This is a genomic window from Roseburia sp. TF10-5, assembly GCF_003462365.1.
GTDB classification, from domain to species: Bacteria; Bacillota; Clostridia; order Lachnospirales; family Lachnospiraceae; genus Roseburia; species Roseburia faecis.
The window spans coordinates 1-57,671 of the sequence record NZ_QTYW01000020.1; the positions used below are offsets into that span (position 1 = coordinate 1).

General features: G+C 43.1%; 49 protein-coding genes and 1 pseudogene (1 of these 50 running past the window's edge). 45 read left to right on the top strand and 5 right to left on the bottom strand.

The window, feature by feature from the left end:
- The first annotated feature begins 85 nt into the window (after window positions 1-85).
- From DXD06_RS14310 to atpC, 29 genes are all read left to right on the top strand, one after another.
- Window positions 86-1,606: a S1C family serine protease gene (locus tag DXD06_RS14310; protein WP_117832703.1), complete on the top strand. Its 1,521-nt coding sequence runs from the start codon at window positions 86-88 to the stop codon at window positions 1,604-1,606.
- Window positions 1,607-1,749: 143 nt separating this feature from the next.
- A complete protein-coding gene (locus DXD06_RS14315; protein ID WP_070103597.1) occupies window positions 1,750-2,142 on the top strand; it encodes a GtrA family protein in 393 nt (130 codons plus the stop codon).
- Window positions 2,143-2,169: 27 nt separating this feature from the next.
- Window positions 2,170-3,102, top strand: a complete 933-nt coding sequence (gene arcC / locus DXD06_RS14320; RefSeq protein WP_022045456.1) for a carbamate kinase — start codon at window positions 2,170-2,172, stop codon at window positions 3,100-3,102.
- Between the two features lie 23 nt (window positions 3,103-3,125).
- On the top strand, window positions 3,126-3,587 hold the full coding sequence (locus DXD06_RS14325; protein WP_055066941.1) for an S-ribosylhomocysteine lyase: 462 nt from the start codon (window positions 3,126-3,128) through the stop codon (window positions 3,585-3,587).
- Window positions 3,588-3,612: 25 nt separating this feature from the next.
- Complete coding sequence (locus tag DXD06_RS14330) at window positions 3,613-4,311, top strand: 5'-methylthioadenosine/adenosylhomocysteine nucleosidase (protein WP_022045458.1); 699 nt, start codon at window positions 3,613-3,615, stop codon at window positions 4,309-4,311.
- 60 nt (window positions 4,312-4,371) lie between these two features.
- Complete coding sequence (locus DXD06_RS14335) at window positions 4,372-5,202, top strand: polysaccharide deacetylase family protein (RefSeq protein WP_117832705.1); 831 nt, start codon at window positions 4,372-4,374, stop codon at window positions 5,200-5,202.
- Window positions 5,203-5,780: 578 nt separating this feature from the next.
- Window positions 5,781-6,623, top strand: a complete 843-nt coding sequence (locus tag DXD06_RS14340; protein ID WP_158569550.1) for an Ig-like domain-containing protein — start codon at window positions 5,781-5,783, stop codon at window positions 6,621-6,623.
- 46 nt (window positions 6,624-6,669) lie between these two features.
- Window positions 6,670-9,033: an Ig-like domain-containing protein gene (locus DXD06_RS14345; protein WP_158569551.1), complete on the top strand. Its 2,364-nt coding sequence runs from the start codon at window positions 6,670-6,672 to the stop codon at window positions 9,031-9,033.
- Between the two features lie 261 nt (window positions 9,034-9,294).
- Entirely contained in the window at window positions 9,295-10,263 is a 969-nt protein-coding gene (locus DXD06_RS14350; protein WP_117832710.1) for a hypothetical protein, read from the top strand.
- A 379-nt stretch (window positions 10,264-10,642) separates the two neighbouring features.
- Entirely contained in the window at window positions 10,643-14,293 is a 3,651-nt protein-coding gene (locus tag DXD06_RS14355) for a glycosyl hydrolase 53 family protein (protein WP_117832712.1), read from the top strand.
- 129 nt (window positions 14,294-14,422) lie between these two features.
- Window positions 14,423-14,566: a hypothetical protein gene (locus tag DXD06_RS17305; protein WP_022045464.1), complete on the top strand. Its 144-nt coding sequence runs from the start codon at window positions 14,423-14,425 to the stop codon at window positions 14,564-14,566.
- 215 nt (window positions 14,567-14,781) lie between these two features.
- Complete coding sequence (locus DXD06_RS14360; protein WP_117832714.1) at window positions 14,782-18,540, top strand: efflux RND transporter permease subunit; 3,759 nt, start codon at window positions 14,782-14,784, stop codon at window positions 18,538-18,540.
- A gap of 379 nt (window positions 18,541-18,919) precedes the next feature.
- A complete protein-coding gene (locus tag DXD06_RS14365; protein WP_117832716.1) occupies window positions 18,920-21,568 on the top strand; it encodes a valine--tRNA ligase in 2,649 nt (882 codons plus the stop codon).
- A 38-nt stretch (window positions 21,569-21,606) separates the two neighbouring features.
- Window positions 21,607-22,992, top strand: coding sequence for a DUF342 domain-containing protein (locus DXD06_RS14370; protein WP_117832718.1), 1,386 nt, complete (start codon window positions 21,607-21,609; stop codon window positions 22,990-22,992).
- 129 nt (window positions 22,993-23,121) lie between these two features.
- Window positions 23,122-23,280 (top strand): hypothetical protein, encoded by a 159-nt coding sequence (locus DXD06_RS17310; protein ID WP_022045468.1) that lies wholly within the window; start codon window positions 23,122-23,124, stop codon window positions 23,278-23,280.
- Window positions 23,281-23,296: 16 nt separating this feature from the next.
- A complete protein-coding gene (locus DXD06_RS14375) occupies window positions 23,297-24,667 on the top strand; it encodes a tetratricopeptide repeat protein (protein ID WP_117832720.1) in 1,371 nt (456 codons plus the stop codon).
- A gap of 101 nt (window positions 24,668-24,768) precedes the next feature.
- Complete coding sequence (locus DXD06_RS14380; protein WP_022045470.1) at window positions 24,769-25,086, top strand: anti-sigma factor antagonist; 318 nt, start codon at window positions 24,769-24,771, stop codon at window positions 25,084-25,086.
- Between the two features lies 1 nt (window position 25,087).
- Window positions 25,088-25,525 carry an anti-sigma F factor gene (gene spoIIAB / locus DXD06_RS14385; protein ID WP_022045471.1) on the top strand — a complete coding sequence of 146 codons (438 nt, stop codon included), beginning with the start codon at window positions 25,088-25,090 and terminating at the stop codon, window positions 25,523-25,525.
- A complete protein-coding gene (locus tag DXD06_RS14390) occupies window positions 25,515-26,255 on the top strand; it encodes a sigma-70 family RNA polymerase sigma factor (RefSeq protein ID WP_243001123.1) in 741 nt (246 codons plus the stop codon). The genes spoIIAB and DXD06_RS14390 overlap by 11 nt, the downstream gene beginning before the upstream one ends.
- Before the next feature lie 71 nt (window positions 26,256-26,326).
- Entirely contained in the window at window positions 26,327-27,100 is a 774-nt protein-coding gene (locus DXD06_RS14395; RefSeq protein ID WP_117832722.1) for an HAD family hydrolase, read from the top strand.
- A complete protein-coding gene (locus DXD06_RS14400) occupies window positions 27,097-28,053 on the top strand; it encodes an L-lactate dehydrogenase (RefSeq protein ID WP_117832724.1) in 957 nt (318 codons plus the stop codon). The genes DXD06_RS14395 and DXD06_RS14400 overlap by 4 nt, the downstream gene beginning before the upstream one ends.
- 224 nt (window positions 28,054-28,277) lie before the next feature.
- The gene (locus DXD06_RS14405; protein WP_055066932.1) at window positions 28,278-28,964 is read left to right on the top strand and encodes a F0F1 ATP synthase subunit A; all 687 of its coding nucleotides are present in this window, start codon (window positions 28,278-28,280) and stop codon (window positions 28,962-28,964) included.
- Between the two features lie 38 nt (window positions 28,965-29,002).
- On the top strand, window positions 29,003-29,233 hold the full coding sequence (atpE, locus tag DXD06_RS14410; protein WP_022045476.1) for an ATP synthase F0 subunit C: 231 nt from the start codon (window positions 29,003-29,005) through the stop codon (window positions 29,231-29,233).
- Window positions 29,234-29,277: 44 nt separating this feature from the next.
- Entirely contained in the window at window positions 29,278-29,730 is a 453-nt protein-coding gene (gene atpF, locus DXD06_RS14415; protein ID WP_117832727.1) for a F0F1 ATP synthase subunit B, read from the top strand.
- Window positions 29,708-30,226 carry an ATP synthase F1 subunit delta gene (gene atpH, locus DXD06_RS14420; protein WP_117832728.1) on the top strand — a complete coding sequence of 173 codons (519 nt, stop codon included), beginning with the start codon at window positions 29,708-29,710 and terminating at the stop codon, window positions 30,224-30,226. Before atpF ends, atpH begins: the two co-directional genes overlap by 23 nt.
- On the top strand, window positions 30,223-31,737 hold the full coding sequence (atpA, locus tag DXD06_RS14425) for a F0F1 ATP synthase subunit alpha (protein WP_082413716.1): 1,515 nt from the start codon (window positions 30,223-30,225) through the stop codon (window positions 31,735-31,737). The genes atpH and atpA overlap by 4 nt, the downstream gene beginning before the upstream one ends.
- A gap of 12 nt (window positions 31,738-31,749) precedes the next feature.
- Window positions 31,750-32,646 (top strand): ATP synthase F1 subunit gamma, encoded by an 897-nt coding sequence (gene atpG / locus DXD06_RS14430; RefSeq protein WP_022046929.1) that lies wholly within the window; start codon window positions 31,750-31,752, stop codon window positions 32,644-32,646.
- A gap of 12 nt (window positions 32,647-32,658) precedes the next feature.
- Window positions 32,659-34,056, top strand: coding sequence for a F0F1 ATP synthase subunit beta (gene atpD, locus DXD06_RS14435; RefSeq protein WP_022046928.1), 1,398 nt, complete (start codon window positions 32,659-32,661; stop codon window positions 34,054-34,056).
- A 20-nt stretch (window positions 34,057-34,076) separates the two neighbouring features.
- Window positions 34,077-34,493, top strand: coding sequence for an ATP synthase F1 subunit epsilon (gene atpC / locus DXD06_RS14440; protein WP_022046927.1), 417 nt, complete (start codon window positions 34,077-34,079; stop codon window positions 34,491-34,493).
- Between the two features lie 48 nt (window positions 34,494-34,541).
- Here the strand turns inward: atpC and DXD06_RS14445 are convergent, their stop codons facing one another.
- On the bottom strand, window positions 34,542-35,771 hold the full coding sequence (locus DXD06_RS14445; RefSeq protein ID WP_117832730.1) for an EAL and HDOD domain-containing protein: 1,230 nt from the start codon (window positions 35,769-35,771) through the stop codon (window positions 34,542-34,544).
- Between the two features lie 337 nt (window positions 35,772-36,108).
- Here DXD06_RS14445 and DXD06_RS14450 point away from each other — a divergent pair, with 337 nt between their 5' ends.
- From DXD06_RS14450 to DXD06_RS14495, 10 genes and pseudogenes are all read left to right on the top strand, one after another.
- The gene (locus DXD06_RS14450) at window positions 36,109-38,745 is read left to right on the top strand and encodes a cation-translocating P-type ATPase (protein ID WP_117832770.1); all 2,637 of its coding nucleotides are present in this window, start codon (window positions 36,109-36,111) and stop codon (window positions 38,743-38,745) included.
- A gap of 492 nt (window positions 38,746-39,237) precedes the next feature.
- Window positions 39,238-39,636, top strand: a pseudogene (locus tag DXD06_RS18195) (transporter substrate-binding domain-containing protein); the annotation flags it as partial.
- A 6-nt stretch (window positions 39,637-39,642) separates the two neighbouring features.
- The gene (locus tag DXD06_RS14460; protein WP_117832732.1) at window positions 39,643-40,299 is read left to right on the top strand and encodes an amino acid ABC transporter permease; all 657 of its coding nucleotides are present in this window, start codon (window positions 39,643-39,645) and stop codon (window positions 40,297-40,299) included.
- Window positions 40,300-40,308: 9 nt separating this feature from the next.
- Window positions 40,309-41,094: an amino acid ABC transporter ATP-binding protein gene (locus tag DXD06_RS14465; RefSeq protein ID WP_117832734.1), complete on the top strand. Its 786-nt coding sequence runs from the start codon at window positions 40,309-40,311 to the stop codon at window positions 41,092-41,094.
- A gap of 220 nt (window positions 41,095-41,314) precedes the next feature.
- Window positions 41,315-42,151: a hypothetical protein gene (locus DXD06_RS14470; protein WP_055262219.1), complete on the top strand. Its 837-nt coding sequence runs from the start codon at window positions 41,315-41,317 to the stop codon at window positions 42,149-42,151.
- 167 nt (window positions 42,152-42,318) lie between these two features.
- Window positions 42,319-43,431, top strand: coding sequence for an ROK family transcriptional regulator (locus DXD06_RS14475; protein ID WP_117832736.1), 1,113 nt, complete (start codon window positions 42,319-42,321; stop codon window positions 43,429-43,431).
- Between the two features lie 237 nt (window positions 43,432-43,668).
- Complete coding sequence (locus DXD06_RS14480) at window positions 43,669-44,697, top strand: zinc-dependent alcohol dehydrogenase (protein WP_022046920.1); 1,029 nt, start codon at window positions 43,669-43,671, stop codon at window positions 44,695-44,697.
- A 4-nt stretch (window positions 44,698-44,701) separates the two neighbouring features.
- Entirely contained in the window at window positions 44,702-45,094 is a 393-nt protein-coding gene (locus tag DXD06_RS14485; RefSeq protein ID WP_022046919.1) for a VOC family protein, read from the top strand.
- 17 nt (window positions 45,095-45,111) lie between these two features.
- A complete protein-coding gene (locus DXD06_RS14490) occupies window positions 45,112-46,476 on the top strand; it encodes an MFS transporter (protein WP_022084857.1) in 1,365 nt (454 codons plus the stop codon).
- The gene (locus tag DXD06_RS14495) at window positions 46,460-47,434 is read left to right on the top strand and encodes a carbohydrate kinase family protein (RefSeq protein WP_117832737.1); all 975 of its coding nucleotides are present in this window, start codon (window positions 46,460-46,462) and stop codon (window positions 47,432-47,434) included. The genes DXD06_RS14490 and DXD06_RS14495 overlap by 17 nt, the downstream gene beginning before the upstream one ends.
- Window positions 47,435-47,702: 268 nt before the next feature.
- On the opposite strand, the gene DXD06_RS14500 is transcribed toward DXD06_RS14495, so the two are convergent.
- The 3 genes from DXD06_RS14500 to DXD06_RS14510 are packed head-to-tail and all read right to left on the bottom strand — an operon-like array spanning window position 47,703 to window position 51,793.
- Window positions 47,703-49,589, bottom strand: coding sequence for an ABC transporter ATP-binding protein (locus tag DXD06_RS14500; protein WP_117832739.1), 1,887 nt, complete (start codon window positions 49,587-49,589; stop codon window positions 47,703-47,705).
- A complete protein-coding gene (locus tag DXD06_RS14505) occupies window positions 49,582-51,315 on the bottom strand; it encodes an ABC transporter ATP-binding protein (RefSeq protein WP_117832741.1) in 1,734 nt (577 codons plus the stop codon). The genes DXD06_RS14500 and DXD06_RS14505 overlap by 8 nt, the downstream gene beginning before the upstream one ends.
- Window positions 51,308-51,793, bottom strand: a complete 486-nt coding sequence (locus tag DXD06_RS14510) for a MarR family winged helix-turn-helix transcriptional regulator (RefSeq protein ID WP_117832743.1) — start codon at window positions 51,791-51,793, stop codon at window positions 51,308-51,310. The genes DXD06_RS14505 and DXD06_RS14510 overlap by 8 nt, the downstream gene beginning before the upstream one ends.
- A gap of 519 nt (window positions 51,794-52,312) precedes the next feature.
- On the opposite strand from DXD06_RS14510, the gene DXD06_RS14515 reads away from it, so the two are divergent.
- From DXD06_RS14515 to DXD06_RS14540, 6 genes are all read left to right on the top strand, one after another.
- The gene (locus tag DXD06_RS14515) at window positions 52,313-52,819 is read left to right on the top strand and encodes a gamma carbonic anhydrase family protein (protein WP_117832745.1); all 507 of its coding nucleotides are present in this window, start codon (window positions 52,313-52,315) and stop codon (window positions 52,817-52,819) included.
- A gap of 15 nt (window positions 52,820-52,834) precedes the next feature.
- Window positions 52,835-53,521: a response regulator transcription factor gene (locus tag DXD06_RS14520; RefSeq protein WP_022046912.1), complete on the top strand. Its 687-nt coding sequence runs from the start codon at window positions 52,835-52,837 to the stop codon at window positions 53,519-53,521.
- Window positions 53,522-53,622: 101 nt separating this feature from the next.
- Window positions 53,623-54,570 (top strand): ATP-binding cassette domain-containing protein, encoded by a 948-nt coding sequence (locus DXD06_RS14525; protein ID WP_117832748.1) that lies wholly within the window; start codon window positions 53,623-53,625, stop codon window positions 54,568-54,570.
- Window positions 54,539-55,234, top strand: a complete 696-nt coding sequence (locus DXD06_RS14530; RefSeq protein ID WP_117832750.1) for an ABC transporter permease — start codon at window positions 54,539-54,541, stop codon at window positions 55,232-55,234. The genes DXD06_RS14525 and DXD06_RS14530 overlap by 32 nt, the downstream gene beginning before the upstream one ends.
- A 15-nt stretch (window positions 55,235-55,249) precedes the next feature.
- A complete protein-coding gene (locus DXD06_RS14535) occupies window positions 55,250-55,987 on the top strand; it encodes an ABC transporter permease (RefSeq protein ID WP_117832752.1) in 738 nt (245 codons plus the stop codon).
- 11 nt (window positions 55,988-55,998) lie between these two features.
- A complete protein-coding gene (locus DXD06_RS14540) occupies window positions 55,999-56,898 on the top strand; it encodes a sensor histidine kinase (RefSeq protein ID WP_117832754.1) in 900 nt (299 codons plus the stop codon).
- 26 nt (window positions 56,899-56,924) lie between these two features.
- On the opposite strand, the gene DXD06_RS14545 is transcribed toward DXD06_RS14540, so the two are convergent.
- Window positions 56,925-57,671, bottom strand: partial view of an Rpn family recombination-promoting nuclease/putative transposase gene (locus DXD06_RS14545; RefSeq protein ID WP_055066914.1) — the 3' portion only. It continues 66 nt past the right edge of the window; 747 of the gene's 813 nt are visible here — the last part of the coding sequence; the start codon falls outside the window, past its right edge; its stop codon occupies window positions 56,925-56,927.

The following is a 57,671-nucleotide window of genomic DNA, read 5'->3' on the forward strand; positions in this document are numbered from 1 at the left end:
TAACAACAAAAAATACCGTATTTATGCGGTGTTTGGCGTTTCGCAAACGCCTACTCCTTAGAAAACAGGAAAGGAGTTTTTCATTATGGATAACAACTATTATAATAATATGAATCAAAATCAGAATCAGAGTACACAAAATAATCAGAATGGATACAATCCGTACAATAGTAACAGTCAGGGACAGACATACCAGAATACATCATACAATGCGTACAATCCGTATCAGCAGCCGACAGGAGGCCCGGCACCCCGGAAACCGCGTCGCAGATCCGGATTCGGAGCTACCATTGGTAAGTGTGCGGCAGTTGCTCTGGTCTTTGGTCTGGTAGCCGGAGGTGTATTTACCGGAGTCAGCTATGTAGGAACCAAAGCGCTGGGAGTTTCCGGACAGAATGTAAGCAGTTCAAAGAGTTCTTCTTCCGCAAAAGTCAGCCAGACGAGTACCGGCAATGCAGCGGATCTTTCCGATGTTTCCGGAATCGCAAAAGAGGCAATGCCGAGCATTGTGGCAATTACAAATACCGGAACGGTATCCTATCAGACATTCTGGGGGACACAGCAGCAGCAGAGTGAGAGTGCAGGGTCCGGTATTATTATCAAACAGGACAGCAAATATCTTTACATTGCGACAAACAATCACGTTGTTGCAGATGCCGATTCATTGAAAGTGCAGTTTGTGGATAACGAAACCGTAGAATGTAAGGTGCAGGGAACCGATGCTTCGGATGATCTGGCGGTAGTCAAAGTAGCATTGAGTGATATTAAGGATTCTACATTAAAAGAAATCAAGGTAGCTACGGTAAACGAGGATACCGATACCTTGGAAGTTGGTCAGGGCGTTATCGCCATCGGCAATGCACTTGGTTACGGACAGTCCGTTACCAACGGTATTATCAGTGCGTTAGGAAGAACCGTTACCGTGCAGGATGAACAGACCGGAGAGACCGTGGTCAATAACAACATGATCCAGACCAATGCAGCAATTAACCCTGGCAACAGCGGTGGTGCGCTGCTGAATGCAAGCGGAGAGGTCGTTGGTATCAACTCTGCAAAATATTCTGATACGAGTGTAGAGGGATTTGGTTATGCAATCCCGATGTCAGATGCCATGCCGATCGTTGAACAGCTGATTGAAAAAGGACAGGTAGATCAGTCCAAGGCTGCGTTCCTCGGCATTCAGGGACAGGATATTTCTTCCAGTGTTGCCAGTGCTTATAACATGCCGCAGGGGGTATATGTATATCAGGTTGTCTCCGGATCACCGGCAGAAAAAGCAGGACTTCGTCAAGGGGATATTATTACAGAATTTGACGGCCAGACAATTACAGGTATGACGCAGCTGAAACAGCTGATTGCATCCCATAAGTCGGGAGACGAGGTAAAGATGACCATTGAGCGGTTAGGAAATGGTTACAAGGAAAAATCCATTACTGTAACACTGGCTGCACAGTCAGATTTTGTCTCAGAGAGCAGTTCCGATAATTCCAATGATTCTCAGAACTCACAGGATTCCGGTAACTCCGGCGATTCCAGAAACTCGGAAAATTCCGATAATTCCGGCAACTCCGGTTTCTTCGATGGATTTGGTGGATCAAATAATTAATGACAAATTGCATAAGATGCGCTATAATAGATTGTCCGAACATAATTCGGGCAATCTATTTTGTATTTTAAAGCAACACTGCCTGTGGCAGCAGGATAATGCCATGGGGTAGTTGCAGTTTTAGAAACAGGAGTCAGACAAAAATGAATAGGATAAAAGATTTGATCATTCAGTTCTGTAAGTTTGGTGCGGTCGGTGGATTGTGCTTTGGCATTGATTATGGACTGATGATCTTTTTGACAGAGACACATATCATGCATTATTTTGCATCCAGTGCCGTGTCGTTTACCGTATCCGTTATTGTGAATTATATCCTGAGCATGCGTTTTGTTTTTACTGGAAAGGAAGACATGACGAAGGCACAGGAGATGGTTATTTTTGTGGCACTCAGTATGATCGGGCTTGTGATGAACCAGATGATCATGTGGTTTGCCGTAGAACATTTAGGAATGTTTTATGCAGTAGCAAAAATATTCTCCACCATGTTAGTTACTACGTATAATTTTATCTCCAGAAAAAGATTCCTGGAAGCATAAGCCGGGGTTGGAGAGTTAGGAGGATGTATGAAAAAGAAAAGAATTGTAATCGCATTGGGACATGAAGCTCTTGGAAGTACACTGCCGGAACAGCAGAAGGCAGCTGCGCGTACTGCAAAAGCAGTTGCGGATTTTATCCGCGAAGATTATCAGGTGGTTATTACACACAGCAATGGACCGCAGGTTGGCATGATCCATACGGCAATGAACGAATTCTGCCGTCTGTATCCGGAATATACAGCAACTCCGACATCTGTCTGCTCTGCGATGAGTCAGGGATATATCGGATATGATCTGCAGAATGCCATTCGTACCGAGTTATTAAACCGCGGAATCTATAAGACAGTTTCTACGGTTCTGACACAGGTTGTCGTTGATCCGTATGATGAGGCATTTTATCATCCAACCAAAGTGATCGGTCGTGTGATGACAAAAGAAGAAGCAGAGGAAGAAGAAAAGAAGGGGAATCATGTGACAGAGGTGGAAGGTGGATACCGCCGTATTGTGGCATCTCCAAAGCCAATGGATATCGTGGAAATTGATGCAATTTCCGCACTGTCCGATGCCGATCAGGTTGTCATTGCCTGTGGTGGAGGCGGAATCCCGGTTCTGGCACAGAACAACCGTCTGCAGGGAGCCAGTGCTGTCATTGAGAAGGATCTTGCAGCCGGAAAGCTTGCAGAACTTCTGGATGCTGATATGCTGGTGATCCTTACGAGTGTAGATAAGGTTTGCCTGAATTATGGCAAAGAAGACGAGGTAAAGCTGGATACACTTTCTCTTGCCGATGCAAAGAAATATCTTGCGGCAGGAGAATTCGGAGAAGGAACCATGGCACCTAAGATTGAAGCTGCAATTGACTTCATTGGAGAGTCTGCGATCCGCTCTGTTCTTGTAACCAAATTAAATAAAGAAGCAGGAGAGATTACCGGTGGTATGGGAACTCTGATCAAGAAATAGTAGTTTTTTGCAGGAGGCACAAAATGAATCGAATTAAGAGTTTTACAATCAATCACAATCTTCTGATGCCGGGATTTTATATTTCCCGTGAAGATGGGGATGTGATTACCTATGATCTGCGTACGCGCAAGCCGAACGCAGGAGATTATATGGACAATGCAACCATGCATTCCCTGGAGCATATGTTTGCTACCTATATTCGCAATTCCGAGATGGGAAATGAAGTTGTCTATTTTGGACCGATGGGATGTCAGACCGGATTTTATCTGCTGGTTCGTAACAGCAGAAGTCCCAAAGAAGTGTTTGCCATGACAAAAGAGGTTTTGAGACAGATTTATGATCATAAAGGAGAGGTATTCGGTAAGTCTGCAATTGAGTGCGGACATTATGAAAATTTATCTCTCGCAGCGGCAAAGGCAGAAGCGGCAACCTATCTTGCTGTGCTGGAAGAACAGACAAATATGGATTTTACATATCCAGAATAAAACAGATTGCAGGAGGAAAAGATACATGAGAATCGGAGTAATTGGTGCGATGCAGATTGAGGTGGATAACCTGAAAGCATCCATGAGCGATATCAGCACGAAGGAATACAGTGGCGTTACCTATGTGTGCGGAACCATTGGAGATAAGGAAGTGGTTGCAGCAGTGTGTGGAATCGGCAAGGTGTTTGCCGCAATCTGTGCGGAGGCAATGATTCTGGAGTTTCATGTGGATTATGTGATCAATATCGGCGTGGGTGGCACACTTTGCAAAGAACTTGGGGTAATGGATGTTGCTGTGGCAGATAAGGTAGTGCAGCACGATATGAATACGACACCTCTGGGAGATCCGGTTGGACTTCTTTCCGGTATCAACGAAGTGTATCTGCCGACAGACGAAAAAATGTGCAGACTGCTGGGCAGCTGCCTGGCAGAAAAAGGAATTCACTATCATGTCGGAACGATTGCCACAGGGGATCTGTTTGTCAGCACACCGGAGCAGAAGACAAAGATTCATGAGAGGTTTGATGCGATTGCCTGTGAGATGGAAGGCGGATCTATCGGACATGTCTGTTATGTAAATAAAGTTCCGTTTGCAATTTTACGTTCCATTTCGGATGGAGAGGGAGCTTCTATGGATTATGCAACATTTGCAGAGAAAGCAGCACTGCAGTCAATTCTTGTGGTGATTGATTTCATTCAGAGAGCGGATGAGCTGCAGGCATAAATTGCGTCTAAATTTTTGGAATGGTACATATACTCTACAAAGACATTTGATGGAGTTATTATGTTCAAAAAAATACATCGTGAATTAAAAAAAGAGTCATGCAGGAAGATCGGAAACGGTTTTCTTGTCATGGCTCTTATTTGCTGTCTGATGTTTGTCTCGTATCAGGCGACATCTGCAGTGATTACAAGTGCTAAGGTCGGGGATCGTGAACTTCCGATTTACTGTGTAGACACAACAGAAAAGAAAGTAGCACTCAGCTTCGATGCTGCATGGGGAGCAGAAGATTTTCCACGTATCATGGATGTTTTGGATAAACATAAAGTAAAGGTGACATTTTTTATGACCGGAGGCTGGGTAGAAGATAACCCTGATTGTGTGAAAGAGCTGGTAAAAAGAGGCCATGATCTGGGAAACCACAGTGAGCATCATTATGACATGACGACAATTTCCCAGGAGGAAAAAGACAGTGAATTAAAAACTGTGCATGATAAGGTAAAAAAACTGACCGGTTATGAGATGTATCTGTTTCGACCGCCTTATGGGGCTTACGACAATGATGTGATCAAGACGGCGTACGCCATGCATTATTATCCGATTCAGTGGTCAGTGGATAGTCTGGATTGGAAGAATTATGGTGTGGATTCTATTATCACGACGGTTTGCAATCATAAAGCACTTGCACCGGGGGCGATCATTCTCTGCCATAATGGGGCAAAATATACAGCGGATGCGCTGGATACCATGCTGACGAATCTGGAGGAACAGGGATACAAGATTGTGCCGATCTCAAAGCTGATTATGAAGGAAAACTTTCATATGGATGCAACAGGAAAACAGATTGCGGATAATGCCGAAAAACAAAAGACGACGGAGGCGGTAATACATTGAGTTGTGTATTTCCCGGCTTTTTGGTTATTGAAACCAACAGATATACGGATTTCCCTTTGCGAAACATTTCTGTTCTACATAAAAACCGGCTGAAAGAACCAGACGGGACATATAAAGGATAAAGGTCGAAAAATATCCCAGTGAATAAGGAAAGTGGGACATATAGACAGGAGAGTGACAAAAATGTCCTGCTGTGGCAGCGGCATGGGACATATAGACAAAACGATAACAAAAAAGTCCTTCTGAAACAGTCAAATGGGACATATAGACGTAAAGGTGGTAAAAATGTCCTATTATGACATTTACAAGGGACATAACAAACAGTTTTTTTCGTATATGTCCTGACTGATGAGAAAATGGGGATATAATATAAAAATTTTCCTCTATATGTCCTGTTTTTTCATGAAACTCATATTCCAGAAGCCAGAGAAGGGATTATGGGCAGAAAATATCAGAGAATGTAACGATACATAATATTTGCTTCTGGATGAAAAAAGAATTTCACATTGACATATCTTTTCGGGTGGGGGTAGAATCAATATGTAAAAAATATTATTTAAAATAAGGAGGAAATGATTATGAACAAGCTGAAAAAAGCAGTGGTAATGGTTTTAGCATTGGCAATGGTTTTAACATGTGCCATGGTAACACCGGTGCAGGCTGCGGGAAAACTGAACAAGAAATCGGTTTCTATTTATGAAACAGAGACGGTTTCACTGACTGTGAAAGGAGTAAAATCCGTAACCTGGAAAACTTCCGATAAGAAGATTGCCACTGTTGATAAAAAGGGACTGGTAAAAGGCGTAAAGAAAGGCACCTGTACTGTTACAGCAAAGGATACAAAGACAAAAGCTGCATATTCATGTAAGGTTACCGTAAAAGCAGCAAAATCACTTGGAATTGCAGCAAAGGATATTAGTGTATTCACTGGTGGAGAAACTATTTCTTATCCGGGAGAGGAAATCAAGGGCGCAACTTATGTACTGGATGGAAAGAAACTCGGGAAAAAGGATTACAGTACATGGACAGATAAGGATGGAGAGCGTGTAGTTTCTTATGTTACACTTACAAAGAAACTTACAAATGGAAAACATACCTTTGCTATCCAGAAAAAAGGGTATAAGACCGTGACAAAATCCTTTAAATTTACTGCATTAAAGATTGATGGAATGTTTCCGGACGGAGAAGAGCCTTGGGTATCTGACGGAACCCTGTACGTTATCTGTACACCAAAGCTGGATGGAAAAGATTTTGTGATTAAAGTAGATGGTACAGAAGTAAAACCTAAGGATGCTTTTTTAAATGGAGATGGTGTATTTGTTATCTGGGTGGATGCTACAGGACTTTCCGCAGGAGAGCATAAGGTGAGCGTTACCGCAGAAGGAATTCCGGATGGAGAAGCTTCATTTACAGTAAAATAATATATCTGAATTTCAAAGGATATGAATCATTGTCAGGAGGATGACTATGAAACAAATGAAAAAACTGCTTGCATTTGTACTGGCATTTGCGATGATCATCACGATCTATCAGCCATCAGCGGCATATGCAGCAACCAAAAAAACAAGATTAAATGCAAAGACAATGACACTTCAGGTGGGACAGAAAAAGACCCTGAAAGTAAAGAATGCAGGGAAAAAGGCAAAATTGAAGTGGTCCAGCAATAAGAAATCCATTGCAACCGTTTCCAAAAAGGGAGTAGTAAAGGCAGTAAAAGCCGGAAATGCTGTCGTTACCTGTAAGGTAACAACAAAAAATGGCAAGACAACCAAACTCACTTGCAAGGTTGCGGTTAAGAAAACAGCAAAAGTTACCAGCTTGACCGTTGGTTCTCAGAGCGAACTGGAAAAGGCTCTGAAAAACAAAAATGTTACAAAGATCACAGTTGCGACACAGGGAGCTGTTACATTTACGGTACCGCAGGGCAATTACAGTAAGGTGGATCTGGTGATCAACGCGCCGAATGCGGATGTTGTGAATAACGGAAAATTCAAGTCTATTGATATTCAGGCAATCAAGCCGAATACCTACCGCGAGAATGCAAAAGGAAATGTTATTACGGTCAGTGCAACCGGTGATGCACGTGTGATTGTTGAAACCGGTGCTACCGTTGCAAAAATTATGGTTTCCGGATCAAAGGGAAATGTAAAACTGGTGGTAGATGGAACCCTTTCCGGCATTACGATTGATGCTCCGGTGAATGTGACTGTAGAAGGAAAGACAACCGCAGCAGTACCTGTTACCGTAAATGAAAAAGCGGCAGGTGCAAATGTAACTTCCAGTACACCGGTAGAGGTAAAGGCAGCAGCGCCGATCGCACTGAACCTGACCAAAGGTGCAGAGGGAAGTAAGGTAGAGACCACATCTGATAAAGCAGAAGTAACCGTAAAGAATGAGACAACACAGGCAGTAACGGTTACGACTCCGGCAGGAAGCAAGGACGTGGCAAAAGATACCACTTCAAAAGTAGATAATGCAGGAAAAGTTACGGATGTAGCAGACAATACAGATGCCAATAATAATGGCGGTGGCGCAACAGGTGGAGGTTCATCTTCTGGAGGGGGAATAACTCCAGTTCCTTCTATTGGAAAAATAGGGGAATTTTCTGTAATGGGAAGAAATAAATTATCTATTTATCCAGATGATGTGAAAATCGTGCCGGAAACAGTGGCAAATGAGAATATTACGGTTACAGATGCAAATGGCAGAAGTATCAGAGCAGCAGAAATCAAAAGGGATGCTGATGGAGAGAGTGGATATTATGTCACATTAGCGTCTGATATGGTAAACGGAACGTATACTTTTACTATGCTTTTACAGGGAAAAACTTATACACAGGAGTTTACATATAACGATAGTGTATGGAGTGTTATGGATGAGGCGCAGAAGGTTATAAAGGAGTATGAACAGTCGAAACCAACTGCTTCAGTTTCTGCTTTAAAGAATCCTAAGATTTGTCAGAAGGTTTTACTTGATGGAATTATGGAAAAGTTTAATGAAGATCCGGCACTTAAAACCCTTGATTTGGAAGTAAATTATGAAGAAAAGTATACAGTTAATGGATCCGAATTAACCGCTGCTATGTGGATTGCAATCTACGGAGATAATGATGCAAAATATGAGTTATATGATGATGTGACATTTGTATGTACAGAATCTGAAATTCAGGTATCTGCGCCTGAAATCAAACATATTTTGAAACATTCTCTGGTGGTAGCAGTTGAGCCAACTTATGAATATGCTTGTGTTACTAGCGGTACAGCAATTTCCGCTATAACAGAGGATGAGTGGGTACAAGGAAATGAGTCGGATGATTTTGGATGCTATGAAATGTCCGGTCTTAAAGAAAATACAGAGTATGTTGTATATAAGAGAATTATTGATGTAGATGAGTATTATGGAAGTTCAACAGCTACAACAGGTGGGGAAGAAACTATTTGTCTTGCGGAGGCTGATGAGAACGCAAAGAATGTTAATGTTGGAAATGTTAAGGCAGGTGATAGAATTTCTATTCCGCTGAAAGGATTGAAGGTTGTATGTTATGCAAAGCCGAAGGACGGTTTTGAACATGGAGACTTTGATTTTCGGTGTGATGATGAAATGAACAAGTTGCTTTGGGATGGCTATTGGTCGCTGAATTCTTATGATAAAGATAACAATTTGCTTGTTACATTTACTGTTCCTGAACAACTGGAATCAGGAAAGGTATATACAGTTAAAATATGTTATAATTTTGAGTGTAGTAAGGAATCAGATAATCCTGATGAGTGGGGAGATCTTATTGCACAAAGTGATGATTTGATATATACGGTTACGTTTACTGTAGAATAATTGAATAGGTGCTTAGTGAAAACTGTCCATCCATAACGGGTGGGCAGTTTTTTTACTTGCAGAAAAAATTTATTATTTTTTGAAGGGGATCTCAAAAGTATAGGGGGGTCCTAAAATTTTTTGGGAGCAATGAAATAGAGAGAAAAATAGATTTATAAAAATTTAATTTGCTATCAGAATCAATATCTTTTACAATAAAATCACATACGTTCTTTTGGGGAGATTTTTTGATGGGGATTTTTATGTAAGAGGAGGTTTTATTTGAACACAGAGATAAAGAATGCCATACAGGCAGCTGATAGCGAGGCACAGTATGATGAAAGCGCAAAGCGTCTGTTAGCACAAAAGTATGTATTGGCTCACATTTTAGTTAGAACAGTGGAAGAATTTCAAGGGATGGAAATCGAAAAAGTAGTTTCCCTGATAGAAGGAGATCCATATATCAGCAAAATACCGGTTGCATCCGGACTGACCAACAAGGACAGGAATGTGGAGGGGAAAAGGATTGTAGGACTAAATACAGAAGCAGGAGAAAGAAATGAAGGACTGGTTCGATTTGATATTATTTTTTATGTGCGAATGAGAAACGGGTTGGCACAGATGATTATCAATGTGGAAGCCCAAAAAGATGAACCCGGTTCCTATCAGATTTTAAACCGCGCTATTTTTTATGTAAGCAGACTGATTTCTTCACAGAAGGAACGGGATTTTGTAAAATCAAATTATAATGATATAAAGACAGTCTATAGTATATGGGTTTGTATGAACATGCCGGAAAACAGTATGTGTCATATTCATTTAACAAAAGAAGATTTACTCGGAAAACATAATTGGAAAGGGAATTTGAATCTGTTGAATATTGTTATGATCGGCTTGACGAATGCGCTTCCGCAGCGTCATAATGAATATGGGCTGCATAGATTGTTATCTGCCATGTTTTCCAGTGAATTATCACAACAGCAAAAAATGAAAATTATGGAACAGGAATATCATATTCCAATGGAAGAAAGTTTTAAGGAGGAAGTGAGTATTATGTGTAATTTGAGTCAGGGCATTAAAGAAGCTGGAATTGCTGAGGGGAGAAAAGCCGGAATTGCCGAGGGCCAGCAAAGAGAAATTGAAAAAGTAATTTTAAATATGCATAAGAAAGGGTACTCGTTAGAACAGATTATGGATGCAACAGAATTGGAAGAAATTGAATTAAAATCCATGATAAAAAAATTGAAGTAAAGCATCTCAAGGGCATTGGTAAAAGTGTTTACAACCATCTGAAAAAATATAGGCAAATACCTTATAAAAACTGGCAATAAACAAAAAAATAACAAAAATACAGGGATAATTGCATAAAATATCAAAAAAGGCGCAGGAATTTGTTACACTGCACCTTTTTTATTTTGTGCAAAATATCTTTTTTACAACAAAAATATATGTGAAATGTGTATAAAATGATGAGAAAAATGTTGGGATCTCCGTCAATTGAATAAACGGTTGCGCACGTGCTATATTAGGACTATCAACAAAACAAACGGTTGCGCAATACGATAGATCTGGTGAAAAGGGAGAGGATATCAGAGCTGTCGTATTTGTGTCAAAAGAGGGAGGATCGTGTATGAAAGCGAAAAAACATTGGAACAGGAGAGTGCTCAGTTTTCTTCTGGCACTTGCCATGGTAGTGACACAGCTTGGGGTGTGGAATGTCGGGAAGGAGAGCGTGCAGGCTGCGGAGGATTCAGTTATTTATTCGGATGATATGGAAAATGATGCTGATGAGAACTGGGATGTTGCATGGAAAACCTTAGAGGGTGTTACAGTAGAAAGAAGTGCAAACCAATGGGCAAAGAATAATGTTACCAAATGGTGGGTGTTTAAATCACCTGTTGAAAATCAAGTAACAATTACTAGAAAAATACAAGTTACTTCTGGCAGTTATATTGTATCTGTGGATATGGACGGAGGAAATGTTTCTGGAAATATACAGATTAGGGAAGAAAACAATACGCAGTCCAAAGAACTTCTTTATGGTGATTGGGATAATTTTAAGACAACGACGGATACTGTAAAAGTAGAGAACGATTCAGAAATAACTATACAGATCAGAGTTGATTTGCAGGCGAGTGGATGGTTTGATCTAGATAATTTTAGTATGGTTAAAGCTTTAGAAGATGATAATGATACTGACAATTCCACCGAATACAATCTGCAGATCACCGCAGACAACACTACAGTAGAAGCAGGAGACACAGTTACTCTGACAGCCGTATTGAAAAAAGGACAGACCGAAATCACAGATTTAGAAGCCGCAGGATTACATCTGTATTGGTGGAACAATACGACAGGCAGTTCGGCTGAATTTATAAATTATGATGACAAAAACGGTTATGCACTGACTTTGCAGACAACGTTAGGGACAACTGGAACAAATGAAATTCAGGCAAAGCTTCAGGATGCAAATTGGAACGACATCGCAGAAAAGAAAATAGAACTTACAGTGAACGAAGCATCCAACAGTGTGAAAGATGCACCGATCGCTGTTACAAAAGTCAACAAGTTATCTTCTGATTTCATCATGGGAATGGACATCTCCTCCATGATCTCCGAGCTGGAAAGCGGTGTAGTATACCGTGACTATGACGGAAACGAACTGGCAACCTTAGATGACATCTGCAGGTTTATCAAAGAGCAGGGCATCAATCACATTCGTGTCCGTGTATGGAATAACCCGTATGATGCCAATGGCAACGGCTATGGCGGAGGAAACAATGATGTGGTAAAAGCAAAGGAATTTGCAGATGCATGCCGTAGTGCCGGATTAAAAATGTTAGTTGACTTCCACTGCTCTGATCTGTGGACAGATCCGGGCAAGCAGCAGGAACCGAAAGCATGGAAAGGGTACACCCTTGAACAGAAAAAAGAGGCATTAAATACTTATATCACAGAATCCTTAAATACCATTGATCCATCAAAAGATGTTGTGGATATGGTGCAGGTTGGAAATGAGACAACGGGTGGATTTATCGGTGAGACAAATGTTAGCAATATGTGTGTATTATTTTCAGCGGGCGCAGCCGGTGTAAAAACGTACAATCCGGATGTCAAAGTCGTCATCCATGTGGAAAGCCCACATAAAGGAACCATGGTAACATGGGCAGGAAATCTGCAGGACAACAATGTTGATTATGATATTCTTGCCACCAGTTATTATCCATACTGGCATGGAACATTAGATAACTTAAAACAGCAGTTTGAGACGGTAAAGAATACATATTGTAAAGATGTGATGGTTGCGGAAACCAGTTATGCTTATACGTTAGAAGACAGTGACGGACATGCCAATACAGTGCGTGTTGGAAATAATGATAACGGAGCTGACACAACGGAGCCGTTTACCGAGCAGGGACAGGCAACTGCAATCCGCAATCTGATTAATACGGTAAATGAAGCTGGCGGACTTGGGGTATATTACTGGGAGCCGGCATGGCTGACCGTCGGAAATACCCAGGGACTTACCGGAGATGCATACAATGCACAGGTAAAGGAAAATCAGGAAAAGTGGGAAAAATACGGAAGCGGATGGGCTTCAAGTTATGCCAACGAATATGATTCGAAAGATGCAGGCAAATGGTATGGCGGTTCTGCAGTTGACAATGAAGCCATGTTTTATCCGGATGGCACTGCAACTCCTGCACTTCATGTATGGAATTATGTAAAAACGGGTGCTGTTTCGAATCTGGTAAGTGTAGAAGGATTTGATTCTGCACTGACACAGACGATTACTGCAGGCAGTGATTTTACACTTCCGGATTCCGTGGAAGTTACGTATTCCGATAGCAAAACACCGGTAGCAGAGGCGGTTACCTGGGATGAAGCATCTGTAAAAAAGGCGGATATGTCAAAGCCCGGAACTTATCAGATTTCCGGTACGGTTTCTTTGAGCAAAGAAATTACAAGAGGTGCTTATAAAGGAAAAACCAGTGTAGATGTTACACTTACTTTACAGGTAAAATATGCAAATCTGATTACAAATAAAGAAGCGGTTGAATTTGACAGTGGAGAGTACTTTACCGTAGACGGAACCACGTTCAAGGGAATTCCTTCCGCAGAGAATGCAAAGAGCGGAAAAAACAGTATGGGCTGGTACGGAGCATCCGCAGCAAATGGTTCTGTTACATATAAGAAAGCAATTACGCTGGAAAAAGGAACCTATACATTGGAAGCATATGCCCAGGGAGCACAGTCAAATGTAACCATGCAGATATTAAATGCAGAAGATGACAGTGTATTATTTACCGGCGAAGCCACAGCAATGACCGCATGGGGAGACTGGCATACACCGAAGGTAACTTTTACACTGGATAAGACAAAGAGCGTAAAACTTCGTGTATGCGTAGAACATGAGGATGGCGGATGGGGAGCAGTGGATGTGCTGTATCTGCATAAGGATGCATCATCTTCGGAAGGAAAGGATGATACAAATACTTCCGGCAGCTCATCCTCCGATAGCTCATCCTCCGGCAGCGCTGCAACCGTCACTCCATCTGATGATACAAAGAAGGATGACAAGCCAGAGCAGACAACCGAATCAAAGAACATAACGGCAACGACTGCTTCCGGGGAGAAAGCAGAAGTAACGGTTACCGTGACAAAAGATACGGCTGGAAAAGTAACGGAAGCAAGTGCAGAAGTGACAGGTACCAAGGCAGAGATTTCTGCAGATATGGTGAGCAGGATCGTGGAAGCTGCCGGAACAGACCATGTGGCAATTACTGCAAATGTTACCGATAAAAAAGAAAATATCAGATATACAGTAACCGCAGATGCAAAAGACTTAACCGCAGGTAAAAAACTGAGTGTCGTTGTTGTGGATAAGAAAACCGGAGCGTATAAACTGGTGAATGCAAAGACGTATACCGTTGGAAAAGATGGCACATTACATGTGAATCTTGCCGCAGGTTCGGATTATCGGATGCTTTCTGCAGCAGAAATAAAAAATGTGGAAAAAGCGGTTTTAAAAACGGTTGCCGTAAAAAAGACGACAGCTTCCATCAAAGCGGGAAAGAATACAAAGATACAGTTAAGCAGTAAGCTTGATCTGGATAATGTAAAAAAGATTACATATACATCTGGTAAAAAGTCTGTTGCAGCAGTAGATAAAAACGGAAAGATTACAGCAAAGAAGAAGGGAACCGTCACGATCAAAGCAAAAGTAACACTGAAGAACGGAAAGACAAAGACAGTTTCCATGAAAATTAAAGTAAAATAACATTGTGAGGACAGTGGTTCTGTGATAAAATAAAAAAAGAAATTGTATTCTTTGAGACTTATCCGGGTATCTTAAAGGATGAGACAGGTGAAAAGGATTTGGGGATCAATTACAAAAGGAGATGGAATCATGTCAGCAACGGGGTTATTTATTTTTCTGATTGCGATTATCGGGATTGCGGTACTTGGGGCGTTGATCGCAGTGATTGCAGCAGTATCCGGGGCATCTGCAGCTATTTCGGATGAAGAGGATGGACTGGAGGAGAACGCATAAAGCAGTCAGAAAATAACGGACAAAGTACAGGAAAGAAAGACGTTCGGAAACGGATGTCTTTTTTTTGTTTCTAAAAAGAAAATAAAGCTTTCGGAAATCCTCTTGTAAAAAAGAACCGATTATCGGTATAATGAAAAAAGCAGACGCTGGGAACTGTGTTCCACTTCCAATGCGTCTGCTTTATTCAGCAGAAGAAAAATTTACAGGAGGAAAACATGATTTCAAAGTACAGTGTGAAACGTCCTTATACCGTGCTTGTGGCAGTTGTGCTGGTCATCGTGCTCGGTGCGGTCTCGTTGTCAAAAATGACGACAGATCTGCTTCCGGATATGAGTTTTCAGTATGCGCTGGTTATCACAACCGATATGGGAGCAAGTCCGGAACAGGTGGAAAGTGATGTGACAGCGCCGATTGAATCGGCGATGGCAACAACGTCCAACATTAAAAATATCAGTTCTGTTTCCTATAACAGTTATTCCGTCGTAACGCTGGAATATGAGCAGAATGCAAATATGGATTCGGTGGTGATCGAAATCCAGCAGAGTCTTGACCAGGTATCCGGGCAATGGGATGATTCCATTGGAACACCTATGATTATGAAAGTCAATCCGGACATGATGCCGGTGCTGGCTGCAGCGGTGGATAAGGATGGCATGGATGCGAACGCACTTTCCGATTATGTGAAGAATGATCTTGCGCCGGCACTTGAAAGTCTGGAAGGAGTGGCTTCTGTCACTACGGCCGGGCAGTTGGAAGAAAGCGTAGATGTAACACTCGATCAGGACAAGATAGACGCATTAAATAAAAAGATTCAGAAGAAGATCGATGAACAGTTTGAAAAGTCCCAGAAAAAAATTGATGCGGGGAAAAAGAAAGTAGAGAGTGGAAAGTCTTCCATCAGTCAGGGATCGGAGCAGTTAAACAGCGCGATTAATCAGACGATGGATCAGCAGAAGAAGCTCTACAAGACGGAACAGGATCTGAAAAAACAACTCGCAGAGTTAAAAAAACAGAAAGCTTCTTTGGAACAGATCCAGACCGGTATTCAGACCTTTATGAAGTCGGATGCCTATACCGGAATCGTGACGGTATTAAAAGATAACCCGCAGCTTGCAGAGAGCAGTGAGATGCAGGCACAGATCAAACAGGTTAATGCGGTTGTGAAAAAGCAGTTTTCGGCGTTGTCCTCGCTTGGAATCACAGTAAATACCTATGAGGATCTCCCGGCGGCATCCGCAGAAGTGGGAAAACTCCTGACCAAAGTCAATACAGGAATGAAAACCATTGAACGTGCACAGCAGAAGGTAGAGAGCGGAAAAGTCAGCCTGGCCTCGGCTTTAGATACGCTGAATGCCAATGCATCCATGACGGCACTTCAGGTCAGTGCTTCTTCTACCGAACTGGCCAATGCAGCCTCCTCCTTGGAGAGCGCACAGAGTAAACTGGATGAAGCCAAAGATACGGCACATGATTCCGCAGATCTGAATAAAGTGCTGAGCAAAGATACCATCACAAGCCTGCTTGCCGCACAGAATTTTGATATGCCGGCGGGATATGCCATGGATGGGGATACTGAGTATCTGGTACGTGTGGGAGATGCCGTGCAGGATGTCGATGAATTAAAAGATCTGCCGCTTATGGATATGGGAATCGACGGAATCGATACGATCCGTCTTTCGGATGTGGCAGAAGTCAAAGTGACGGATAATTCCGATGAGACGTATGCCGTGATTAATGGCAATCCTGGCATTATGCTTTCGATGGAAAAACAGACCGGATATTCTACCGGAGAAGTTACGAATCGTATCCTGGATAAATTTAAAGCGTTAGAAAAAGAAGATTCCAAGCTCCACCTGAATGTATTGATGAATCAGGGCGTATACATTGACATGATTGTAAACTCTGTAATGCAGAATATGATCTGGGGGGCAATCCTTGCTATTTTGGTATTGCTGCTGTTCCTGAAAGATATCAAACCGACAATCGTGATTGCATGTTCCATACCGCTTTCCGTTGTCGCTGCAATCGTGCTGATGTACTTTACCGGAATTACCTTAAATATTATTTCCATGTCCGGACTGATGCTTGGCATTGGTATGCTTGTGGACAACTCAATTGTTGTCATCGAAAATATTTATCGTCTGCGCGGAGAAGGCTATTCCATCCGGAAAGCAGCGGTAGAAGGATCAAAACAGGTGACGGGTGCGATCATTGCGTCAACGCTTACCACGGTCAGCGTCTATGCGCCGATTATTTTTACAGAGGGAATTACCCGGCAGCTGTTTGTGGATCTTGCCCTGACGATTGCATATACCCTGGTAGCGAGTCTGGTCGTGGCATTGACGTTTGTCCCGGCGATGGCTTCTGTTACACTCAGAAAAACAAAAGATATCCGTCATCCGTGGTTCGATGCCGTCCGGGAATGGTATGGCAGAGTGCTGGAGTGGTGTCTGCGTTTCAAACCACTGGTACTGATTATTGCGGTGGTTCTTCTGATCGCAAGTGCAGCACTGTCACTTTCAAAAGGCTTAAACTTTATGGATATGGATATGGAGACAAATCAGCTTTCCGTCACGATTTCTGCAAAAGAGGGTGAGAAACTGACTTTTGAGGAATTAACACAGGCATCGGATGATGTGATTCAGAGAATCTCAAAAATCAAAGGAATCAAGACGGTCGGAGCGATGGCTGGTGGAGATTCCACGATGAATCTGATGGGTGGAGGAAATGACAGCGTCAGCATGTATATCCTGCTGGATGAGGACTCCAAAGTCAAAGCATCGGATGTGGAAGAAAAAATTGTCAGCAGGACGAAAGATCTGGACTGCAAAGTAGAAACCAACAGTTCTTCCATGGATTACAGCAGTTATTTCGGCAGCGGTCTTTCCGTCAGAATTAAAGGAAATGATATTGATACGCTGCAGAAGCTTGCCAAAGAAGTGGCAGATGTGATGAAGCAGACAAAGGGAACGGTGGATGTGGACGATGGATTAGAAGATACCGAACCACAGCTTACCATATCTGTGGACAAAGAAAAGGCTGCGGAATATGGATATACCGTTGCACAGGTATACCAGCTTGTCAGTGCGAAGATGGCTGACAGTAAGAGTGCGACCACGATTTCTACAGATGTCAAAGATTACAAGGTTTATGTGCAGACCGAGGAACAGACAGATACAAAGCTGGATGACATCAGGCAGATGACGTTTACCTATACAGATAAAGAGGGAAAAGAAAAAGAGATACCACTTACAAAAATCTGTGAAATGAAAGATACGACAACCCTTAGTACCATCAAGAGGGATGCACAGACGCGTTATATCACGGTATCCTGTGGTGTGGACGAGGAGCATAATGTCACACTGCTCAGCAACAAAATCCAAAAGAGTATCGATAAACTGCAAGTGCCGGAAGGATATCACATCGAAATGACCGGAGAGGATGAAACCATCAGTGATTCCATGAGCCAGCTGGTTCTGATGATGATACTGGCAGTTATCTTTATTTATCTGATCATGGTGGTACAGTTCCAGTCACTCGTTTCTCCGTTTATCATTATGTTCTCGATTCCGCTTGCCTTCACCGGAGGCTTTATTGCTCTGCTTCTGACAGGGCAGGAAGTCAATGTCCTGGCAATGCTTGGATTTATCATGCTGGCAGGTCTTATTGTAAACAACGGTATTGTACTGATTGATTATATCAATCAGGCAAGAAAAGCGGGTGTTTCTAAGCATGAGGCGATTATTTCATCCGGAAAGACCCGGGTGCGTCCGATTCTGATGACGGTACTGACTACGGTTCTTGCAATGTTGACTACGGCTCTTGGAATCGGTGACGGTTCCGACATGATGCGTCCGATGGCAATCACACTGATTGGAGGACTGGTTTATGGTACCGTTCTGACGCTGATTGTCATTCCATGTATCTACGATATGTTCCATCGGGAAAAGAACATGGTAGAAGAGGAATTATAGTGAATTTCACAGAAATCTTCTTGACAAAAAAGAGAGCCGCAAGTAAGATTAAATTATGTATAAAAAAGTGATGATGGAGAGGAGTACACATGGAATTCCTGAAAGAGAAGGATATTCATTGAAGTGGAGCATTGGCAGAGTTTTTGTGCAGAATGTTCCTGCAATGGCTGTAAGATATCCACAGGATGCAGTGTGGAAGGTAGCTCCGGAACTGGAATGTTGAATGTGGTACATTGCCCTGTAGGCATTCCCGGATCGTCCCCGTTAAAGGACATGATGAGTATTACAAAGGTGGTACCGCGAGAGTTTTCGCCCTTTGTGCAGAAAAAGAAAAGGCTTTCTGTACAGAGGGCGTTTCATTTATATTAAGGAGGAACACATGAGCAAAGAATTAAGTAAAACATACGATCCGAAAGATATAGAGGATCGTCTCTATAAGAAGTGGGAGGACAATGGGTATTTTCATGCAGAAGTAGACCGCAGCAAGAAACCGTTTACCATTGTGATGCCACCGCCAAATATTACCGGTCAGCTTCACATGGGACATGCACTGGATAATACCATGCAGGATATCCTGATCCGCTACAAGAGAATGCAGGGATACAATGCACTGTGGCAGCCGGGTACGGATCACGCATCCATCGCTACAGAGGTAAAGGTGATCCAGAGTTTAAAAGAGCAGGGCATCAATAAGGCGGACCTGACCCGTGAAGAGTTCCTGGATAAGTGCTGGGAGTGGAGAAAAGAATACGGCGGACGTATTGTAAAGCAGCTGCGCAAACTTGGTTCTTCCGCAGACTGGCAGCGTGAGCGCTTTACGATGGATGAAGGATGTTCCCATGCGGTACAGGAAGTATTCACCAAGTTATATAAGAAGGGCTGGATTTATAAAGGTTCCCGTATTGTCAACTGGTGTCCGGTATGTAAGACTTCCATTTCCGATGCGGAAGTTGAGCATGAAGAGCAGGATGGATTTTTCTGGCATATCAATTATCCGGTTGTTGGAGAGGAAGGCCGCTTCGTAGAGATTGCCACCACACGTCCGGAGACACTGTTTGGTGATACTGCGGTGGCAGTAAACCCGGACGATGAGCGTTATAAAGATATTGTCGGAAAGACTTTAAAGCTTCCGATGACGGACCGCGAAATACCGGTGATCGCAGATGCTTATGTAGACAAGGAATTTGGAACCGGATGCGTAAAGATCACTCCGGCACATGACCCGAACGATTTTGAGGTTGGAAAGCGTCATAATCTGGAAGAAATTGTTGTCATCAACGACGATGCAACGATGAATGAAAAAGCCGGAAAATATGCCGGAATGGACCGCTACGAGTGCCGGAAAGCACTGGTGGATGATCTTAAGAAAGAGGGACTTCTGGTAAAAGTTGTTCCACATTCCCACAATGTCGGTGTGCATGACCGCTGTCATACAACGGTTGAGCCGATGATCAAGCAGCAGTGGTTTGTAAAGATGGATGAGATGATCAAGCCGGCTGTGGAAGGTGTGAAGAACGGAGATATCAAACTTCTTCCAAAGCGTATGGACAAGACCTACTTTAACTGGACCGACAACATCCGTGACTGGTGTATCAGCCGTCAGCTGTGGTGGGGACACCGCATTCCGGCATGGTACTGCGATGACTGTGGCGAGATGGTAGTATCCATCGAAAATCCTGGCAAGTGTCCGAAGTGCGGATGTACACATATGACACAGGATCCGGATACGCTTGATACCTGGTTTTCTTCTGCACTGTGGCCATTCTCTACGTTAGGCTGGCCGGAAAAGACCGAGGATCTGGATTATTTCTATCCGAACGATGTGCTGGTAACCGGATACGATATTATTTTCTTCTGGGTTATCCGTATGATTTTCTCCGGATATGAGCAGATGGGTAAGGCACCGTTCCATACCGTACTGTTCCACGGACTGGTACGTGACTCCCAGGGACGCAAGATGAGTAAATCACTGGGCAATGGTATTGATCCACTGGAAGTCATTGACAAGTATGGCGCAGATGCACTTCGTCTGACACTGATTACCGGAAATGCACCGGGAAATGACATGCGGTTCTACTGGGAGCGTGTGGAGGCATCCCGTAACTTCGCCAATAAAGTATGGAATGCATCCCGTTTTATCATGATGAATCTGGATGGATTTGAACTCCATACGCCGTCAAAGAATGAGTTACATGCAGCAGACAAGTGGATTCTTTCCAAGGTGAATACCCTTGCAAAAGATGCCACAGAAAATATGGATAAATTTGAACTCGGAATTGCCGTACAGAAAGTATACGATTTTATCTGGGATGAGTTCTGTGACTGGTACATTGAGATCGCAAAAGTCCGTACCTATAAAAAGGATGAAGATCCGGTATCTGCCAATGCGGCACTGTGGACCTTAAAGACCGTACTGACCGAGGCATTGAAACTGTTACATCCGTATATGCCATTTATCACGGAAGAAATCTTCTGTACATTACAGTCAGAGGAAGAGACGATTATGCTCTCCAAGTGGCCGGAGTACAAAGAAGAGTGGAACTTCCCGGCAGAGGAAGCAGCCATTGAGCACTGTAAGGATCTCGTTAAGGGAATCCGTAATGTCCGCACAGAAATGGATGTTCCGCCATCAAGAAAGGCAAAGCTTTATATTACATCTGAGGATGCAGGGCTTCGCACTGTTTTTGAAGAAAATAAGGAAGTATATGTAAATCTTGCTTCTACCAGCGAGATTATAGTACAGGCAGACAAAAACGGTATCAGTGAGGATGCGGTTTCCGTTGTGATTCCGGGAGCAGTTCTTTATCTGCCACTGGAGGATCTGGTAGATTTTGAAAAAGAAAAAGAGCGTTTGCATAAAGAAAAAGATAAGCTGACGAAGGAACTTGCACGTTCTAAGGGCATGCTTTCCAATGAAAAATTCTTAAATAACGCAAAACCGGAAAAGGTACAGGAAGAGAAAGACAAGCTGGCAAAGTATGAGCAGATGATGGCTCAGGTAGAAGCGCGGCTGGCACAAATGAAATAAATGGTTTCGGATTTCTATAGCAGAGAGGGGAAAATGCCATGGAAGATATTTCAATGAGAGGTGCGGTTGTCCGGATTTCACAGGATAGTATGGAAGCATATTTGACATTGCAGCCGCCGGAGGCCGGAGAGGGATACACATTATCAGAGCTGGTGCGGTATATCCGCACCCAGCGGGTAACCAATGGAATTGACGAAGCGGCGATCCAGGAGATGATCGATGGCGGAGTGTACATGAGAGATGTATGTATTGCAAAAGGACAGCCACCGGTCAATGCAGAAAACGGCCGCTATGAACTTCATTTCAATCCGGATGTGGATGGAAAACCAAAGGTCAAGGAGGATGGTTCCATAGATTACTGGAGCATCCGTACAGTGGAGATGGTAAAAGAAGGTCAGGCAATTGCCACCTACTATCCACCAACCGAGGCGGTAAACGGGATGAATGTTTCGGGAAAGCCGATACTGGCAGTCCGTGGCAAGCCATTGCAGCCACTCCGCGGAAAAGGATTTCACTGTACAGAAGACGGAAGTACTTATATTGCAGACCTGTCTGGAAAGATTGAAATGTCAAACGGAAAGATTCGGATATCCGCAGTTTATGAAATTCCCGGTGATGTGGGAATCGGTACAGGAAATGTGGAATATCACGGAGATGTTGTAATCCACGGTGGAATCAAACCGGGGGCAAAGGTAAGTACGAGTGGAAGTCTCACGGTAGACGGTATCTGCGAGAACTGTGTGATTGAAGCGGGAAAAGATATTGTCCTGCGAAGCGGTGTTCTCGGTGGAAACAAGACCAGTATTCGTGCAGGCGGGAATATCCACGCAAAATTTTTCGAATACTGTAAGGTGAAAGCCGATGGCTTTATTGAAGTGACTTATGCATTAGACAGTCATATGATCAGTTTTGATCATATTTATGTAACCGGAAAAAAGGGAAGTATCATTGGCGGATATGCCTACGCAATCAGTGGAATGGATGTGAATGTAATCGGAAATTCCACGGAAGTAAAGACACAGGTGTATGTCGGAGTCAGTGCGCAGATGCGGCAGGAACTGTCGGATCTGCAGAAATCCATTGAAGAAAATGGGGAAGTGATCAAGAAGATTACCACCGGGCTGAAACAGTTTGAACTGGTGGCTGCGCAAAAAGGAATTGATGTATCGAAAGATCCGCGCAGAACCGAACTTCTTCGTGCCAAAATGAAAACGCAGGCAGATATTGCTGAAAGCCAAAAAGCGGTAGATCGTCTGGAAGAACTGGTCAAACGCGGGGAAAATGCAAAGATCAGTGTCGTACGCAAAGTGTATTCCGGATGTGTTGTAACCATTGACCAGCAGACGCTTACCGTAAAAGAACTGCAGGAATCCGTTTGTTTCCAGAAGAAAAAAGAAGGGGTTGTGATGATCTCTCTCAAGTAAACAGATGCAGTTCCTGTAATATTTCCGAGAAATAATGCGAATAAATTTACTTGCATATCCAATGCACTATATTATAATTAAGATACATGGGAACGCAGAACCTGTATATCGCAAAAAGGAGCAGGAGAAATGATTAATTTTGAAAAAGAGCTGAAAAATTTTCAGCCGAGTCTGGAAGTAGAAGAAGCCGAGGCGGCGATTTATAACCATGATCTGACAGACGTAACGGATATTATTACCGAAATATTGCGTGATGTACGTCAGAATGGCCAGCAGTTAGGACAGTAATGAAAAAGAGGAAGAAATGATTTGTTATAAATGTGGACAGGAGGTTGGAAATGCAAAGCGCTGCCCGAATTGCGGGGCAGATCTTTCCGTATTTTTGAAAGTGCGTCACATTTCCAACGCGTATTATAATCTGGGGCTGGAACAGGCGGGCGTGAGAAATCTTTCCGGAGCGATTGTCAGCCTGAAAAACAGTCTGAAGTTTAATAAATATAATATTGATGCACGGAATCTTCTGGGATTGATTTATTGCGAGACAGGAGAAGTGGTAGATGCCTTAAGTGAATGGGTGATCAGCCGCAGTTATCAGCCGAAGGACAATCTTGCCAGTCATTATCTTGATGAGATCCAGCAGGACCGGGGAAGATTGGATTCCGTAAATCAGACGATTAAAAAATATAACCAGGCATTGCACTATTGCAAGCAGGACAGTCGGGATCTGGCAATTATCCAGCTGAAAAAGGTACTTTCGCTGAATCCGAAGCTTGTCAAGGCACATCAGCTGCTGGCGCTTCTTTATCTGCAGGACAATAAGCTGGAACTGGCAAAAAAAACTTTGCGTAATGCGGGAAAGATTGATACAAATAATACAACCACCCTGCGTTATCTGCGCGAAGTGAATGCAAGACTGAAGGAAAAAAGTCCTTCCAAAAAGCCGAAGGATGATGATCTGATTTCTTATCAAAGTGGAAATGAGACCATTATCATGCCGAAGCGGTTTAAGGAATCTTCGATTGGGGCAACACTGGTATATATTGTGATCGGACTGATTGTGGGTACTGCGATTACCGCATTTCTGATCGTGCCGAGCGTTCGCAACAAGGCAAAAGAAGATGCACAGAGAAAACTGGTTGAAGCGAGTGATACCATTTCCACGAATGGACAGACAATCAAAGATCTGGAAGGACAGGTGGAGGATCTGAAAAATCAGCTGGAAGAGCAGACGACCAACAATGAAAAGGTCAAGGTTCAGATATCTACTTATGAAAATCTCCTGCAGGCATGTGTTTCCTATTATGGATCAAAGGATGTGACGACTGCGGGAAAGACACTGGATAAAGTAAAGACGAAGTATCTGTCCGACGAAGCTAAAACCATATATGATGATATCAATGGGGAGGTACAGGATAAGTATCTGAATCAGCTTTACAAGGAAGGCTATAGTTTGTACTCCCGTGGAAAGTATAAGGACGCCATCGATACATTAAAACAGATTACGGATGAGCAGGAAGATTTCCAGGACGGATCAGCTGCCTATTATCTGGCACAGTCCTACCGGAAAAACGGGGACCTGAAATCTGCAAAACCGTATTATCAGTATGTAATTGAAAATTATCCGGATACGGAGCGGGCGAGAACGTCACAGAATTATGTAGACGCACAGGAATAAAAAGGAACACATTGCATTACAAAAGACACTACAGTACAGGTTACTGTCGGTGTCTTTTTTTGCTTATTTATAAAGAAGTAAGGGAAAGGAAGAGGTTTTATATGGAAGCAGCATATCGAAAGGAAGCGGACTGCATGATTGTGCCGATGCCGCGGGAGGTGGATCATCATGTGGCAGGCAATATGAGCAGGGAAATAGATCTGCTGGCGGAAAGCTGGCATGTTCACAGGATTGTATTTGATTTTGCGGGGACTGATTTTATGGACAGTTCCGGAATCGGTATATTAATAGGAAGAAAAAAGACGATGGACATGCATGCAGGAAAAGTGACAGCGGTAAATCTGGGAGAACGGGTGTATAAAATATTTGAAAAATCCGGGTTGTTTCAGATTATTTCATTGGAAGAGGAGGAAAAATAAAATGGTGCAGGAAAATCATATGCAGGTTCATTTTGATGCAAAATCCGTAAATGAGGGATTGGCACGCATGGTTGTGACCGCATTTATGACAAATATGAATCCGACGCTGGAGCAGATTGCAGATGTAAAGACAGCAGTGAGTGAGGCTGTGACAAATGCCATTATCCATGGATACGAAGATGAAACGAAACAGGTGGAACTGACCTGTGACCAAAACGGTCAGCAATTGGTGGTAACGGTGGAAGATCACGGAGTCGGAATTGAAGATCTTGAACAGGCATTGCAGCCTTTTTTTACTACAAAACCGGAATTGGAACGTTCCGGTATGGGCTTTTCCTTTATGGAGGCATTTATGGATCGGATTGAGGTACGGTCAAAAAAAGGAGAAGGAACACGTGTGGTTATGTGGAAATACATAGAAAGGGAACGTGAGCAGTAAGATACCGGCAAAAGAGGAAAATGGACGACAGAACATCCAGAGGGCGCAGCAGGGAGACCGGAAGATCAGGCAGCAGATGATAACCGAGAATATGGGGCTGGTTTATATGGTGGCGAAACGATTTGCAAACCGGGGAACCGATTTGCAGGATCTGACACAGATCGGAGTGATTGGTCTGATCAAGGCGATCGACCGGTTTGACACTTCGCTGTCCTACTCTTTTTCTACCTATGCGGTTCCGCTTATTATGGGGGAAATCCGGAGATTTTTACGGGATGACGGTATGATTCATACGAGTCGCCAGATGAAAGAACATGCAAGAAAAATAGCAATTGTCAGAGAACAGATGAAAAAGACACAAAATAAGGAGCCGACATTGCAGGAACTGGCGGAAAAGACAGGAATTGCCATTGAAGATCTGGTGGTGGCAATGGAAGCAGGAAGAGAGGTGGATTCTTTTTCACGACCGGTGACGGAAAATGACGGAAAAGTGCTGACTTTGGAAGAAAAGCTGGAGGATGATCACCGGTTTGAAACTCCGCTTCTGAATCATATTGCATTGAAACAGGCGATCGACCAGCTGCCGGAGGAAGAAGCACAGCTGATAAAATTTCGCTATATGGACAATCTTTCCCAGGCAGAGACAGCAAAGCGCATGGGGAAAAATCAGGTATCCGTATCGCGCAGTGAGCGGAAGATATTGGAAAAACTTCGCAGAAAAATGTTGTAGCTACCACTTACAGGCACAGGGAAAATCTGGTATAATTTGCACGTAAAAGATCACAAAAGGGAGAAATTAACATGGGAGAATATTTGCAGGAAGCCGTGTTGCCGGTGCAGTACGACAATTATGTGTTTGATCTGTACGGGACACTGGTGGATATCCACACAGAGGAAGATTTTCCAAAACTGTGGGAGAAACTGGCATTGTTTTTTGGATATTACGGAGCCATTTATGAACCGAAGGAATTGCAGAAGCGCTATGCGGCACTTGTCAGCGACTGTGAGCGCGCGTTGAAAAAGACGCTGGAAGAGGACAGGCATTATACGCATGAGGCATCTCCAGAGATTGAGATCGGGGAAGTGTTTGAAAAACTGTATCAGGAAAAAGGGATCGTGGCCGATAAGACCCTTGCCATACATACTGGACAGTTTTTCCGTGCGCTGTCTACCGATTATGTCCGTTTGTATCCGGGGACAAAGCAGATGCTTGCCAGCCTGAAGAAAATAGGAAAAAAGGTATATCTTTTATCAAACGCCCAGCGTATTTTTACCGCATATGAAATGAATGTTTTAGGGATTACACCATTTTTTGATGATATTTTGATCTCATCGGATTATCACACGAAAAAACCGGACGAACGTTTCTTCCATATACTGTTGGAACGGCATAAGCTGGATGTGACACGTTCCCTGTATATCGGGAATGACAGCCGTTGTGATGTCGGTGGTGCAAAAGGTGTCGGAATGCCGGTGTTTTATGTAAATTCCAATATTTCCCCGAAAAATGATGACGGAAAAGAGGCAGACTATATTGTAGAGAATTTTTGTGCCTGGAAGGAGGTAACCATATGAGTAAATTAAAACCAGGAAAAGTAGCAATTATCGGATGTGGATTTGTCGGTTCTGCATCTGCATTCGCCCTGATGCAGAGCGGATTATTTACCGAGATGGTGCTTTTGGATGCAAACCATCAGAAAGCAGAAGGGGAAGCCGAAGATATCGTACACGGAATTCCGTTTGGAAGACCGATGCAGATTTATGCCGGAGATTATGATGATATTGCGGATGCAGCCATTATTGTAATTACAGCAGGTGCAAATCAGAAGCCGGACGAAACGCGGCTGGATCTGGTAAACAAAAACATTGCAATTTTCCAGTCGATTATTCCGGAAATTACAAAAAGAGATTTTGAAGGAATTCTTCTGATTGTTGCAAATCCGGTAGATATTCTGACTTACACGGCGCAGAAACTGTCCGGTTATCCGGAAAACCGGGTAATTGGTTCCGGAACTGTGCTGGATTCTGCCAGACTGAAGTATCATCTGGGACAGCATCTGGGAGTGGACAGCAGAAGTGTACATGCTTTTATCGTGGGAGAACACGGGGACAGTGAGATTGCGGCATGGAGCAGTGCGAATATATCCGGAATACCGCTGGACAATTTCTGTGAGATGCGGGGGCACTATAATCATATGGAAGCAACGGAACGTATCGCCGCGGAGGTAAAACAGAGTGCCTATGAGATTATTTCCAAAAAAGGAGCCACATATTATGGAATTGCCATGTCAGTTAAGCGCATCTGCGAAGCAATCATAAGAGATGAAAAATCCATTCTGCCGATTTCGACCATGTTGCACGGAGAGTATGGAATCTCAGACGTGGTGTTAAGTCTGCCGTGTATCGTTGGCCGCGATGGCTATGAGACCAAGGTTCCAATCGATCTGGATCAGGAGGAAGTTTCCAAACTGCATGAGTCTGCAAATACGCTGAAAGAAGTTCTTTCGGAGTTCTTTGCCGAAAATTAGTTTTTTTTGCTTGCATTTTTTGGAAGAAAGAGGTAGAATACCTCAGTGGGTAAGGCAAAGGCGTCGTAATGTATGTACGATGCCTTTTTTATATATAAAGTGTATGACAGCAAGAGAAATATATAAAAATGACATACAGTTTATATAAAAAAAACGTTTTACTTTTTACAATATGACAAATATAATAGCTTTTGATTCAAAAGTTAAGAAAGGAAGTGAGACTGTTGGATGCGTTGGTAAAGAATCTGATGGAGGAGCTGAATTGCGATACCGTCTTTACAATCCCGCTGTTTGGTGGCATTCCGATCTATGAATCGGTTGTTGTTACATGGATCATCATGGCGGTCATTCTTCTTTTGTGTCTGATCCTTGTCAGAGGACTTAGAGTTGAGAATCCAAGCCGTAAGCAGGTAGTACTTGAACTTGCTGTTTCAAAACTGTATGGATTCTTTGAGGACACGATAGGAGAAAACGGTAAAGCGTACATTCCGTACCTGGCAGCAGTTGCCATCTACATAGGAATTGCCAACCTCATCGGCCTATTAGGCTTCAAGCCACCGACAAAAGACATGAATGTCACGGTAGCGCTTGCATTGATGAGTATCATCTTAATTGAAGCAGCAGGAGTGAGAAAGAAAGGTACCAAAGGCTGGTTAAAGAGTTTTGCGGAACCAATGCCTGTAGTTCTTCCAATTAACATTCTTGAGATATTCATCAAACCATTATCACTTTGTATGCGATTGTTTGGAAATGTACTTGGTTCCTTCGTTATTATGGAGTTACTGAAGATGGTGGTTCCACCCGTACTTCCAGCAATATTCAGTTGTTACTTTGATATTTTTGACGGACTGATTCAGGCATACGTATTTGTATTCCTTACAGGCTTGTTCATCAAGGAAGCAACGGAGTAACACACTAATTAACTGAGAAAAGAAAAGGAGAAAACATTATGTCAGCATCATTATTTGTAGCAATCGGAGCAGGAGTAGCAGTATTAACAGGTATCGGAGCAGGTCTTGGAATCGGTAAGGCAACAGGTTCCGCAGTAGACGCTATCGCAAGACAGCCGGAAGCAGAAGGTAAGATTTCCAAAGCATTACTTCTTGGTTGTGCACTTGCCGAGGCAACCGCTATTTACGGTTTCGTTATTGCATTACTTATCATTCTTTTCTTAAAATAATGATTACCCGCGTAATTATTACATTAAGAAAGGAGCAGTAAACTATGCTGAGTTTAAATCCATGGGATATCTTGTGGACGATCGTAAATCTGCTTGTTTTATATGCAATCTTTCGTAAGTTTTTGTTTCAGCCGGTCATGAATATCATTCATGAGAGAGAGGACATGATCAACAAACAGTTCGAGGATGCCCAAAAACAGCAGGACGATGCAGCGCAGATGAAGAGTGAGTATGAGAATCAGTTAAAGGGTGCCAGAGAAAAGGCAGATCAGATCATTCTCGATGCAAAGACGCGTGCACAGGAAGAATATAACAATAAAATGGAAGCAACCAGAGCCGAAGCAGATCATATGCTTGAGAAAGCAAAGAGTGATATTGCAAATGAGCAGGAAAAGGCAACAAGAGATGCTCAGGCAAAGATCGCAGAGCTTGCTTTGCTGGCTGCTAAGAAGATTATGAAGACGGGTGAAGCACATGACGCAGGCAGCAGTAAATAGTGCCAAGGTACTATACCGGCTGTCTGTCAGCAGAGAGGATGTCGAGAAAGCGGAAAAACTTTTCTTTATGACACCGCAACTGCAGAAAGTTCTGACGAGCCCGGTCGTACCGGCAGCAAAAAAGTATGAAATTATCGATCAGGTATTTGCACTGGAAACGACAGAAGATGTGCTGGTCCGGTACATGAAGATCATGTGCAGGATTGGTAACATGACCGAGATGCAGGATATTTTCCAATATTATTATAAATACTGGGATCAGATGCATCATGTGGTTCGTGCGGACCTGATTTATGCCGAGACTCCGAGCAAAGAAGAGGAGGCCGAGGCGAAAAAAATTCTGGATAAAAACTATCCGGATAGTGAGATTACCCTGACGCAGAGTGTGGATGAGTCGCTGATCGGTGGCTATGTTGTTAAGGTGGGATATAAAGAATATGACCACAGCTATGAAGGACGTCTGCGTCAGTTACAAAGAAAACTTACAGGGAGGTGACCCCTTTGGGCGCTATTAGTGCAACAGATATTATCTCCATTATTCAGGGTGAGATCGAAAATATCAACTGGGATGAACAAAGCCGTGAGACAGGTGAGGTCATCTGGGTCGGTGATGGAATTGTTACCGTATACGGAATTGATCATGCAATGTATGGCGAGATCGTAGCCTTTGAAAACGGAGTCAAAGGAATGGTTCAGGATGTCAGACAGAATGAGATTGGTATTATTCTTTTTGGTCGTGATACCGGAATCAAAGAAGGAACCAAAGTGGTTCGTACCAAGAAGAAAGCCGGTATTCCAGTCGGTGATGCATTTGTGGGCAGAGTAATCAATGCACTCGGTGAGCCGATCGATGGAAACGGGGATGTAAAAGAGGATGATTATCGTCCGATCGAGCAGGAAGCTCCTGGTATTATTGACAGACAAAGTGTAGATACACCAATGGAAACAGGTATTCTTTCCATCGATTCCATGTTCCCAATCGGACGTGGACAGCGTGAGTTGATCATTGGTGACCGTCAGACCGGTAAGACATCCATTGCAACAGATACCATTATCAACCAGAGAGGCAAAGATGTAATCTGTATTTACGTTGCCATTGGTCAGAAGGCATCTACCGTTGCAAAGATTGTAAATACATTAAAGAAACATGATGCCATGGATTATTCCATCGTAGTATCTTCTACAGCCAGTGATCCGGCATCTTTACAGTACATAGCTCCATATGCAGGAACTGCCATGGCAGAATATTTTATGCACAAGGGCAAGGATGTTCTCATTGTATATGATGATCTGTCCAAGCATGCGGTTGCATACCGTGCAATTTCCCTTCTGCTTGAGCGTTCCCCGGGACGTGAGGCTTATCCTGGTGATGTATTCTACTTACACTCCAGACTGCTTGAGCGTTCCAGTCATCTGAGTGACAAGTTAGGTGGCGGTTCCATCACCGCACTGCCGATTATTGAAACACAGGCTGGTGATGTTTCCGCATATATTCCTACCAACGTTATTTCCATTACCGATGGTCAGATCTTCCTCGAGAGCAACCTGTTCAACGCAGGTATGAGACCAGCCGTAAATGTAGGACTTTCCGTATCCCGAGTCGGTGGTGCAGCCCAGACAAAGGCAATGAAGAAAGCATCCGGTAGTATCCGTATCGATCTGGCACAGTACCGTGAGATGGAAGTGTTCACACAGTTTGCTTCTGATCTGGATGATGCAACAAAAGCACAGCTGCAGCACGGAAAAGCTCTGATGGAGCTGTTGAAGCAGCCGCTGAGTCATCCGCTTTCCATGCATGAGCAGGTATTAACCCTGTGCATGGCAACGGACGGTGTATTCGATAAGATACCTACCAGACAGGTAAAACAGTATCAGAAAGATATTCTGGATTTCATGGATCTGAAACATCCGGAGATCGGAAAAGAAATTGAGCAGACAAAAGCTTTATCCGATGAACTGAGACAGAAAATCAAAGATGCTGCAGCAGAGTTCGCAGCAGAACAGTAAGCAGGTGTTACGATGGCAAATGCAAAAGAAATTCAGGATCGAATGAAGAGTATCAATGATACATTAAAGATTACAAATGCAATGTACATGATTTCTTCTTCGAAATTAAAGAAATCTAAAAAAATGCTGACGGACACAGAACCGTATTTCTTTACCCTGCAATCTGAGATGAGCCGTATTCTGCGGCATTTGCCGGATCTGGACAGTATTTATTTTAGGTCCACAGATGAGATTCCGGAAGAAGAAAAACGGATCGCTTATATGGTAGTTACGGCAGATAAGGGACTGGCAGGATCTTACAACCACAATATTTTAAAGATTGCGGAAGAAGAACTTGCAAAACACCCGAAACGTCAGCTGTATGTGCTTGGTGAAGTCGGAAGACATTATTTTGAAGAACGTGGAATTGAGATCAACAAACAGTTCCATTATACGATTCAGAATCCGACATTGAACCGTGCACGAAATATCTCTGAGGAACTTCTCGAAGGTTACCGTCAGGGAGATTTTGATGAAATCTATATCATTTATACCTCAATGGTCAATGCGATGCAGGAAGAAGCAGAAATCCTGCAGCTGCTTCCACTGAAAAAAGCAGATTTCCACAACGTGGAGATTCCGCTGGATGTCAGACGTGAGGAGCTTGCCCTGCGTCCATCGGCAGATGCAGTGATGAATCGTATTGTTCCGGACTATGTGGTAGGATTTGTTTATGGTGCGCTGGTAGAATCCTTCTCCTGCGAGCAGAATGCCCGTATGATGGCGATGGAGGCAGCAACCAACAGCGCAAAGGATATGCTTCATGAGCTGGATATCATGTATAACCGTGCCAGACAGGCAGCGATTACCCAGGAGATCACAGAGGTAATTGCGGGAGCAAAATCCCAGAAGCGCAAGAAAAAGAGATAATGGAGGCCTAGGATGAAAACAGGAAAAATCATACAGGTTATGGGACCTGTTGTGGACGTTGAATTTGAAGACGAAGAATTGCCTGCAATCAGAGACGCTCTGGAAGTACAAAATGGTGACAAAAAATGTATCATGGAGGTTGCACAGCATATAGGAAATAATACGGTACGCTGTATTATGCTTGCAGCCAGTGAAGGACTTCACCGTGATATGGAAGTCATTGCAACCGGAAGCGGTATCAAGACACCAGTTGGTGAGGCAACACTGGGACGTCTGTTCAACGTATTAGGAGAAACAATTGATGACGGAAAGCCGATCGGGGATGCTCCAAAGTGGGTGATCCACAGAGAGCCGCCAGCATTTGAAGATCAGAACCCTGCAGAGGAAATCTTAGAGACCGGTATCAAGGTCATCGACTTACTTGCCCCATATGCAAAGGGTGGTAAGATTGGTCTGTTCGGTGGTGCCGGTGTAGGGAAAACCGTATTGATCCAGGAGCTGATCAGTAATATTGCAACAGAGCACGGTGGATATTCCATTTTCACCGGTGTCGGGGAGCGTTCCCGTGAAGGAAATGATCTGTGGACCGAAATGGGCGAATCCGGTGTACTTGAAAAAACAGCCTTAGTGTTTGGACAGATGAATGAGCCGCCAGGGGCTCGTATGCGTGTCGCTGAGACCGGACTTACCATGGCTGAGTATTTCCGTGATGAGCAGCATAAAAATGTGCTTCTCTTCATTGATAACATTTTCCGTTTCACACAGGCCGGATCAGAGGTATCCGCACTGCTTGGACGTATGCCGTCAGCCGTAGGTTATCAGCCGACACTGGCTACGGAGATGGGTGAATTACAGGAGAGGATCGCTTCTACAAAGAATGGATCTATCACTTCCGTACAGGCTGTATATGTACCAGCCGATGACCTGACAGACCCGGCACCAGCTACGACATTTGCACATCTGGATGCAACAACCGTACTTTCCAGAAAGATCGTTGAGCAGGGTATTTATCCGGCGGTTGATCCTCTGGAGTCATCTTCCCGTATCCTTGAGCCGGATATTGTTGGGGAGGAGCATTATGAAGTTGCACGTAAAGTGCAGGAGATCCTTCAGAAGTATAAGGAATTGCAGGATATCATTGCAATTCTTGGTATGGAAGAGCTGGCAGATGAAGATAAAGTCCTGGTATACCGTGCAAGAAAGATTCAGAAGTTCCTGTCACAGCCGTTCCACGTAGCAGAGAACTTTACCGGTATCAAAGGTGTATATGTTCCTTTGAAAGAAACAATCCGCGGATTCAAGGCAATTTTAGATGGTGAGATGGATGAATATCCGGAGAATGCATTCTTCAATGCAGGAACCATCGAAGATGTCAGGAAGAAAGCAGAGCAGATGGAGCAGAACGCATAGCATAAAGAACGGAGATCATTATGGCAGGCAATACATTCTATTTAAAAATTATATCTGCGAACCGTGTGTTCTTTTCCGGAAGATGCCGTTCTCTGATCGTTCCGGAATATGATGGGCAGAAAGAAATTCTGGCCCATCATGAGGATATGGTCATCGCCATTGATGAGGGCGAGATGAGGTTTCAGCCGGAGGGCACGGATAACTGGGAATATGCAGTAGTCGGAATGGGATTTGTCGAGATCGTCAATAACCGTGTGACACTTCTCGTGGAGACTGCAGAGCGTCCGGAGGAAATCGATGTGGCGCGTGCCCGCGAAGCAAAAGAGCGTGCAGAGGAGCAGATGCGCCAGAAGCAGAGTATCCGTGAGTATTACCACTCAAGAGCTTCTCTTTCCCGTGCGATGGCACGTCTGAAAGGAACCAGCGGAAGAAAATAAAACAATAAAAAAGGATGCACGTTTTGTGCATCCTTTTTTTATCTGACATTATTCATTCATGGCAATCAGTTTTGCATACCATTGCAGGGAAGAAACCCATGCATGGGAAACATCCGGAATTTCGATGTTTTTAAGCACCAGCTGGCGGGAAACTTCCTGCCATTCTGCCGATTCGTATTTTACAATAAAGTGAAGCACTTCTGCCAGGGAACCGGTGTGCTCCAGAAGGGCGGCGCGGATCTTGCCCGATACACGTACCATGGAGAGGGCTTCTTCCATGGAACAATCCAGAATAATATCCAGAATCGAGAAAAGACCGGTCAGAAACAGTTCCTGGGAACGCATTGCCATGCCAAAGACCGGTGCAAGATTTTCTGCAAACTTGGCACGCAGCAGGGAGAGGCGCATCAGCTCATTTGGCTTGTCTGAACACAGTTTCTCAATGACGGTTGTCTGAATCCAGCGCGTCAGATCCTTCTGCCCCAGCATTGAGACAGCAACCCGCACGGAAGTGATTTCGGAATTAAAGGAGCGTGTATTTGCAAGCCGCAGCAGGGAGATGATAAGAGCCGTGTCCTGACTGATAATATCAGCCGCTTTGGTCAGGTCAAAATCATCTTCTTCAATCAGATTCAGAAGCGAAATGTAATTGATCTTCAGGGGCGATACTTTATGTTCACCGCGTGTGACCGGCATACGGAAAAAGGTTCCTTCAAATAAAGAAATTGTTTCTGCAGGACTGAGTTTTCCGAATGTTTCCGTGTCCGGAATGTTGCTGGCACAGATACAGATATCCGGATACAGTTTGCGGAAATAGAAAGAAGCCTTGACGGCATCTATTTTCTGGCAGTCAATCAGAATGTAGTCCATCTGTGACAGAATCGGTGCGTAGTCTTCGTAGCAGTGAACAGGAAGATTACGGATTGCAAAATGATATCCGAATTCGCGCAGTTCGCGGATGCGGTCTGTATACATGGATACCGGAGGAAATGTCTGGTCAATCAGGAGAATCGGTGCATGGTTTGTATTTTTGCATTCGGATTCCAGACTGCTGAAAATAGAGATATTATTTAAAGATACAAAAATCGGTTTTCCTCCGGAGAGTGTGGTGGTTCCAAGCTCCTGAATCAGTTCCAGCCCATCTACATAGGCAGCTCCGTCAAACTGTCTGGAACCAAGAAGGCTTGGGTTCATAAGAAAGTTATTTTTTCTGGTAAACAGAGAATAAGCACTAACGGACATATTCCGGTCAAAAAAAGGAATGAGTGTAAGCATCATAAGCGTATCTCCTATTCTATCATGTAAATCCCTGATGTAAGTTTATCTTTGGATTTATTATACTATATAATGCTTAAAGAAACAAATATTTTGTGCAATGTGGTGAAAAAAGAAACAAAGCAGTTGACAAATGAAAGAGGATATGGGTAAAATACAAAAAGATAATAAACAGGGAGTAGTTTGCATCCGGTGTGTCCGGGTGTTGTGCAGGCCGTCATCACGTTACAGGAAAGCTGGAACCGGGCTGTACACGAAGAAACGAGACTTTTTATTGCATTATTCTGGTGCAAAAAAGTCCCGTTTCTTTTTTTGTACCACAACACAGGGAGGGCATGCCATGAAAAAATACTGGAAGTATTCCAAAGAGCAGCTAAGAGACGTATTTTCTACTACGGAGCAGGGATTATCCGAAATGCAGGTGAAAAAAATCCGGGAAACATGTGGGGAAAATATACTGGAAGAGGGAAAAAGACCCGGGCTGCTGAGGGTGTTTTTGTCACAGTTTGCAGATTTACTCATTGTCATTTTGCTGATCGCCGCGCTTATTTCCATGTTATCCGGAAATGCAGAGAGTACGATTGTAATCGCAGTTGTCCTGGTGATGAATGCAGTTTTGGGAACGGTGCAGCACCAGAAAGCGGAAAAATCACTGGACAGTCTGAAAAATCTGTCTGCACCGTGTGCAAAAGTCATCCGGGAAGGGAAAAAGAAAGAGATCCCTTCGAGGGAACTGGTTCCTGGAGATCTTGTGGAACTGGAAGCTGGTGACATGGTTGTGGCAGATGGAAGGATTCTGGATAATTATTCCCTGCAGGTCAATGAGAGTGCGCTGACCGGAGAATCCACCAATGTAGAAAAGACACAAGGCAGTCTGCCGGAGGATCTGCCGCTGGCAGACCGCAGAAACATGGTATATTCCGGAAGCCTGGTCACTTATGGACGCGCACAGGTTCTGGTTACAGGAACAGGGATGCATACAGAGATCGGAAAGATTGCCGGGATGATGAATGATATCCGGGACCGTAAGACACCATTACAGGTGAGTCTGGATCAGTTCAGCAGAAAGCTGGCAGTTCTGGTTATGGGAATTTCAGCAGTGGTACTGGGGTTATGTTTATACCGTAAAATGCCGCTTCTGGATGCATTGATGTTTGCAGTTGCACTTGCGGTAGCTGCTATTCCGGAAGCACTCAGTTCGATTGTGACCATTGTGCAGGCGATGGGAACACAGAAGATGGTAAAGGAAAATGCCATCGTCAGAAAGCTGAAGGCAGTGGAGAGCCTTGGGTGTGTATCGGTGATCTGTTCGGATAAAACCGGAACGCTGACACAGAATAAGATGACCGTACAGAAAGTTTATGTAGACGACAGGGAATATCTGCCCGGACAGCTTTCCATGGAAGAGCAGCTGCACAGATATCTGGTCTACGATGCGGTGCTTAGCAATGATGCAACATTGGAGAACGGAAAAGGAATCGGAGATCCGACAGAATATGCCCTGTTGGAAATGTTTCGTAAAATTCCCGCGCCGAAAGGGGGAATGATGGGCGAAGGCGGTTACAGGGAAGAAATGCTTCGAAGCTGTATGAAACGTCTCGAAGAGGTTCCGTTTGATTCTGAGCGGAAACGGATGAGCACAAGATATTACCTGCACGGGGTCGGAACCATTCTGACCAAAGGGGCACCGGATGTATTGCTGGAACGCTGTGATTTTGTCCGGAAAAGTACCGGAATTGTTCCACTTGATCCGACGGAGACAGAAAAAATCAAAAAAAAGATTGCGGAATTTTCCGGGCAGGGACTGCGTGTGCTGGCATTTGCGTATAAAGAGAGTGAAGGACCGCTGACCATAGAAAGCGAAGAAAATCTGATTTTTCTCGGGCTGATTGCCATGATGGATCCGCCAAGACCGGAAGCCATTCAGGCGGTTGCCGATGCAAAGAGAGCAGGAATCCGCACGGTCATGATTACAGGGGATCACAAAATTACCGCGCGTGCGATTGCAAAACAGATTGGAATTTATCAGGAAGGGGATCTGGCTGTGACTGGAAGGGAGTTAGATGCCATGAGTGAGAAGGAATTGCAGGAAAAACTGGAAAAAATCTGTGTGTATGCCAGAGTTTCGCCGGAACATAAGATAAGAATTGTAAAGGCATGGCAGAAAAAAGGACGGATTGTTTCCATGACGGGGGATGGTGTCAACGATGCACCGGCATTAAAACGCGCAGATATCGGAGTGGCAATGGGGATTACAGGAACAGAAGTGGCAAAAGATGCGGCAGACATGATTCTTTTAGATGATAATTTTGCGACCATCATTCAGGCGGTGGTGAATGGAAGAAATGTATACCGGAATATAAAGAATGCCATTTTGTTTTTGCTGTCCGGCAATATGGCAGCGATTCTGGCGGTACTGTATACTTCACTTGCAGGACTTCCGGTTCCGTTTGCACCGGTGCATCTGCTTTTTATCAATTTGCTGACGGATTCGCTTCCGGCAATTGCGATTGGCATGGAGCCGGCAGATGCAGCACTTTTAGAGGAAAAACCAAGGGATCCTTCTGCCGGAATACTGACCGGTTCGTTTCTGGGGAAAATTGTGGCAGAGGGAGCGTTGATTGCGTGTCCGGTCATGACTTCTTATTATATAGGGCTGCAGCAGAGTACCGCGCTTGCCGCAACGATGGCTTTTGCAACGCTGACACTGGCACGCCTGTTTCATGGGTTTAACTGCCGGAGCCAAAAGTCCATGGCACGGGCTGGACTCAGGTCCAACAAGTACAGCATGGGAGCATTTTTGGGTGGATGTATTCTTTTGGGACTGGTACTTTGCGTTCCGGTTTTTGAGAGGCTGTTTGATGTGGCAGAAATGGGAGTGCTGATGTATGGATATATTCTGCTGCTGGCATTTGTGCCGACATTGGTGATTCAGATGGTAAAAATGGTCAGGGAAAAAATGCAGGAAGGTTTGTAATTTACTCCTCTTTACTTTAGCATGATAACATGATAATATGGTAAACATGTAGTAAACAGAAGAATTAATAATTAATGGAGGAACATTATGAAAAAGAAACTTGCAGTATTGCTGGCAGCAGCGCTGACACTTGGTATGACTGCCTGTGGTGCATCCAAAGGAGCAGGAGATACCGGAAAGAGCGAAAAGAGCATGGTATATGCAGTAGAGGCAGGATCTGCCGGAGAAGAAGCTGCAAAAGAAAAGGGATTTCAGTACAATTCCGTTTCGTCTCAGGCAGATGCCCTGATGGAAGTTGCTTCCGGTACATCCGATGCAGCGATCATTGACCTTCTGATGGCAGGTGCCATGATTGGTGAGGGCACCAGTTATCCGAATCTGAAGCATACAGACGAACTTACGACCGAGGAGTATGGCGTTGGATGCCGGAAAGGATCGGATCTGGCTTCTTATATCAATCAGGTGTTTGCTGACTCTTATAAAGACGGAAGCATGGAAAAAATTGCCGAAACCTATGGAGTACAGGAAGCACTTGTAGAGCAGAAAGATGCCACATTTGAACAGTCCCCAAAAGACAGTGACGTGGATTACATCAAGGGAAGAGGAAAACTGGTTGTCGGTGTGACCGATTTTGAGCCGATGGATTATAAGGATAAAGATGGAAATTGGATCGGGTTTGATGCAGATATGGCAAAACTTGTCGGAGAAAAACTTGGTGTAGAGGTTGATTTTGTAGAGATCGACTGGGACAACAAGGTCATGGAACTGAATTCCAAGAATATCGATGTCGTATGGAATGGAATGACTCTGACGAGCGAGGTAACTTCTGCAATGGAATGTACCAATGCTTATTGTAACAATGCACAGGTAGTTGTCGTACCAGAGGGGAAATAAATCATGTTCTGGACAGTAACACAGTCACTTTTGACAGGTCTTGCCACCACTTTTGAAATTTTTATACTGACACTGATTTTTGCGCTGCCGCTTGGGCTGGTGCTGGCATTTGGCCTGCTCAGCAAGTTTAAACTGCTGCAGCGTCTGGTTCAGATTCTGGTCTGGATCATCCGTGGAACGCCTCTGATGCTTCAGCTGATCATTATTTTCTATGGTCCGGGACTCTGGCTCCATACGACCGTCTGGAGTGGAAATGAGAGCGGGCGAATTACCGCAACCGTAGTGGCATTTGTGATTAATTATGCGTGCTATTTTTCTGTGATTTTCCGTGGTGGAATTGAGGGAGTTCCGGCCGGACAGAGGGAAGCCGGACAGGTGCTTGGCATGACAAAGCATCAGATCTTTTTCAAAATCACACTGCTTCAGATGATCAAGCGCGTCGTACCACCGATGTCAAACGAGATCATTACACTGGTCAAGGATACTTCCCTGGCTCGTATCATTGCGGCATATGAGCTGACGTTTGCCGGTGCTGCGTTTATGAAGTCGGACGGACTGACCTGGCCACTGTTTTACACTGGCGTATTTTATCTGATTTTTATCGGTATTCTGACGCTTTTGTTTGGTTACATTGAGCGCAAGCTGGATTACTTTAAGTAGGAGGAAGACATGGCAATCTTAGAGGTATCACATATAGAAAAGCATTTCGGCAAAACGAATGTGTTAAAGGATGTCAGCTTTTCCATGGAGGAAGGCACGGCACTTGCCATCATAGGTTCCTCCGGATCGGGAAAGACCACACTTTTGCGATGTCTGAATTTTTTGGAGCGTCCGAACAGTGGAACCATTACGGTAAACGGCGAGACGTTGTTTGACGCGGCATCTGCGGGAGCGGAAAAAGATGCGGAACTTCGCAAAAAGCGTCTGCATTTTGGAATGGTCTTTCAGTCCTTTAATCTGTTTCCGCAGTATACCGCATTGCAGAATGTAACACTGGCGGAGCAGTTACTGGCACAGGAACGGCCGGATTTTAAGGCTGATAAAAAGAAAATTTTAGAGGAAATCGATGCACACGGAAGACAGCTTTTAGAGCGGATGGGACTTGCAGAGCGCATGGATCATTATCCGCATCAGTTGTCCGGTGGACAGCAGCAGCGTGTGGCGATTGCACGTGCACTTGCCTTAAAGCCGGATATCCTCTGCTTTGACGAGCCGACCTCTGCGCTTGATCCGGAGCTCACCGGAGAAGTGTTAAAAGTCATCCGCACGCTTGCCGAGCAGAAGACGACAATGATCATTGTCACCCATGAGATGGCATTTGCCCGTGATGTGGCAGACCAGCTGATCTTTATGGACGGCGGTGTGATTGTGGAACAGGGAGATCCGCATCAGGTGATCGACAATCCGAAAGAAGAGCGCACGAAGCAGTTCTTGACCCGGTATGCACAGGGGTAATTCTTAAAAAAGAAAATATGGAAAAGCCATCGAGGTTCGTTACAGAAGACGGATCTGCGGTGGCTTTTTTAATTGAATGCAGCAAAATTGCAGAATATCAGGCTGATTTTAGGACTTATCGCCTATTGTCATGAACTTCATAAATGTTTACAATAAAATGGACAGACGCATTACAAAATGTGATCGATCTGGGGTAAATATGAATAAAAAGGAGAACATTATGAAGAAGAAATTAACCGCAATATTATTGGCGGCAGCGATGGCTGTCACAGGACTGTTTACCGCAATGACACCGGAAAAGGCAAACGCTGCGGAGTGGGAAGCATGTGATATACCTGTGATCAAAGATGTATCCGAATTTGATGCAGTCTCTGCCATGTATTCAAAGACAATTACGGTGACTAAGAAAGATAAAAATATTGAGCAGGGATATGGTTCTTTTCAGTTAAAATCTGATTCCTGGGTAATTTTAAAGACCACCTCCTCTCTTGTGACAAGTCAGGAAGATGGGCACCAGACACATATTGAAGTATTTTCAGATGCGTCTGCATCCAACAAAGTTCTGGAAACCGGAGACGGATATTGGGAATATGACGGTGATCAGTATACAATTTTAAAGAAAGGTACCTACTATTTTCATACAAAGTCATCCTGTCAGAATTATGACACGTTTACAGGGAACATTAATGTAGTTGCAGCAGCAATTCCAACGAGTAAGCTGATTCAGACAGGCGTTAAGAAAAACAGCAAAAAAACAAGCGCAACGGTTTCTTTTTCCAATGTGCTTGGAACACATGTAAGGGCTGTGCAGTACCAGAAGGGAAGTATTGGAAAATCCCACAATGAGGATAAAAAATACTGGAAGCAGTATATTATGAGTGGAATGTACAGTGGGGACTATGATCTGGCAAAGGGAAAGAGTCCAAAGTTTGTGACAGAAAAAGGAGAGAAGTATTCGTTTAAGGTAAAGAAAAACGGAAAATATACCATCTGGATCAGTGATGATAAGGGAAACATTTACACAAAGGTGGTTACCGTTAAGGGACTGAAAAAATAAAAATGTGGCAAATAGAAGGCCTCCGGCAGTTGCCGGGGGTTTTTCTTATGGATGATGGTATTCTGGCATTGGGCAGTAAAGAATTCATGGAGGAAAATTTGTCCTTTACAAATAATAAATAAAAGCATATGATACTTTTATAAAATACTTTATTTAAGAGGAAGATTATGCCGGAAAAAAGAGAAAAACGCAATATAGCAAGAACTGAAATTATAAATTACATGTTGAACCATTCCGTTACATCAAAGGCAGAACTGGCAAAAGAACTGGGGCTTAGTATGCCTACGGTTCTGACAAATGTCAATGAGCTGATTGCAAAGGGACTGATTGTAGAAAATGGAGAGTATGCATCTACCGGGGGAAGAAAAGCCAAAAGCATAGGAATTAACAGGGAATATTGCAGGGCAATGGGACTTGTAATTACCGCGAATCATCTGGAAATGGTACTCGTAAATCTAGGATATGAAATCGAACATCTGAAACGTGTCCGTTTAAAATTTTCACCGGATATTGATTATAGTGTAAAAATTGCCGGGCAGGTACAACAGTTTCTGAAAGAATGCAAAACGGAGAAAGATATTTTAGGGATTGGAATTGCAATTCCCGGAATTATCGATCAGAATGAGAAGACAGTTCTAAAATCGCATGCTCTTCAGGTAGAAAATTACAGTCTGCGTTTTTTGGAACAGGCATTGGGATTTCCGGTTTATTTTGAGAATGATGCTAATTCCGCTATGCTTGCGGAAGATACACAAAAATATAACAATGCGATATACCTCTCCTTAAATCATACTCTTGGAGGGGCATTTTGCATTGATGGAAAACTGTTTCGTGGACAGAACCAGAAGGCAGGAGAGTTTGGACATATGATCCTGATTCCCGGAGGGGACAGATGTTATTGTGGAAAGCAGGGGTGTGCAGATGCTTATTGTGCGGCAAGTGTGCTGACTGGGGACGGAAAAAATTCTCTGGAAGTATTTATGGAACAATTGAAACAGGGAAATAAGGAAGCTGAACAAAAATGGGAAAGATATCTGGATCATCTTGCTATCCTGATATCCAATCTTCGGATGGCATACGATATGGATATTATACTTGGGGGAGATGTCGGAGGTGTACTGGCAGAGTATATGATTCCATTGGGACAGAGGGTATTGTCTTACAATGGATTTGACAGGGATATTTCTTATCTGAAAAATTGTTCTTATGAAAAAGAAGCATCGGCGGTTGGTGCAGCAAAACATTTTTTGTATGAATATGTAAAAGAATGCTGTTCGTAATGATGAAATTAAAAAAGTTCCTTCTTTACTGGCGTGTACATGCGGTAAAGAGGGAACTTTTTTGTTTAAAAATTTAGAAAAATTGTACAAAAAGTAAAATAAAAAATTGTGCAACTGGTAAAAACTCTCAAAAACTATTGACAAAACAGAGGAATGGGACAATAATGTAATTACTTTAATAAAACATTTTATAAAAGATAAAACAAAAGAAGAACAAATATAAAGGAGGAAACAATTATGTTACAGCAGGTAATGACAAATCCAGGAGAAATTACATTTAGAGAGGTTCCGGTTCCAGAAGTCAAGGATGATCAGGTACTGGTAAAAATCAGAAATATAGGTATCTGTGGTTCTGATATCCATGTATATCATGGAAAGCATCCGTTTACGAAATATCCGGTGACACAGGGACATGAGGTTTCCGGAGAAATCGCAGAAATAGGGAAAAATGTTTCCGGGTTTCAGATCGGACAGAAAGTTACGATTGAACCACAGGTTTATTGCGGACACTGCTATCCGTGTCGCCATGGAAAATATAATCTTTGCGAGGAATTAAAGGTTATGGGATTCCAGACCACAGGTACGGCTTCTGAATATTTTGCAGTAGATGCATCTAAGGTAACACCGATTCCGGAAGATATGTCTTATGAAGAAGGGGCGATGATCGAGCCTCTTGCAGTTGCAGTTCATGGAGTAAAGCAGATGGGCGATGTAAAAGGAATGAATATCACAGTAATCGGCGCAGGTCCAATTGGAAATCTTGTTGCACAAACAGCAAAAGGGATGGGAGCAGCAAAGGTTATGATTACCGATGTCAGTGATCTGCGTTTGGAAAAAGCAAAAGAATGTGGAATTGATGTATGTGTCAACACGCTGCACAAAGATTTTGGAGAGGCTATGGTAGAGGCATTTGGTCCGGATAAGGCAGATGTGATCTATGACTGTGCAGGAAATAACATTACGATGGGGCAGGCAATCAAATATGCAAGAAAAGGAAGTGTGATCGTACTGGTTGCAGTATTTGCAGGAATGGCAGAGGTGGATCTGGCAGTCGCAAATGATCACGAACTCGATATTAAAAGTACCATGATGTACCGGCATGACGATTATGTAGATGGTATCCGTCTTGTCAATGAGGGAAAGGTACATTTGAAACCATTAATTTCAAAAACGTTTGCATTTAAAGATTATCTGAAAGCATACCAGTATATTGATGATAACCGTGAGACAACGATGAAAGTCATTATCAATGTGCAGGAGGATTAAACAGATGAAAAACGAATATGGAATTGTCGGAGTAGCCCACATAGGGCTCCCGACGAATGATTTAAAAAAGACAATCGAATTTTATAAAAGTCTTGGATTTGAAGTGATTTTAGAAACCTATAATGAAAAGGCAAAAGAAAAGGTTGCGTTTTTGCAGATTCAGAATTACTGTATCGAATCGTTTGAGAACGGACAGGCGGTAATGGCAGACGGGGCATATCAGCATGTCGCACTGGATGTGAGAGATATTGAAGAAATGTATAAAAAGATCTGTGAAAATGGATATGAAGTCATTACGGATGGAATTGAGCAGCTTCCGTTTTGGGATAATGGTGTAAAGTTTTTCATGATTAAAGGACCGAATGAGGAGAGAATCGAGTTTTGCCAGAAACTCTGATGAAATAGGAGGAACGTATGGGTAGCGAGAACAGAAGTGGAAAAGTGCCGCTGATCAGCAAAATTGCATATGGTTTTGGTGATGTGGGATGTAATTTCAGTTGGATGTTTGTCAGCAATTTTTTAATGATTTTTTATACCGATGTATTTGGAATCAGTATGGCAGCAGTGTCTGCACTGATGCTGTTTTCCCGATTCTGGGATGCCATTAATGATCCGATTGTTGGGGGACTGACCGACAAGACAAAGACAAGATGGGGAAGATACCGTCCATGGCTTTTGGTGGCGGCACCGATTACGGCGGTGCTCCTTGTAATGACATTCTGGGCAAGACCAGACTGGAATCAGACTGCAAAAATTGTATATATGGTAATCACATATTGTCTCCTTGTTTTGGGATATACCTGTGTGAATATTCCATATGGAACACTTTGTGGAGCAATGACACAGGACATTGATGAGCGTGCAAAAATCAACACTTCCCGTTCCGTTGCAGCAATGATTGCAATCGGTGTGTTAAATATCATTACCGTTCCTTTGATTAACAAATTTGGAAGCAGCAGTGCAAAAACCGGATATCTGACGGTGGCAGTTATTTATGGATGCATTTTTGCAGCATGTCATTTCTTTTGCTTTGCAAAGACAAAAGAGGCTGTGATCACACCGGAAAAAGAAAAAATTTCTATAAAAGTCCAGCTAAAAGCGGTGCTTCAGAATCGTCCGTATCTGCTGGCTCTGGTAGGACAGATTTTATTTGGTTTTACTTTATATGGAAGAAATGCGGATGTCCTGTATTATTTTACTTATGTAGAAGGAAATGCCTCGTATTATACCACTTATTCGATGTGCATCATTATTCCTTCCATTATTGGAGCAGCCTGCTTTCAGCCGGTATTCCGTAAACTGAACAATAAAGGAAGAACTGCCAGTGTATTTGCACTTTTGACAGGAATTTCGATGCTTTCCATGTTTTTCTTTAATGTAAAAGAAGCTCCGGTTATCTTTTATGCATTGTCTGGAATTACACAGTTTTTCTTTTCCGGATTCAATACCGCAATTTATGCAATCATTCCGGATTGTGTGGAGTACGGTGAGTGGAAAACCGGATTGCGCAACGATGGATTTCAATATGCGTTTATCTCGCTTGGAAACAAGATTGGAATGGCAATTGGAACAGCACTTCTTGCCGGATTACTCGGAAAATACGGGTATGTGGCAAACCAGACACAAAATGCAGCCGTACTTTCCATTATGAAACATGCATTTACAACCATTCCGGGGGTTCTCTGGATTGTGACTGCTGTGGTATTATTCTTTTATCGGCTGAATAAAAAGCGTTATAATGAAATTGTGGAGGAATTAAAGAATGGAAAAAGAGGTTGATATTGTAGCATTGGGTGAACTGCTGATCGATTTTACCGAGGCAGGATACGGAAAAGATGGAATGAAGCTGTTTGAGCAGAATCCCGGTGGTGCACCGGCGAATTTGTTGACGGTTGCAAGCCATATGGGATACCGGACATCGTTTATTGGAAAAGTCGGAAAAGACATGCATGGTGCATTTTTAAAAAGAACCTTACAAAATGAGGGGATTGCAGTGGACCATCTGATCGGAGATGATAAGTATTTTACTACACTTGCGTTTGTAGAAATTGATGAAAACGGTGAGCGGAAATTTTCATTTGCAAGAAAACCGGGCGCGGATACACAACTTCGGAAAGAAGAACTGGATCCGACGCTTTTGCAAAAAGGTAAAATTTTTCATTTCGGATCGCTTTCCCTGACGGATGAACCGGCAAAAAGTGCAACTTTAGAAGCCGTTCATATCGCAAAAGACGCGGGAGCATTGATTTCTTATGATCCAAATTACCGTGCATCCTTGTGGAGAAATGAACAGACTGCAGTACAGGAAATGAAAGCAGTGATTCCATTTGCGGATGTGATGAAGGTATCGGATGAAGAAAGTCTCCTGCTGACGGGAAAAAACAGCTATGAAGAAGCTGCGGAGGAGTTGCTTTCCATGGGACCAGAGCTGATTGCCATTACACTTGGCAGTGACGGCGTACTTGTGGCAACTACGGATGGAAAAGAACAGATCAGGGGATTTGCAACAGAGGCGGTTGATACAACAGGAGCCGGAGATTCATTCTGGGGTGGATTCCTGAGCCAGTTTTTATCCCTGAACAAAGCAATTGATGAGATGGACTGGAATGATTTGCGTGCCTGTGCACGGCAGGGAAATGCAGTAGCATGTCTGTGTGTGCAAAAGAGAGGTGGAATTCCTGCGATTCCAAAGAAACGAGAAGTAATGGAGTTTTTAAATCAACATATCAAAAAATAAATTTGATTTCCGTGCATAGAAACCGGTCAGGTGAATACAGACAGGAAACGCAAAAAGAAGCTGACACACGAAAAGAAAATTCGTGTGCAGCTTCTTTTTTGCTGGTTATTAGCATCCAAAACACTTACGGATCAGTGCTGAGAAATCGCAGTTGGAAAAAAATCTAAAGCACATAGTTAAGTACCTCCCTGTTTGTATTTGTATTAGCTAAGTACAAATGCATTGTAACAAGTTTGTAATATTTCTGCAATAGGAGGGTATTTCCAGTTTAGGAAAGTTCTAGCTTGCCGGTATACAGCTGATAATAGGTTCCCTTCTGCTTAATCAGATCCGCATGATCCCCGCGTTCAATGATCTGTCCATGGTCAAGCACAATAATTGCATCACTGTTTCGGATCGTAGACAGACGGTGGGCGATCACAAATACCGTACGCCCTTTCATCAGATTATCCATACCCTTTTGTACAATGCTTTCGGTACGGGTATCGATGCTGGAAGTTGCCTCATCGAGGATGAGAACTGGTGGATCAGCCACGGCAGCTCTTGCAATGGAAAGCAGCTGGCGCTGTCCCTGTGAAAGTTCTTCGCCGTCACCGCTTAACATGGTATCATAACCGTTTGGCAGCATCCGGATGAACTGGTCTGCGTGCGCAAGTCTGGCAGCTTCGTAGATCTGCTCATCGGTTGCATCAAGATTTCCGTAACGGATATTGTCGCGGATGGTTCCGGTAAACAGGTGGGTATCCTGCAGGACAATACCGAGGGAACGACGCAGATCGTCTTTTTTGATCTTTGTAATATTGATGCCGTCATAGCGGATTTTTCCCTCCTGAATATCGTAGAAACGGTTGATCAGGTTGGTAATTGTTGTCTTTCCGGCACCGGTAGAGCCAACAAATGCCAGTTTCTGTCCCGGTTTGGCGAACAGACTGATATCCTTTAAGATGACCTTATCCGGATTGTAGCCGAATGTAACATCTTCAAAACGGACATCGCCGGTCAGAGGGGTGTAAGATACACTTCCATCTGCGGAATGTGGATGTTTCCATGCCCACATGCCGGTACGTTCTTTACATTCGATGATGTTGCCATCGGCATCTCTTTTTGCATTGACAAGGGTTACATAGCCTTCGTCTGTCTCCGGTTTTTCGTCGATCAGGGCAAAGATTCTCTCCGCTCCGGCAAGCGCCATAACGATGGAGTTGAACTGCTGTGCCACCTGCATAAAAGGCTGGGTAAAACTCTTGGTAAACTGCAGGTAGGAAGCCATGACACCGAGTGTGATGCCACCCACGCCGGCAACGGAGAGAACACCACCGAGAACAGCAGTCAGCACGAATTGTAAATTTCCGATATTTCCGATAACCGGTCCCATCATGTTTGCGTATTTGTTTGCCTGTGAGGCACTGTCAAACAGTGCTTCGTTGAGCTGGTCGAATTCCTCTTTGGATTTCTGCTCATGGTTGAACACTTTTACCACACGCTGGCCATTCATATGTTCTTCCACAAATCCGGTCACGTCGGCAAGGGAAACCTGCTGGCGCACAAAGTATTTTCCACTGTTTCCACCGATTTTTTTTGTGACAAATACCAGAATCCCGATGACAACAATGGCAAGCAGTGTCAGCAGGGGACTTAAGACCAGCATGGAAATAAATGTAACAATGATGGTGAAAAACGACATCAGTGCCTGTGGGATTGCCTGACTGATCATCTGGCGCAGGGTATCGGTATCATTTGTGTAAAGACTCATGATAGAGCCATTCGTATTCTGATCGAAATAGCGGATCGGAAGGGTCTGCATATGCTCAAACATATCATCACGCACACGCTTTAACACACCCTGGCCGATATATACCATCATACGGGTATAGATAAATGTTGCAATAACACCGACAATGAAAATACAGCCAAGTACAGCAAGTGCACGGTAAAATTCGGTATAGTCCGGACTTTTTTGTCCAATCAGGGGAAGGATGAAATCATCAAGCATGTATTTTAAGGACAGAGATACCGAAATGGATGCGACTGCACTTAAGAAGATACATACAAATACAAGAATAAAGCGGGCTTTATAGGTTTCTGTTACATATTTCAACAGACGTTTTGCGGTAGCAATATAGTATTTGGAAAGCTTTGGCTTTTTGTTATTCATGATCTTCACCTCCCTTGACCTGAGATTCATATACTTCACGGTAAATATCATTGGTCTTTAACAATTCTTCAGATGTACCAATACCAGAAATAGCACCGTTTTCCAGAACAATGATCTGGTCGGCATCTTCAATAGAAGAAACACGCTGTGCAATGATGATCTTTGTGGTATTCGGGATTTCCTCACGGAAAGCCTTACGGATCAGAGCATCGGTTTTGGTATCTACAGCACTTGTGGAATCATCCAGAATCAGAATCTTTGGTTTTTTCAAAAGTGCACGGGCAATACAAAGACGCTGTTTCTGTCCACCGGAAACATTGTTTCCACCCTGGACAATCTGTGTGTTGTAGCCATCCGGAAATTCCCGGACAAAACCATCGGCCTGTGCCAGTTTACATACATTTTGCACTTCTTCGTCAGAGGCGTTTTCGTTGCCCCAGCGGATATTGTCGTAAATTGTTCCGGAGAACAGGACGTTTTTCTGCAACACCATGGAAACCTGATCACGCAGAGCTTCCAGATTGTATTTGCGTACATCGACACCGCTGACCATTACACTTCCCTTCGTGACATCATACAGACGTGGAATCAGCTGTACGAGAGTGGATTTGGCACTTCCGGTTCCACCGATGATACCCACCGTCTGACCGGATTTGATATGCAAATTTACATCTTTTAAGGAAAGATTTCCTCCCTCACCGGCATAACTGAAGCTGACATGGTCAAAGACAATATCACCATCGGCAACGGAAGTTACTGCGTCTGCGGGATCAATCATTTCCGGAATTTCATCGAGTACCTCGGTGATACGGTCTGTTGATGCGCCAGCAATCATAATCATGACGAAAACGAAAGTTACCATCATCAGGGAGCCGATGATCTGTAAAGCATATACAATAATGGAGGTTAAGGCACCGGTTTCCATCGTTTTGGTTACAATGCCTTTTCCACCAATGTAGACAAGGATCATGATAACGGCATACATTACAAACTGCATAACCGGAGAGTTCCAGGCAACAATTTTTTCTGCTGTTGTGAATAACTGGTAAACATATTTGGAAACACCGTGGAATTTGTCAATTTCGTAATCCTCACGGACGAATGCTTTTACCACGCGGGCTGCATTTACATTTTCCTGTACAGAGTTGTTCAAATCATCGTATTCGTCAAACACCTTGATGAAATGTGGATGGGCTTTCTTTGCAATAAATAACAGCGTTCCACCGAGCACCGGGATGACGATTAAGAATAAGAGTGCGGCTTTTTTGCTGAGCGTCAGCGTCATGATCCAGGATAAAACGATCATAATCGGAGCTCTTGCAAGCAGACGGATACTCATCATATAAGCCATCTGGATATTGGTAATATCGGTGGTCATACGGGTAACGAGTCCGGACGTGGAAAAATGGTCAATATTTTTAAAGGAAAAATCCTGTACTTTATAATAAATATCGTGCCGCAGATTTTTGGCATATCCGGCTCCGGCAATTGCTGCAAAGTTTCCGGCCTGTACACCGAAAAACAGGGACATCATTGCCATAATTACAAGGATAAGTCCTCTTTGGATAATATATCCGAGATTTCCTTCTGCAATGCCAATATCAATAATTTTTGCCATTTCCAGAGGAATCAATACTTCCATCAGTACCTCTAATGTAACCAGAAGAGGGGCAATGATGGATTGCTTTTTGTATTCCCGGACGGATTGTAAAAGTTTCTTATTCATTTTTTTTACATACCTCCTTATGTTCTGATACGTTATAGAGCATCTGGCAGAGCACTTTTTTACAGGTCAGAACATCAGCTTCGGAAATATCTGTCGTAAGCTGTGTTTCCGACTGCCTTATGTGTGCAAGGATGCTCGGACGGAGTGCTTCCGCTTTCTTTGTAGGAATGATGCGTTTCAGACGGGCATCTTTTTTTTCGCTTTCCCGCACAATAAAACCATTTTTTTCGAGAAGCTGCAGCATTCCGGTCGCCGTGGATTTGCGGATCTGAAATTCTTCTTCGATGTCTTTCTGGTAGACAACCTTGTGAAGGGTTTCCAGAAGAAGAAATTTCAACACATGTTTCTGCATGGTGGTCAGACCATCGTCGTTGATCATGGAGTTCACACAGCTTTTCCGTTTCATCTGATGGGACAGTACCTGGATCAGGCGGCCCATATGAATTTCTTTGAGTTGTTCTTCATCGAAATCCTGCAAGAAATCACTCCTTTCTTAAAATGATTTTAAATAGTTAGCAACCGAACTTTTACCATTATAGGGATGAAAATTTAAAATGTCAATGACTTTTTTGGGAGGATTTTGTAAGTTCACAGAAAAAACACAAACACAAAATGCCTGACAACTTGCGTTAAAATGAGTAAATTTATCGTATTCACAGAAAAAACACAAAATAATTAACAGACAGGGTTGACATTGCCAGAATACAGTGCTATAACGTAGGCATAACAAAGGAAACAAATTTGACATATGAATATGAGGAAAAGAGGCGATTACTATGTCAGATAAGAATCCAAAACACCCGTTAAAGAAAAAACAGGCGAAAGCAAAAGATAAAAAGAAACACATTTACGAATAAATCGTAAAGTGGAGTCGAGCGAGAGCATCTGCTGATGTCCTCGCTTTTTTCTTTTCCAAAAAGAGTATGTTGAGAAGCAAAAACGGAGATGTTATACTAAAAACAGTATGAAAATAAGGAAAGAAACGAGGAAATCGGTCATGACAAAAACAACGGGAAGTATAGCGGCATCAACCAATATCGTAAAGGAATCTGTGGTGATGGGGGATGTTTCCATCGGTGCGGACAGTACCATTCTTTTTTATGCGGTACTGCGTGGGGATGACAATAAAATTATCATCGGAAAAGGGACAAACATTCAGGATAACTGCACGGTCCACACTTCCAAAGTCGACCCGACCATGGTGGGCGATTATGTGACGGTGGGGCATAATGCAATTCTTCATGGCTGCACGATCGGGGACAACACATTAATCGGCATGGGCGCAACGGTGATGAACGGCAGTGTGATCGGAAAAAACTGTCTCATCGCAGCAGGAAGCCTTGTGCTTGAACACCAGAATATCCCGGACGGCAGCATGGTTATGGGCAGACCGGCGAAGGTCACGCGGGCATTGACGGAAGAAGAAATTGCAGGGTTAAAAGAGAGTGCACTTTCTTATATCGAAGAGGGAAAGAAACTCAGGGGAGAAGGTTATTGCCTGTAAAAAAGAGGTACACAAGTGGATAAAATATTAATAATTGAAGATGATGTGGAAATCAATACGCTGTTAACAGATTTCCTGAAAGAAAACGGATATGTTGTGTACAGTCAATATGATGGACTCCATGTTCTGGATTTCTTACACAAAGAAAAAATTGATCTGATCATACTTGATATTATGCTACCCTATCGAAGCGGCGATATTATTCTGGCAGATATACGCAGACAATTTACGATACCGGTTCTTATTATTTCAGCGAAAGAAACGACACAGAATAAAATTGATCTGCTTCGTCTTGGGGCAGATGATTACATTACAAAACCTTTTGATATGGAAGAAGTGCTTGCCAGAATCGAAAGCAATCTGCGCAGAGTACAGTTTGAAAATCGTTCGGCTGCCTGTTTACAATACGGGGATTTATGTCTGGATCTGGAAAAGAATACGGCATTTTTGAAGGAAGCGGAACTGGCTTTAACCGCAAAAGAATTTGCCATTCTGGAATTGCTGATGAAATATCCGGACAAAGTATTCTCAAAGTCAAATCTTTTTCAGAGTGTGTGGAATACAGAATATTTTGTGGAAGACAATACGCTTAATGTTCATATCAGTAATCTGCGTAACAAATTAAAGGCGGTTTGTCCGGATAAAGAATTTATAGATACGGTCTGGGGCATTGGTTATCGTCTGCATAAGGCTAAGGAATAAAAGTTCCCTGGCTTTATGCTTTTTTAATGTCTTCTTATTTCAGCTTAAGGAATTCTTTAAGAATGTTCGTTATACTGTTTTTTGTAAAGGAGGTTCGGAAGATGAATTCAGTTATTTTAGAAGCCCGGTCTTTAACGAAAGAGTATAAGCAGACACTGGCATTGGACCACATAAATTTGCAGATAAAAAAGGGTAAAATTTATGGTTTTATCGGTCAGAATGGGGCTGGCAAGACTACTTTTTTAAGACTGGTCACGGGACTTGCATTTCCGACAAGCGGCACGCTTTCCTTATGGGGAAAATCAGAAACTGTGGAATTACAGAAACAGCGTAAACGGATTGGAAGTATGATCGAAACACCGGCATTATTTCCTGCAATGACCGCATATCAGAATATGGAAATACAGCGTATTCAGCGTGGCATACCGGATAAAACCGTGATAAAAAGAACATTGGATATGGTTGGGTTAAACGATACGGGAAAAAAGAGGGTTCGAAATTTTTCCTTAGGGATGCGGCAGCGCCTTGGAATTGCAATGGCTCTTTTGAATACCCCGGAATTTTTAATTTTAGATGAACCTGTTAACGGACTGGACCCTGCCGGAATTGTGGAAATCAGGAATTTATTAAAAACGTTAAACAGGGAATACGGAATGACAATTCTGGTCTCCAGTCATATTTTGGAAGGATTGTATCAAACGGCAACAGAGTTTATTCTGCTTGATCATGGAAATATTATAGAAGAAATTTCTGATCATGAATTAAATGAACGGTGCAAACGTCATATTGCGATTCAGACAACCGATGTACAGAAAGCAGTGATGGTTCTGGAAGAAAATCTTCATACAGATCATTTTAAGCTGATGCCCGATGGTACGATTCGTTTGTACGATCATCTGGATGACCTGGAAATGGTTGCATCTGTTTTATCAGAAGCGCATGTGCTTGTTACCGGGCTTTTTGTATCGGGTGATACATTGGAAGATTATTTCCTGAGTAAAATAGGAGGGGCAAAAGATGGCAAATCTCCTGAGAACGGAATGGTATAAATTATGGCATAGCTGGTACTTTTGGGGAATCGGGATCTTTACGTTTCTTTTAAGCAGTATATTGTTGCTGGACAGCAAAGGAAAAACTTCAAATCTGGTTATGGCATCTTTATATAATACGCCACTTCTTTATTTCCTGATTATTGTTTTTATAGCATTGTTTATTGGAAATGATTTTGGAGGAAGAACCTTAAATGCATATCTGACTGCAGGACATAAGAGAGGTTATGTATTCTGGGCAAAAGTCATGGTATCCCAGATTGGCTGCATCCTCATTCTGACAGTTCCGTTACTGATACATGAAATCATTGGCCGGTTTGGTATGAAAGAAAGATTTCCGGAAATTTCAGGTACTTTTACTGTGGCTTTTCAAATACTGTTTGTCGTAATCACCATGTGTGCATTACCGGTTGTTCTTGCTTTTGTTTTCCGCGATATGGGAAAAACACTGGCAGTTTCCATGGTTCTGTTTTTTCTTATGATTTTTTTGATGAATGGGCAACATGCAGAAAGTCTGATAAGAATATTGCCCATGGGACAGCTTCGATTAATTGCATTACAAAAGTTTGACAGGACAACGGTTCCGTTAAGCCTGGATTTTCTGTGGATGTTTATTTTGTATTATAGTGCCGGTCGCATTTTTTTACATGCAGATTTGAAATAGTGGGAGGTGTTTAGGATGGAAAAATTATTAAAGATGGAGAAATACCAGTTTTTGCATAATTTCGTTTACTGGTGTGGGATGATTGGAATATTTGTTCTGGGCTTTTTTACCGCCGATACCTATGTGCCGGAAGTTATGGGACCGGCAGGAGGAAAGGCATCTTCCCTTGCAGATATTTTTAACGGAATGGTGTATGATTCTACGTTTCTCCTTATCATTATTTCGGGGCTTCTTGCTTTGAGTTTCGGACAGGAATTTTCCGGGAGAACCATAACGCTCGAAGTCAGTGCCGGACATTCCAGAAGCAAAATTTTTACGGGTAAAATCATATCCTATCTGATCGCTTTTCATATCATGGCGCTTGTGTATCCGGTTGCAGGATGTATCAGAGAATTTGGAAAGTTTGGTATGGAAGATGGTGGGGTATTTTTTTATAATGTAACAAAAGCAATCGTTTATTCGCTTCTGTTAAATAGCGGGATCTTTCTGATTGCAATCTTAATTTGCTGTTATTTGCAAGATGTTGTGAGAGCAACTTCTGTTACGGCAATTATTATTTTTGCACTTAGTCTTTATCTCGGATATGGAATGATGCTGCAATTGCCGGTAGCGTTTTTACCGGTTTATCAGATCCGGGTCGTTGTCAGCAGGAACACATTTTTTCAGCCGGCTGCTATTCTGGCAGGGGTGATATGGTCGGGCATACTGATATTGCTTTCATGGATAAAATTTCGTAAATGTGACTTGAAATAGATGGAGGAAAGATGTCTGAAATAAAATGGTTTTTATTGCTTCTGGCAGCGGGATTCCTGATATTATTATTCCGACATATACAGCTGAAAAAACAAATTCGTAATCTTTCCGGTCAGGTGAAGGAATGGAATCGCGGAAATTCCGGACAGATGATAGACATTTCCCTGATGGATAAAGATTTAGAACACCTGGCAGCTATACTGAATCTTTATAATATCAGGCAGAGACAGGCCGTAGCGAAAACCTTACGTCATGAAGAACATTTAAAAGAATCTGTTGCAAATATATCACATGATCTGCGTACGCCGCTAACGGTTATTCTTGGTCATTTACAATTGTTACAAAAAGAAGATTTAGAGCCGGCGCAGGCCAAACGCATCGCAGTTGTCCTGCATAAAGCAGAAAAAATGAAGGAACTGGTGGAAGCATTTTATGACCTTTCTGTTTTAGAGGAACAGCAGACCGTTCCCAGTAAAGAAACGTTTAATTTTTCCAACATGCTCATAGATCTGATAACGGAACATGCACCGGCATTAGAAAAAAAGAATATTATACCGGAAATAAAACTGCCGGATTATTCCATCTACATATATTCAGACCGGAATATGGTAGAGCGGATTTTGCAAAACCTGCTGACAAATGCAATGAAGTATTCGGCAGGGAACATAAAAATAACACTTATGCAGAAATCGGATGGCGGTATCCGGTTTATGATGGAAAATCCAGTGAGTGACAGCTTGCAAATTGATGGTAACCGGCTGTTTGACCGCTTTTATACAGGGGATACCTCACGACACGATGGAAGTACGGGGGTAGGGCTTGCGGTAGTTAAGGCTCTCGTTCTGGCTCTTGATGGTAATGTAGGAGCAAGCGTACAGGACAATAACCTCAAGATTATTCTTGAATTATAAAGTATTGAATTAAAAATAATAAGAGTTTATTTTGCGGAATTCTTTAAAGCCTGAATTTGTTCCACGGAAAGTCCGGTAATTTCAGAAATTTCAGAATCCGAATATTTACCGGAGGAAAGCATACGACGGGCAGATGTTGTAATGCCTCGTTCAATGCCCTGCTGAATGCCAGTTTCCAGCCCCTCGCGGTATTTCTCGTCATAAGCCATTTGCAGCGTCATGTAGTCATGCCTCCATTTCTCATTGCGCTTGGCAGATTCCACAGCCTTGGAGAGATCTTGTGTAAAAGAATCTTCCGGCTGTCTGCCATCAATAAAGTTAAGCAGCCGTTTCAGTTCCGGCCGAACATCATCAAAAATTCCTTTCGTATTTAAAATGATTTTCTGTGTGCCATCGTTAAGAGGCAGATTCGGATCTTCCACGCAGCGGTTTTCAAAAGTATACACATGCCTGCCGATATGGAACGGATCAAAGGTGCAGACAAAGATCACAAAACTTTGTTTCAACTGCGTGTAATCCATGCCCTTGTCGAGCAGGTTTAAATCAATCATCCCCTGATAATAGCGGGTGCGCTTCGGAAGATTTTTATGGTGTCCGTTCTGCATTTCAATGTTGTAAACCGTATCAAAATCGTCCTCAACATACACATCCAGCCGGATGCTCTTCGCATCCAGAGACAGATTAATCGTTTTCTGATCCTCGGGATACTCAATGCGTGAAATCTTAATATTCAGTATAGTTTCCAGAAACGGTTTACAATATTTGGGATCGCG

What these genes read in the sequence shown, in the direction of transcription:
- arcC (WP_022045456.1), top strand. Translation starts at nt 2,170, where the DNA reads ATGAAAAAGAAAAGAATTGTAATCGCATTGGGACATGAAGCTCTTGGA.
- DXD06_RS14310 (WP_117832703.1), top strand. Translation starts at nt 86, where the DNA reads ATGGATAACAACTATTATAATAATATGAATCAAAATCAGAATCAGAGT.
- atpC (WP_022046927.1), top strand. Translation starts at nt 34,077, where the DNA reads ATGGCAGGCAATACATTCTATTTAAAAATTATATCTGCGAACCGTGTG.
- DXD06_RS14495 (WP_117832737.1), top strand. Translation starts at nt 46,460, where the DNA reads ATGGAAAAAGAGGTTGATATTGTAGCATTGGGTGAACTGCTGATCGAT.
- DXD06_RS14330 (WP_022045458.1), top strand. Translation starts at nt 3,613, where the DNA reads ATGAGAATCGGAGTAATTGGTGCGATGCAGATTGAGGTGGATAACCTG.
- DXD06_RS14345 (WP_158569551.1), top strand. Translation starts at nt 6,670, where the DNA reads ATGAAACAAATGAAAAAACTGCTTGCATTTGTACTGGCATTTGCGATG.
- DXD06_RS14400 (WP_117832724.1), top strand. Translation starts at nt 27,097, where the DNA reads ATGAGTAAATTAAAACCAGGAAAAGTAGCAATTATCGGATGTGGATTT.
- DXD06_RS14485 (WP_022046919.1), top strand. Translation starts at nt 44,702, where the DNA reads ATGAAAAACGAATATGGAATTGTCGGAGTAGCCCACATAGGGCTCCCG.
- DXD06_RS14540 (WP_117832754.1), top strand. Translation starts at nt 55,999, where the DNA reads ATGTCTGAAATAAAATGGTTTTTATTGCTTCTGGCAGCGGGATTCCTG.
- DXD06_RS14530 (WP_117832750.1), top strand. Translation starts at nt 54,539, where the DNA reads ATGGCAAATCTCCTGAGAACGGAATGGTATAAATTATGGCATAGCTGG.
- DXD06_RS14370 (WP_117832718.1), top strand. Translation starts at nt 21,607, where the DNA reads ATGGAAGATATTTCAATGAGAGGTGCGGTTGTCCGGATTTCACAGGAT.
- DXD06_RS14355 (WP_117832712.1), top strand. Translation starts at nt 10,643, where the DNA reads ATGAAAGCGAAAAAACATTGGAACAGGAGAGTGCTCAGTTTTCTTCTG.
- spoIIAB (WP_022045471.1), top strand. Translation starts at nt 25,088, where the DNA reads ATGGTGCAGGAAAATCATATGCAGGTTCATTTTGATGCAAAATCCGTA.
- DXD06_RS14450 (WP_117832770.1), top strand. Translation starts at nt 36,109, where the DNA reads ATGAAAAAATACTGGAAGTATTCCAAAGAGCAGCTAAGAGACGTATTT.
- DXD06_RS14380 (WP_022045470.1), top strand. Translation starts at nt 24,769, where the DNA reads ATGGAAGCAGCATATCGAAAGGAAGCGGACTGCATGATTGTGCCGATG.
- DXD06_RS14445 (WP_117832730.1), bottom strand. Translation starts at nt 35,771, where the DNA reads ATGATGCTTACACTCATTCCTTTTTTTGACCGGAATATGTCCGTTAGT.
- atpH (WP_117832728.1), top strand. Translation starts at nt 29,708, where the DNA reads ATGACGCAGGCAGCAGTAAATAGTGCCAAGGTACTATACCGGCTGTCT.
- DXD06_RS14475 (WP_117832736.1), top strand. Translation starts at nt 42,319, where the DNA reads ATGCCGGAAAAAAGAGAAAAACGCAATATAGCAAGAACTGAAATTATA.
- DXD06_RS14525 (WP_117832748.1), top strand. Translation starts at nt 53,623, where the DNA reads ATGAATTCAGTTATTTTAGAAGCCCGGTCTTTAACGAAAGAGTATAAG.
- DXD06_RS14365 (WP_117832716.1), top strand. Translation starts at nt 18,920, where the DNA reads ATGAGCAAAGAATTAAGTAAAACATACGATCCGAAAGATATAGAGGAT.
- DXD06_RS14465 (WP_117832734.1), top strand. Translation starts at nt 40,309, where the DNA reads ATGGCAATCTTAGAGGTATCACATATAGAAAAGCATTTCGGCAAAACG.
- DXD06_RS14335 (WP_117832705.1), top strand. Translation starts at nt 4,372, where the DNA reads ATGTTCAAAAAAATACATCGTGAATTAAAAAAAGAGTCATGCAGGAAG.
- DXD06_RS17310 (WP_022045468.1), top strand. Translation starts at nt 23,122, where the DNA reads ATGATTAATTTTGAAAAAGAGCTGAAAAATTTTCAGCCGAGTCTGGAA.
- DXD06_RS14515 (WP_117832745.1), top strand. Translation starts at nt 52,313, where the DNA reads ATGACAAAAACAACGGGAAGTATAGCGGCATCAACCAATATCGTAAAG.
- DXD06_RS14505 (WP_117832741.1), bottom strand. Translation starts at nt 51,315, where the DNA reads ATGAATAAGAAACTTTTACAATCCGTCCGGGAATACAAAAAGCAATCC.
- DXD06_RS14500 (WP_117832739.1), bottom strand. Translation starts at nt 49,589, where the DNA reads ATGAATAACAAAAAGCCAAAGCTTTCCAAATACTATATTGCTACCGCA.
- DXD06_RS14470 (WP_055262219.1), top strand. Translation starts at nt 41,315, where the DNA reads ATGAAGAAGAAATTAACCGCAATATTATTGGCGGCAGCGATGGCTGTC.
- DXD06_RS14490 (WP_022084857.1), top strand. Translation starts at nt 45,112, where the DNA reads ATGGGTAGCGAGAACAGAAGTGGAAAAGTGCCGCTGATCAGCAAAATT.
- DXD06_RS14480 (WP_022046920.1), top strand. Translation starts at nt 43,669, where the DNA reads ATGTTACAGCAGGTAATGACAAATCCAGGAGAAATTACATTTAGAGAG.
- atpG (WP_022046929.1), top strand. Translation starts at nt 31,750, where the DNA reads ATGGCAAATGCAAAAGAAATTCAGGATCGAATGAAGAGTATCAATGAT.
- DXD06_RS14325 (WP_055066941.1), top strand. Translation starts at nt 3,126, where the DNA reads ATGAATCGAATTAAGAGTTTTACAATCAATCACAATCTTCTGATGCCG.
- DXD06_RS14460 (WP_117832732.1), top strand. Translation starts at nt 39,643, where the DNA reads ATGTTCTGGACAGTAACACAGTCACTTTTGACAGGTCTTGCCACCACT.
- DXD06_RS14535 (WP_117832752.1), top strand. Translation starts at nt 55,250, where the DNA reads ATGGAAAAATTATTAAAGATGGAGAAATACCAGTTTTTGCATAATTTC.
- DXD06_RS14360 (WP_117832714.1), top strand. Translation starts at nt 14,782, where the DNA reads ATGATTTCAAAGTACAGTGTGAAACGTCCTTATACCGTGCTTGTGGCA.
- DXD06_RS14395 (WP_117832722.1), top strand. Translation starts at nt 26,327, where the DNA reads ATGGGAGAATATTTGCAGGAAGCCGTGTTGCCGGTGCAGTACGACAAT.
- DXD06_RS17305 (WP_022045464.1), top strand. Translation starts at nt 14,423, where the DNA reads ATGTCAGCAACGGGGTTATTTATTTTTCTGATTGCGATTATCGGGATT.
- DXD06_RS14375 (WP_117832720.1), top strand. Translation starts at nt 23,297, where the DNA reads ATGATTTGTTATAAATGTGGACAGGAGGTTGGAAATGCAAAGCGCTGC.
- DXD06_RS14315 (WP_070103597.1), top strand. Translation starts at nt 1,750, where the DNA reads ATGAATAGGATAAAAGATTTGATCATTCAGTTCTGTAAGTTTGGTGCG.
- DXD06_RS14340 (WP_158569550.1), top strand. Translation starts at nt 5,781, where the DNA reads ATGAACAAGCTGAAAAAAGCAGTGGTAATGGTTTTAGCATTGGCAATG.
- atpF (WP_117832727.1), top strand. Translation starts at nt 29,278, where the DNA reads ATGCTGAGTTTAAATCCATGGGATATCTTGTGGACGATCGTAAATCTG.
- atpE (WP_022045476.1), top strand. Translation starts at nt 29,003, where the DNA reads ATGTCAGCATCATTATTTGTAGCAATCGGAGCAGGAGTAGCAGTATTA.
- atpD (WP_022046928.1), top strand. Translation starts at nt 32,659, where the DNA reads ATGAAAACAGGAAAAATCATACAGGTTATGGGACCTGTTGTGGACGTT.